General features: G+C 64.4%; 57 protein-coding genes and 1 pseudogene (1 of these 58 running past the window's edge). 18 read left to right on the top strand and 40 right to left on the bottom strand.

The genetic code is table 11. The annotated features are described in order from the left end of the window. The 8 genes from CIC12_RS04380 to fliR form a co-directional block, all read left to right on the top strand. Positions 1-1,028: the 3' portion of a flagellar hook-length control protein FliK gene (locus tag CIC12_RS04380; RefSeq protein ID WP_168662514.1), read on the top strand. The gene continues 448 nt to the left of window position 1, outside the view; only the last 1,028 of its 1,476 coding nucleotides appear in the window; the start codon falls outside the window, past its left edge; the stop codon is at positions 1,026-1,028. A 554-nt stretch (positions 1,029-1,582) separates the two neighbouring features. Next, complete coding sequence (fliL, locus tag CIC12_RS04375; RefSeq protein WP_168662512.1) at positions 1,583-2,083, top strand: flagellar basal body-associated protein FliL; 501 nt, start codon at positions 1,583-1,585, stop codon at positions 2,081-2,083. A gap of 63 nt (positions 2,084-2,146) precedes the next feature. Beyond that, positions 2,147-3,145 (top strand): flagellar motor switch protein FliM, encoded by a 999-nt coding sequence (gene fliM / locus CIC12_RS04370; RefSeq protein ID WP_168662510.1) that lies wholly within the window; start codon positions 2,147-2,149, stop codon positions 3,143-3,145. Then, positions 3,138-3,581 (top strand): flagellar motor switch protein FliN, encoded by a 444-nt coding sequence (gene fliN, locus CIC12_RS04365; protein WP_168662508.1) that lies wholly within the window; start codon positions 3,138-3,140, stop codon positions 3,579-3,581. Before fliM ends, fliN begins: the two co-directional genes overlap by 8 nt. Further along, positions 3,578-4,156, top strand: a complete 579-nt coding sequence (gene fliO, locus CIC12_RS04360; protein ID WP_238812363.1) for a flagellar biosynthetic protein FliO — start codon at positions 3,578-3,580, stop codon at positions 4,154-4,156. Before fliN ends, fliO begins: the two co-directional genes overlap by 4 nt. Before the next feature lie 14 nt (positions 4,157-4,170). Then, a complete protein-coding gene (gene fliP / locus CIC12_RS04355) occupies positions 4,171-4,995 on the top strand; it encodes a flagellar type III secretion system pore protein FliP (RefSeq protein ID WP_168662505.1) in 825 nt (274 codons plus the stop codon). Between the two features lie 24 nt (positions 4,996-5,019). Beyond that, positions 5,020-5,289, top strand: a complete 270-nt coding sequence (fliQ, locus tag CIC12_RS04350; protein WP_042327103.1) for a flagellar biosynthesis protein FliQ — start codon at positions 5,020-5,022, stop codon at positions 5,287-5,289. 25 nt (positions 5,290-5,314) lie between these two features. Then, positions 5,315-6,097, top strand: a complete 783-nt coding sequence (fliR, locus tag CIC12_RS04345) for a flagellar biosynthetic protein FliR (RefSeq protein WP_168662503.1) — start codon at positions 5,315-5,317, stop codon at positions 6,095-6,097. A gap of 86 nt (positions 6,098-6,183) precedes the next feature. Here fliR and flgL read toward each other — a convergent pair whose 3' ends face one another. The 12 genes from flgL to flgB all read right to left on the bottom strand — a co-directional run bounded on the left by flgL (position 6,184) and on the right by flgB (position 18,741). Continuing rightward, positions 6,184-7,410: a flagellar hook-associated protein FlgL gene (flgL, locus tag CIC12_RS04340; protein WP_168662501.1), complete on the bottom strand. Its 1,227-nt coding sequence runs from the start codon at positions 7,408-7,410 to the stop codon at positions 6,184-6,186. An 11-nt stretch (positions 7,411-7,421) separates the two neighbouring features. Next, on the bottom strand, positions 7,422-9,413 hold the full coding sequence (gene flgK, locus CIC12_RS04335) for a flagellar hook-associated protein FlgK (protein WP_168662499.1): 1,992 nt from the start codon (positions 9,411-9,413) through the stop codon (positions 7,422-7,424). Between the two features lie 278 nt (positions 9,414-9,691). After that, positions 9,692-10,465: a flagellar brake protein gene (locus CIC12_RS04330; protein WP_174771903.1), complete on the bottom strand. Its 774-nt coding sequence runs from the start codon at positions 10,463-10,465 to the stop codon at positions 9,692-9,694. Between the two features lie 348 nt (positions 10,466-10,813). Continuing rightward, positions 10,814-11,815: a flagellar assembly peptidoglycan hydrolase FlgJ gene (gene flgJ, locus CIC12_RS04325; RefSeq protein WP_168662495.1), complete on the bottom strand. Its 1,002-nt coding sequence runs from the start codon at positions 11,813-11,815 to the stop codon at positions 10,814-10,816. 12 nt (positions 11,816-11,827) lie between these two features. Beyond that, a complete protein-coding gene (locus CIC12_RS04320; protein WP_174771902.1) occupies positions 11,828-13,048 on the bottom strand; it encodes a flagellar basal body P-ring protein FlgI in 1,221 nt (406 codons plus the stop codon). A 2-nt stretch (positions 13,049-13,050) separates the two neighbouring features. Further along, entirely contained in the window at positions 13,051-13,749 is a 699-nt protein-coding gene (gene flgH / locus CIC12_RS04315) for a flagellar basal body L-ring protein FlgH (protein ID WP_168662493.1), read from the bottom strand. A gap of 29 nt (positions 13,750-13,778) precedes the next feature. Further along, a complete protein-coding gene (flgG, locus tag CIC12_RS04310) occupies positions 13,779-14,567 on the bottom strand; it encodes a flagellar basal-body rod protein FlgG (RefSeq protein WP_168662491.1) in 789 nt (262 codons plus the stop codon). Positions 14,568-14,659: 92 nt separating this feature from the next. After that, entirely contained in the window at positions 14,660-15,418 is a 759-nt protein-coding gene (flgF, locus tag CIC12_RS04305) for a flagellar basal-body rod protein FlgF (protein WP_121316001.1), read from the bottom strand. A 17-nt stretch (positions 15,419-15,435) separates the two neighbouring features. Next, positions 15,436-16,944: a flagellar hook-basal body complex protein gene (locus CIC12_RS04300; RefSeq protein ID WP_168662489.1), complete on the bottom strand. Its 1,509-nt coding sequence runs from the start codon at positions 16,942-16,944 to the stop codon at positions 15,436-15,438. A 43-nt stretch (positions 16,945-16,987) separates the two neighbouring features. Further along, a complete protein-coding gene (locus CIC12_RS04295) occupies positions 16,988-17,701 on the bottom strand; it encodes a flagellar hook assembly protein FlgD (RefSeq protein WP_168662487.1) in 714 nt (237 codons plus the stop codon). Between the two features lie 10 nt (positions 17,702-17,711). Next, positions 17,712-18,137: a flagellar basal body rod protein FlgC gene (gene flgC / locus CIC12_RS04290; RefSeq protein WP_042327114.1), complete on the bottom strand. Its 426-nt coding sequence runs from the start codon at positions 18,135-18,137 to the stop codon at positions 17,712-17,714. A gap of 106 nt (positions 18,138-18,243) precedes the next feature. Then, positions 18,244-18,741, bottom strand: a complete 498-nt coding sequence (gene flgB / locus CIC12_RS04285; RefSeq protein ID WP_168662485.1) for a flagellar basal body rod protein FlgB — start codon at positions 18,739-18,741, stop codon at positions 18,244-18,246. 217 nt (positions 18,742-18,958) lie between these two features. Between flgB and flgA the strand changes: the two genes are divergently transcribed. From flgA to CIC12_RS33835, 4 genes and pseudogenes are all read left to right on the top strand, one after another. After that, entirely contained in the window at positions 18,959-20,476 is a 1,518-nt protein-coding gene (flgA, locus tag CIC12_RS04280; RefSeq protein ID WP_168662483.1) for a flagellar basal body P-ring formation chaperone FlgA, read from the top strand. Positions 20,477-20,638: 162 nt separating this feature from the next. Then, positions 20,639-20,992: a flagellar biosynthesis anti-sigma factor FlgM gene (flgM, locus tag CIC12_RS04275; RefSeq protein ID WP_168662481.1), complete on the top strand. Its 354-nt coding sequence runs from the start codon at positions 20,639-20,641 to the stop codon at positions 20,990-20,992. 94 nt (positions 20,993-21,086) lie between these two features. Next, positions 21,087-21,536: a flagella synthesis protein FlgN gene (locus tag CIC12_RS04270; protein ID WP_168662479.1), complete on the top strand. Its 450-nt coding sequence runs from the start codon at positions 21,087-21,089 to the stop codon at positions 21,534-21,536. 531 nt (positions 21,537-22,067) lie between these two features. Continuing rightward, positions 22,068-22,169, top strand: a pseudogene (locus tag CIC12_RS33835) (type II toxin-antitoxin system HicB family antitoxin); the annotation flags it as partial. Positions 22,170-22,222: 53 nt separating this feature from the next. Here the strand turns inward: CIC12_RS33835 and CIC12_RS04260 are convergent. From CIC12_RS04260 to flhD, 20 genes are all read right to left on the bottom strand, one after another. Beyond that, positions 22,223-22,957 (bottom strand): RNA polymerase sigma factor FliA, encoded by a 735-nt coding sequence (locus CIC12_RS04260; RefSeq protein WP_121316010.1) that lies wholly within the window; start codon positions 22,955-22,957, stop codon positions 22,223-22,225. A gap of 28 nt (positions 22,958-22,985) precedes the next feature. Beyond that, complete coding sequence (locus CIC12_RS04255; RefSeq protein ID WP_168662477.1) at positions 22,986-23,855, bottom strand: AAA family ATPase; 870 nt, start codon at positions 23,853-23,855, stop codon at positions 22,986-22,988. Further along, positions 23,848-25,797, bottom strand: a complete 1,950-nt coding sequence (gene flhF / locus CIC12_RS04250) for a flagellar biosynthesis protein FlhF (protein ID WP_168662474.1) — start codon at positions 25,795-25,797, stop codon at positions 23,848-23,850. The genes CIC12_RS04255 and flhF overlap by 8 nt, the downstream gene beginning before the upstream one ends. A gap of 347 nt (positions 25,798-26,144) precedes the next feature. Then, positions 26,145-28,247, bottom strand: a complete 2,103-nt coding sequence (gene flhA, locus CIC12_RS04245) for a flagellar biosynthesis protein FlhA (protein ID WP_168662472.1) — start codon at positions 28,245-28,247, stop codon at positions 26,145-26,147. Further along, the gene (gene flhB, locus CIC12_RS04240; RefSeq protein WP_168662470.1) at positions 28,244-29,455 is read right to left on the bottom strand and encodes a flagellar biosynthesis protein FlhB; all 1,212 of its coding nucleotides are present in this window, start codon (positions 29,453-29,455) and stop codon (positions 28,244-28,246) included. The genes flhA and flhB overlap by 4 nt, the downstream gene beginning before the upstream one ends. A 156-nt stretch (positions 29,456-29,611) precedes the next feature. Continuing rightward, the gene (locus tag CIC12_RS04235; RefSeq protein ID WP_446727978.1) at positions 29,612-30,898 is read right to left on the bottom strand and encodes a DUF3443 domain-containing protein; all 1,287 of its coding nucleotides are present in this window, start codon (positions 30,896-30,898) and stop codon (positions 29,612-29,614) included. Between the two features lie 35 nt (positions 30,899-30,933). Next, entirely contained in the window at positions 30,934-31,482 is a 549-nt protein-coding gene (locus tag CIC12_RS04230; protein ID WP_168662466.1) for a DUF2844 domain-containing protein, read from the bottom strand. Positions 31,483-31,802: 320 nt separating this feature from the next. Continuing rightward, the gene (gene cheZ / locus CIC12_RS04225; protein ID WP_168662464.1) at positions 31,803-32,513 is read right to left on the bottom strand and encodes a protein phosphatase CheZ; all 711 of its coding nucleotides are present in this window, start codon (positions 32,511-32,513) and stop codon (positions 31,803-31,805) included. 1 nt (position 32,514) lies between these two features. Beyond that, a complete protein-coding gene (cheY, locus tag CIC12_RS04220; RefSeq protein ID WP_168662462.1) occupies positions 32,515-32,910 on the bottom strand; it encodes a chemotaxis response regulator CheY in 396 nt (131 codons plus the stop codon). 62 nt (positions 32,911-32,972) lie between these two features. Then, positions 32,973-34,070 (bottom strand): chemotaxis-specific protein-glutamate methyltransferase CheB, encoded by a 1,098-nt coding sequence (locus CIC12_RS04215; protein ID WP_168662460.1) that lies wholly within the window; start codon positions 34,068-34,070, stop codon positions 32,973-32,975. A gap of 5 nt (positions 34,071-34,075) precedes the next feature. Beyond that, positions 34,076-34,789 (bottom strand): chemoreceptor glutamine deamidase CheD, encoded by a 714-nt coding sequence (gene cheD, locus CIC12_RS04210; protein ID WP_168662458.1) that lies wholly within the window; start codon positions 34,787-34,789, stop codon positions 34,076-34,078. Further along, on the bottom strand, positions 34,786-35,775 hold the full coding sequence (locus CIC12_RS04205) for a CheR family methyltransferase (protein ID WP_168662456.1): 990 nt from the start codon (positions 35,773-35,775) through the stop codon (positions 34,786-34,788). Before CIC12_RS04205 ends, cheD begins: the two co-directional genes overlap by 4 nt. Positions 35,776-35,979: 204 nt before the next feature. Continuing rightward, the gene (locus tag CIC12_RS04200) at positions 35,980-37,872 is read right to left on the bottom strand and encodes a methyl-accepting chemotaxis protein (protein WP_168662454.1); all 1,893 of its coding nucleotides are present in this window, start codon (positions 37,870-37,872) and stop codon (positions 35,980-35,982) included. Positions 37,873-37,934: 62 nt separating this feature from the next. Then, a complete protein-coding gene (locus CIC12_RS04195; protein ID WP_168662452.1) occupies positions 37,935-38,471 on the bottom strand; it encodes a chemotaxis protein CheW in 537 nt (178 codons plus the stop codon). A gap of 87 nt (positions 38,472-38,558) precedes the next feature. Further along, entirely contained in the window at positions 38,559-40,913 is a 2,355-nt protein-coding gene (gene cheA / locus CIC12_RS04190) for a chemotaxis protein CheA (protein ID WP_168662450.1), read from the bottom strand. 89 nt (positions 40,914-41,002) lie between these two features. After that, positions 41,003-41,380 carry a response regulator gene (locus CIC12_RS04185; protein ID WP_121316026.1) on the bottom strand — a complete coding sequence of 126 codons (378 nt, stop codon included), beginning with the start codon at positions 41,378-41,380 and terminating at the stop codon, positions 41,003-41,005. 85 nt (positions 41,381-41,465) lie between these two features. Next, the gene (gene motB / locus CIC12_RS04180; protein ID WP_168662448.1) at positions 41,466-42,473 is read right to left on the bottom strand and encodes a flagellar motor protein MotB; all 1,008 of its coding nucleotides are present in this window, start codon (positions 42,471-42,473) and stop codon (positions 41,466-41,468) included. A 21-nt stretch (positions 42,474-42,494) separates the two neighbouring features. Then, positions 42,495-43,355: a flagellar motor stator protein MotA gene (gene motA, locus CIC12_RS04175; RefSeq protein WP_042327136.1), complete on the bottom strand. Its 861-nt coding sequence runs from the start codon at positions 43,353-43,355 to the stop codon at positions 42,495-42,497. A 253-nt stretch (positions 43,356-43,608) separates the two neighbouring features. Next, the gene (flhC, locus tag CIC12_RS04170; RefSeq protein ID WP_168662446.1) at positions 43,609-44,169 is read right to left on the bottom strand and encodes a flagellar transcriptional regulator FlhC; all 561 of its coding nucleotides are present in this window, start codon (positions 44,167-44,169) and stop codon (positions 43,609-43,611) included. Between the two features lie 51 nt (positions 44,170-44,220). Next, on the bottom strand, positions 44,221-44,541 hold the full coding sequence (gene flhD, locus CIC12_RS04165) for a flagellar transcriptional regulator FlhD (protein ID WP_013589958.1): 321 nt from the start codon (positions 44,539-44,541) through the stop codon (positions 44,221-44,223). Positions 44,542-45,267: 726 nt separating this feature from the next. On the opposite strand from flhD, the gene CIC12_RS04160 reads away from it, so the two are divergent. After that, on the top strand, positions 45,268-46,332 hold the full coding sequence (locus tag CIC12_RS04160) for a glycosyltransferase family 4 protein (RefSeq protein WP_168662444.1): 1,065 nt from the start codon (positions 45,268-45,270) through the stop codon (positions 46,330-46,332). A gap of 312 nt (positions 46,333-46,644) precedes the next feature. On the opposite strand, the gene CIC12_RS04155 is transcribed toward CIC12_RS04160, so the two are convergent. Together CIC12_RS04155 and CIC12_RS04150 are read right to left on the bottom strand one after the other, a co-directional pair. After that, positions 46,645-46,947, bottom strand: a complete 303-nt coding sequence (locus CIC12_RS04155) for an H-NS histone family protein (RefSeq protein ID WP_121316031.1) — start codon at positions 46,945-46,947, stop codon at positions 46,645-46,647. A gap of 38 nt (positions 46,948-46,985) precedes the next feature. Continuing rightward, a complete protein-coding gene (locus tag CIC12_RS04150) occupies positions 46,986-47,240 on the bottom strand; it encodes a hypothetical protein (RefSeq protein ID WP_168662442.1) in 255 nt (84 codons plus the stop codon). Between CIC12_RS04150 and aqpZ the strand changes: the two genes are divergently transcribed. The 3 genes from aqpZ (at position 47,239) to CIC12_RS04135 (ending at position 49,414) form a co-directional block, all read left to right on the top strand. Next, the gene (gene aqpZ, locus CIC12_RS04145) at positions 47,239-47,979 is read left to right on the top strand and encodes an aquaporin Z (RefSeq protein ID WP_168662440.1); all 741 of its coding nucleotides are present in this window, start codon (positions 47,239-47,241) and stop codon (positions 47,977-47,979) included. The genes CIC12_RS04150 and aqpZ overlap by 2 nt on opposite strands. Before the next feature lie 151 nt (positions 47,980-48,130). Further along, positions 48,131-48,823, top strand: coding sequence for a histidine phosphatase family protein (locus CIC12_RS04140; protein ID WP_168662438.1), 693 nt, complete (start codon positions 48,131-48,133; stop codon positions 48,821-48,823). Positions 48,824-49,108: 285 nt separating this feature from the next. After that, the gene (locus tag CIC12_RS04135; RefSeq protein ID WP_168662436.1) at positions 49,109-49,414 is read left to right on the top strand and encodes a PXPV repeat protein; all 306 of its coding nucleotides are present in this window, start codon (positions 49,109-49,111) and stop codon (positions 49,412-49,414) included. Between the two features lie 132 nt (positions 49,415-49,546). On the opposite strand, the gene CIC12_RS04130 is transcribed toward CIC12_RS04135, so the two are convergent. Both CIC12_RS04130 and CIC12_RS04125 read right to left on the bottom strand, forming a co-directional pair. After that, on the bottom strand, positions 49,547-50,368 hold the full coding sequence (locus tag CIC12_RS04130; RefSeq protein ID WP_168662434.1) for a Cof-type HAD-IIB family hydrolase: 822 nt from the start codon (positions 50,366-50,368) through the stop codon (positions 49,547-49,549). 87 nt (positions 50,369-50,455) lie between these two features. Further along, positions 50,456-51,337: a BadF/BadG/BcrA/BcrD ATPase family protein gene (locus CIC12_RS04125; RefSeq protein WP_168662432.1), complete on the bottom strand. Its 882-nt coding sequence runs from the start codon at positions 51,335-51,337 to the stop codon at positions 50,456-50,458. Between the two features lie 138 nt (positions 51,338-51,475). On the opposite strand from CIC12_RS04125, the gene CIC12_RS04120 reads away from it, so the two are divergent. Beyond that, positions 51,476-52,072 (top strand): DNA-3-methyladenine glycosylase I, encoded by a 597-nt coding sequence (locus CIC12_RS04120; protein ID WP_168662430.1) that lies wholly within the window; start codon positions 51,476-51,478, stop codon positions 52,070-52,072. Between the two features lie 371 nt (positions 52,073-52,443). Continuing rightward, entirely contained in the window at positions 52,444-52,854 is a 411-nt protein-coding gene (locus tag CIC12_RS04115) for a hypothetical protein (protein ID WP_168662428.1), read from the top strand. A gap of 205 nt (positions 52,855-53,059) precedes the next feature. Here CIC12_RS04115 and rpsU read toward each other — a convergent pair whose 3' ends face one another. The 4 genes from rpsU to fliD all read right to left on the bottom strand — a co-directional run bounded on the left by rpsU (position 53,060) and on the right by fliD (position 56,626). Beyond that, positions 53,060-53,272, bottom strand: coding sequence for a 30S ribosomal protein S21 (rpsU, locus tag CIC12_RS04110; RefSeq protein ID WP_006050883.1), 213 nt, complete (start codon positions 53,270-53,272; stop codon positions 53,060-53,062). Positions 53,273-53,632: 360 nt separating this feature from the next. After that, positions 53,633-54,574 (bottom strand): aldo/keto reductase, encoded by a 942-nt coding sequence (locus tag CIC12_RS04105; RefSeq protein WP_168662426.1) that lies wholly within the window; start codon positions 54,572-54,574, stop codon positions 53,633-53,635. Between the two features lie 133 nt (positions 54,575-54,707). Beyond that, the gene (locus CIC12_RS04100; RefSeq protein WP_168662424.1) at positions 54,708-55,007 is read right to left on the bottom strand and encodes a flagellar protein FliT; all 300 of its coding nucleotides are present in this window, start codon (positions 55,005-55,007) and stop codon (positions 54,708-54,710) included. Positions 55,008-55,027: 20 nt separating this feature from the next. After that, a complete protein-coding gene (gene fliD, locus CIC12_RS04095; RefSeq protein WP_168662422.1) occupies positions 55,028-56,626 on the bottom strand; it encodes a flagellar filament capping protein FliD in 1,599 nt (532 codons plus the stop codon). Between the last annotated feature and the right edge of the window lie 79 nt (positions 56,627-56,705).

The raw sequence follows: 56,705 nt of genomic DNA, 5'->3' as shown, positions 1-56,705 counted from the left end.
CAAACAGCGCCACGACGACCACCGATCCCGCCACGGCCTTGGCCGACGCGGCAGCCTCGCTGACCGGCACGGCCACCATCACGACACCCGGCCTGGCGGCGGGCAAGAAAACCACCGCCACTGATCCGAAGTCGTTGCAGGACGCATTGCAGGCGGCGCTCGCCGCACTGGCGAGCGGCCAAGGTACGGTGCCGGCTCAGGCGCTGGCGAGCGGCGCGGCAGCGAGCGCCGCGACGGCGGCCAACGGACTGACGAGCGCGAACGGCGGGCTGAACGGCTCGGCGGACGGCAAGTCGCTCGCAAGCGGGCTGTTCGGCGAGGGCAAGGGATCGAACGCATCGAAGGGCGCCGCGACGGCAGCTGCGCCGACGACACTGGCCGACCCGGCTGCGGCGGCCAAGTCAGCGGTCGACACGCTGACAGCCACGGCTGCTGGCGCTCAGACCGACAACCTGTCGTCCTTCAGGAGCGCGGCCGACGCGGCGACTGCGGCACTGGCGGCTACGCAAGCCGCGGCGAGCGCCGCGACCACGACCGCCGCCCAAAGCACCGGCACCGCGAGCGCGGCGGAAGCGGCGAACGCACTGGCGCCGCAGGTCGGCACGACCGACTGGGAGGAGGCGCTGAGCCAGAAGGTGGTGTTCCTGTCGAACGCGCATTCGCAGAGTGCCGAACTGACCTTGAATCCGAAAGATCTCGGCCCGCTGCAAGTCGTCTTGCAGGTCGCCGACAATCACGCGCATGCGCTGTTTGTTTCACAGCATCAATCGGTACGTGAGGCGGTCGAGGCGGCGTTACCGAAGCTGCGCGAGGCGATGGAATCGAACGGAATCGGGCTGGGCAGCGCGAGCGTCAGCGACGGCTTCGCGCGCCAGAACAGCGGCCAGCAACAGAGCGCCGATTCGGGCCGCACGGGCGGCAAATCCGGCGGCGGCGGATCGTTTGGCGGCGGCACATCGGACGCGATAGACACGCTGGCCAATGTCCCTGTGAAGCGCAAGGTTGGGCTGGTCGATACTTTCGCCTGACGCTTGACGCTTGGCCGCATAGCGGCCATCGCATGTGACCTGCGGCGGTTCGCGCGGAGGTCCACGCTTTGCTGGAACTGAAAGCACCCCTAAGACTTCTCGATTCGAGCGCCTCTGAGCACGCCGACGGTTCGATGAACTACCGCGACGGCGCGCGCAACGCCGCCGGCAGAATGACTGCCTTCTCACTGACGCGCAGTGTGCGGCAACCCGGATTCCAGACGCGCCACTGCCTCCCCCAAGCAGGGACACCCGCGCAAGAAATGAGCGGTTTAAAGCCGCTTTCTTTGCCTGCTTTCTTTGCGGCTGCGCCCCGAAGGAAATCCGCTTGGCGACAACGAAAGTAGGTGCCGCCCCGCACAGGGGCGACGCCAATAGTCGCCGCGAAATCGAGGAAAGGCCAGCGCCGAGCGCAAACGGCCCAACACCCCGGGCTAAAAACATCCCAAAAACCAGAGATAGCCCGCAATCCCCCTTCTTTTCGACCCATCGATCCAAGCCCAAATCAACAACAATCATCCTCACCAGCACTAAAGGCACGCAAAGCAAACCACATGGCATCCACGACCGCAAACCAGCAAGCCGCGCCCGCCTCCCCGGGACCCTTGAAGCGCATCATCCTGATCGCCCTCATTGCGATCGTCGCCGCAGGCGCAGCCGGCGCGGGTGTGTGGTTCTTCATGTCCAAACGCGCGCCGGCCGCGACTTCCGCGGAAGCCGCACCGGCACCGCCCGCGGCGCCGCTGTTCTTCCCGCTCGAATCGATGACGGTCAACCTGCAATCGGACGACGGCCAGCAGCACTTCCTGCGCATCGGCCTCACGCTCCGGCTCGGCGACGCCGCCTCCCAGCAGCAGCTCACCGAGCACATGCCGGAAGTGCGCAGCCACATCCTGCTCGCGCTCTCGAACAAGCACCCCGACGATCTCGCGCCGCTGGAAGGCAAGCGCGCGCTCGCCGAAGAGCTCAAGACGCTGATCGCGCAGCCAACCGAAAAGGGCACCGCGCCGATACACGTGCAGGACGTGCTGTTCACCGAATTCGTCGTGCAGTGACGCTCAGTGACGTTATCTAGCGCTGCCACCATCAACCGCCACGGGACGCACGAGGAATAAGCAATGGGCCACGAAGAGTTCATGTCCCAGGAGGAGGTCGATGCCCTCCTCAAGGGCGTCACCGGCGAGTCCGACTCGGAAGCCGAGCAAAGCGACCGCTCGGGCGTACGCCCGTACAACATCGCGACGCAGGAGCGCATCGTTCGCGGCCGGATGCCCGGCCTCGAAATCATCAACGACCGTTTCGCGCGTCTGTTGCGCGTCGGCATTTTCAACTTCATGCGTCGTTCGGCGGAAATCTCCGTCGGTCCGGTGAAGGTGCAGAAGTACAGCGAATTCACCCGCAACCTGCCGATCCCGACCAACCTGAACCTGGTCCACGTGAAGCCGTTGCGCGGCACGTCGCTGTTCGTGTTCGACCCGAACCTCGTGTTCTTCGTGGTCGACAACCTGTTCGGCGGCGATGGACGCTTCCATACCCGCGTCGAAGGGCGCGACTTCACGCAGACCGAGCAGCGCATCATCATGAAGCTGCTCAATCTGACGTTCGAGCACTACGCGGCGTCGTGGAAAAGCGTGCGGCCGTTGCAGTTCGAATACGTGCGCTCGGAAATGCACACGCAGTTCGCAAACGTCGCGACGCCGAATGAAATCGTGATCGTCACGCAGTTCTCGATCGAGTTCGGCACGACGGGCGGCACGCTGCACATCTGCATGCCGTACTCGATGATCGAGCCGATCCGCGACATCCTCTCTTCGCCGATTCAGGGCGAAGCGATGGACATCGACCGCCGCTGGGTGCGCGTGCTGTCGCAGCAGGTGCAGGCGGCGGAAGTGGAGCTGACCGCCGACCTCGCGCAGGTGCCGGTCACGTTCGAGCAGATCCTGAACATGCGCAAAGGCGATGTTCTGCCGATCAACATTCCCGAGCGCATCACGGCGAAAGTCGACGGCGTGCCGGTGATGGAATGCGGCTACGGAATTTTCAATGGTCAGTACGCGTTGCGGGTCCAAAAAATGATCAGCGCAGCCGACACGATGAAGGAAGGTGGATATGAGTGACCTGAACGCAAAGCCCGAGGCCGAACTGGCCGCGGGCGCGGCCGCGCCCGAGGACGATGACGCGATGGCCGACTGGGCCAGCGCGCTGGCCGAGCAGAACGACAACGCCGATGTCAGCGCGACGACGGCCGGCGTGTTCCAGCCGCTGTCGAAAGTCGAGCCGACCTCGACGCGCAACGACATCGACATGATCCTGGACATTCCGGTCCAGATGACCGTCGAACTCGGCCGCACCAAGATTGCGATCCGCAACCTGTTGCAACTCGCGCAGGGCTCGGTGGTGGAACTGGACGGCCTCGCTGGCGAACCGATGGACGTGCTGGTCAACGGCTGCCTGATCGCCCAGGGTGAAGTGGTGGTCGTGAACGACAAGTTCGGCATCCGTTTGACCGACATCATCACGCCGTCCGAACGCATCCGGAAGTTGAATCGATGAAACGCTTTACCGCTCGCGCCGTGCTGAACGTTTCGCGCGAAGCCCTGCTTCGCGCCGGCGTGGTTGCCACGGCGGCGCTGGCCGTGCCCCTGTTGGCGCACGCCGCCGACATGAACGCGGTCAACAACGCCGCGAACATCGCTTCGGGTGTCGGCGCCGGTTCGTCCGTTCCGGCGCTGGGCGTCGGCGCGGTATTGCAAACGGTCGTCGGCCTGCTGGTCGTGATCGGCCTGGTGTTCGGCTGCGCGTGGCTCGCGCGCCGCTTCGGCTTGCAGCCGGGCCAGCGCGGCGGCCTCGTGAAGACCATCGGCGGGGCATCGCTCGGCGGCAAGGAGCGCGTTGCGGTCGTCGAGATCGGCGACACATGGCTCGTGCTCGGCGCGGCGCCCGGCAACGTGCGTCTCCTGCATACGATGCCGGCGGGCTCCGCCACGCCCGATAGCGTCGCCATCACGGCCCCGCAAAACGGCGCTACTCGCGCGCCGCTGCCGGGCACCTTCGCTCAACGTTTTCGCGACGCTTTGAAGGGTGAGGTAGGCAAACGTTTCAACGCGCACGGCGGCGGGGATCGGTAATGCAGTTCAGTTCCATGCAAGTCAGCGTTTCGTCGCTGCGTGACGCGCGCCCTGCCCCGGCGCAAGCCGCACTCAAAGTATTGCGCCGCGCCGCGCCACGCGCGCTGCCCCTCGTCGTGCCCGCGCTGATGCTCGCGCTGCCGACACTGTCGTTTGCGCAAACCGCCGGCCTGCCGGCGTTCAACACGAGCCCCGGTCCGAACGGCGGCACCACCTACTCGTTGAGCGTGCAGACGATGCTGCTGCTCACGATGCTGTCGTTCCTCCCGGCGATGGTGTTGATGATGACGAGCTTCACGCGCATCATCATCGTGTTGTCGCTGCTGCGTCAGGCGCTCGGCACGACCACCACGCCGCCGAATCAGGTGCTGGTCGGTCTCGCGCTGTTTCTCACGCTCTTCGTGATGTCGCCGGTGCTCGACAAGGCCTATAACGAAGGTTACAAGCCGTTTTCCGACGGCACGATCTCGATGGATCAGGCGGTCGCGCGCGGCGTCGCGCCGTTCAAGACGTTCATGCTGCGCCAGACCCGCGAAAGCGATCTCGCGCTGTTCGCGCGCATCTCGCACGCGGCGCCGATGCAGGGTCCGGAAGACGTGCCGCTGTCGCTCCTCGTGCCCTCGTTCGTGACCAGCGAACTGAAGACCGGCTTCACGATCGGCTTCACGATCTTCATCCCGTTCCTCATCATCGACATGGTGGTGGCAAGCGTGCTGATGTCGATGGGGATGATGATGGTGTCGCCCGCCACCATCTCGCTGCCGTTCAAGCTGATGCTGTTCGTGCTGGTCGACGGCTGGCAGTTGCTGCTCGGCTCGCTCGCGCAGAGTTTCGTCTAACCCGAATTTTTTGGCGCACTCACCATGACACCTGAAGCAGTCATGACGCTGGCCCACCAGGCGATGTACGTCGGCCTGGTGCTGGCCGCTCCGCTCCTGTTCGTCGCGCTGATCGTCGGTCTGGTGGTGAGCCTGTTCCAGGCGGCCACGCAGATCAACGAATCGACGCTCTCGTTCATTCCGAAGCTGCTCGCGATCGCCGTCACGATGGTGATCGCCGGCCCGTGGATGCTGACGACGATGCTCGACTATCTGCGTCACACGCTCACTAGCATTCCGACGCTCGTCAACTGAGCGGCGCGCCGCCACTTCCTTCGCCATGTTCACGGTCACTTACGCTCAACTGAACGGCTGGCTGACCGCGTTCCTCTGGCCGTTCGCGCGGATCGCCGCGCTGATCGCCACCGCGCCGGTGTTCAGCAACGTGTCGATGCCCGCCCGTGTGAAGATCGGCCTTGCCGCTTTCACCACGATCATCGTCGCGCCGACGATCGGCGCCATGCCCCAAGTCACGGTGTTTTCTGCGGCCGGCGTGTGGGTGCTCGTCAACCAGTTCCTGATCGGCATCGCGCTCGGCGTGACGATGCAGGTCGTCTTCCAGGCCATCGACGCGACCGGCTACTTCATCGGCCTCGGCATGGGCCTCGGCTTCGCCACCTTCTTCGACGCGCAGGCGACCGGCTCGGGCGTGGTGATCTCGCGCTACATGACGACCATCGCGATGCTGGTGTTTCTCTCCGTCGACGGCCACTTGCAGATGCTGGCCGCGCTGGTGACGACGTTCCAGTCGGTGCCGGTGTCGGCGAACCTGCTCGCGCCGCTCGGCTGGCAGACGCTCGCCAACTGGGGCGGCTCGATCTTCGCGGCGGGCTTGCTGCTGTCGCTGCCGGTGGTGGTGGCGCTGCTGATCGCCAACCTCGCGCTCGGCATTCTCAATCGCGCCGCGCCGCAGATCGGCGTGTTCCAGATCGGCTTTCCGCTCACGATGCTGGTCGGTCTACTGCTCGTGCAACTGATGCTGCCGAACATGATCCCGTTCTTCGTGCGGCTTTTCGACGGTGGCATCGACGAGATGGGGCGGGTCGCCGCAGGCTTGCGATAACACCGCGGATCAGCAGACCCTTCGTGCCGGCACTCACGGCATAAAAAAACCGGCTCGCGCCGGTTTTTTTATGCCGCGTTCGAGCATCAGTTGTTGATGTACTGGAACAGCGACATGTTCTGGATCTGCACGAACGCTTGCTGCGAAGCCTGCAACGCGGCCTGTTGCAACGTGTACTGGCTGATCGTCGCCACCATGTCGGTCTGGGTCAGGTCCGCGAGGTTGCTTTGCGTCTGCAGCGAGTTGGTCTGCGTGACGGTTTGCAGCGCCTTCACCTCCTGCTCGCGCCCGCCCACGGACGCCTGCACCGCCGTCACGTTGCTCAGCGTGTTGCCCAGCTGCGTGAGGCCCGTGTTAAGCGCGTTCTGCAGGTTCGCGGTCGCCGCCGTATCGCCCGTCACCGGCTGTTGCAGTGCCGCGATCATCGCGTTGATGTTGGCGAACACGTCCGTGCCCGCCTGCTTGGCCGTCTTGACGGTAAAGGTGTCGCCGTCGGCCGGTGTGCCGGTGATCGCGACAGTCTGCCCGCCCATCGTGATGTTGGCTCCTTCCGTATAGGCTTGCGGCGTGCCTGCGACGCCGGTGGTCGTGTCCGTGATCGTATAGGTCTGCGACGCGCCGCTGCCGCTGAACTGGATCTGATACGCATCCGCGTTCGCGGCATTGGTCGGATCGTTGACTGTCACCGAGCCGATCACGCCGGAGCCCTGGTTGGTCGAGCTGCCGCCGGCGACCGGCTCCGCATTGACCGCGCCGACGCTCATGAACACGGTAAGCCCGTTGTCGCCCGTCGCTACCTGATTACTGTCGGTGACCTGCACGGTGCGCGTGCCGGTGTCGCCCGAATAGACGACGTTGCCGCTCGGGTCGGTCGTAAATGCCTGGGTGCTGTTCTGAAATCCGGAGAACAGCGAATTGCCCGCGCTGTCAGTCGCGTTGGCGTAGGTCAGCAACTGGTCGCGTAGGGTTGTGAGCTCGGCGGCAATGGCGCTGCGGTTCGAATCGTTCAGGCCACCGTTGCTCGCCCTGAGCACTTGCGTGTTCACGCTTTGCAGCGTGCTGAGCACACCGCTGAGCGTCGAGTCCTCGGCCTGCAGCGACGACAGCGCGGCGCTCTGGTTGGTGGTGTATTGCGACAGCGCCGTCGCCGTCGAACTCAACTGCACCGCCTGCGCTGCGCCGAGCGGATTGTCGGCGGCTGTGCTCAGGCTCGTGCCGCTCGAGATTTCCTGGTAGATCTGGGACAACTGAGCCTGCTGGTTGCTCATTGTCTCCACGTTCATGCTGAAGTATTGCGAGCTGGAGATACGCATGGTTCAACGCCTTACGAGAAGATGCCGAGCAACGTCTGGAACAGGGTCTGCGCGGTCTGGATGACCTTGCTGTTGGCCTGATAGAGCTGCTGATACTGAAGCAGGTTGGCTGCTTCCTCATTGATATTGACGCCGGACACGGACTGCTGCGCGGTGGTGATCTGTGTGACGAGCGAGGCCTGCGCGGTGCTCGACGTCTGCACCTGGCTTGCCTGGTTGCCGATGTCGTTCACGTAGGTCGCGTACGCGCTCGTCAGCGTGGACGTGCCGCCCGACATCACCTTCGCGGTGGTCAGGTTCGACAGCAGTTGCGCATTGCGGCCGTCGTTGCTCGCGCCGGTGTTCGGGCCGATCGAGAACGTGTCGCCGTCCGACGGCGTGCCGCTGAGCGTGACCGTCACGCCGTTCATGCTGCCGGCAGCGGTAGAGTTGGTCGGGTTGTCGATCGTCAGCGTCGCGCCCGAGGTGGGCGAGTACGGCACGGCGGTCGTCGCCGAGGTGATCGTGTACGAAGTCGGCGGCGTGCCGGCCACCGTCACCACCGAATTCAGCGGGAAGCCGGTCAGGCCCGTGCCCGCGGTGTAGGTGATGGTCGAGGCGGTGGTCGGCGCGCTGTAGCCCGCCGAGACAGTGCCCTGCGTGATCGCCGCGCTGCCCGTATTCGACGCGGAGGCCGACGCCAGCACCGGCGAGGCGGCCGCGATCGCCGACGGCGACGTGGTCGTCAGGGCGAAGCCGTTCAGCGCGCCGCGCGTCGGTTCGACCGAGAACGAATCGCCCGCCTTCATCGTGCCCGTGGCCGAAAATTGCAAGCCGCCGATCGGGTTGGTGAGGTCCGTCGCCGAACCCACGATGCTGCCGGTCGCGTTGTCGGTCAGCGTGTAGGCGGTGCCGTTGTATGAGAGCGTGTAGTCGCTGGTGGTCGGCTGCGTTGCGTCGGCAAACGACACGGAGAGCGACGCGTTGCCGGTGTTCTCCCCGTTCGCGTACACCGTCGGCGAACCGACCGTGAAGAGCGCGCCGCCCGCAGTGCCGTTCAGCGTGATGCCGAGTTCGTTCTGCGCGTTGACCTGTGCGGCGAAGCTGGTGGCGATCGCGCCGAGTTTCGCTTCGGCCGGGTCGAGCGTCTGCGAACGGAACTGCAGCAGGCCACCGAGCGTGCCGCCGGAAACGTTGGTGTCGGCGAGCGTTTGCGGCGTCGGCGCCGGCTTCGCGCCGGCCTGGCCGAGATACTGGACCGACAGTTCGCTCGTATCGGTGGCGGAGGTCGCGGTGCCGAGATTGAAGCTGTTGCCGGCGGACACGAGCGGCTGCCCATTGGACATGAACACGCTATAGCCGCCGTTGTTCTGCACGACCGACACGCCGATCAGCTGCGACAGGTTCGATACCGCGAGATCGCGCTGGTCGAGCAACTGATTCGGCGGCTGGCCCTGGCTGCTCGCCGCGGTGATCTGTGTGTTCAGCGCGGCGATCTGCTGCGTGTAGGAGTTGATCTGCGTGACCGCGTCGCTCAGTTGCGTGTTGACGCTCGCGCGCAGCTCGTCGTACTGCTCACCGGCCGCATTGATCTGGTTCGCCAGAGTCTGCGCATCGCTCATCGCGGTCTGGCGCGTCGCCACGCTGGACGCGCCGTTGGCCACGTTCTGCAAGCCCGTGAAGTAACCGGTGATGGCGCTCGCGATCCCCGCGGTCGGACTGCCGACCAGGTTGTTCAGCTGCGTGATCATCGTGTTGTAGGCGGACAGCGCACTGCTCGACGATTGTGCGTTGTTCAGCTGGGTCGCGAGGTACTGGCTGTACTGGCGCTGTACGGTGGTCGTGGACACGCCCGACGGTAGATAGCCCGAACCGGTGTAGCTGCCGCCGGTTTCCGCATAGACCGGCGTCTCGATCGAATAGCCGGGCGTCGACGCGTTGCTGATGTTCTCGCCGGTCGTCGTCAAACCCCACTGGGCTGCATTGAGTCCGCTGAGGCCGATAGATAAGAGATTGCTGGACATGCGTCATCCTGAAGGGCGACACCGCAGACATGCCGCCACGTTACTTGAACAGTCTGTTTAACGGCCCACGGCGCAAAAAATTGAGGGCCATGGCGATGCATGCGCGACTTTGTTGCAACGTTTGCGAGGCTCGCCGGGCGCGACCGTGGTGCGGCTTCCCGTGCGCCTCTTTGCGTGCTTTCCTCCGCGCTCCGTCAGGCAGGCGGCGCGATCCTGTTTCTCACGTGGCAAGCGGGCGAGGCGCGGCTCGAGCCCTGCCCCACGCGCCTGGCATCCGCTCAACGCACCAGCGATCGGCGCTTCATTTCAAGCTGCGTGATCAGACGTTGCAGCGTGTTTTCAGTGCTGCCCGGCAGGGTCAGGAAACGGAAACCGAGTTGGTAGCGCTGCGTGCCGTTCGGCAACGCCGTGGCGCGGTGCGACACCAGCTGAAGATCGAGCGACAGGCGGCCAAGCGTGCCGAGCGACAGTTCGCAATCTTCAAGGCGTGTGCCCATCGGCAATTCGGCGACGCGTTCGTCCGCGGTACGCATGCCGACGCCACCAAGCGACAGATCGTGCACTTCGAAGCGGAACGTGTCGCCCGCCGGCAGACGACCGCTGCACATGTACGGATCGAGAATCGGCGCATCGACGCGGAAATACTCGCGGCGTTGCACATAAAACAGCACTTCCGGGAAGTCGGCCTCGAACGCGGGCAGTCCTTCGAAGCGGGTCTCGCGTGGCGTCGCGGTCACAAATTCGACGCGCACGCCGTCCGGCGCCGCGTGGAATTTGCAGCGCGGCGCGGCCAGCAGGCCTGTGTTCTGATTGGACAATGCACCCCAATCGAAGGTGAAGGTGCGTCCGCGCACGTCGACGTCGAGCAGGCGCGTCACGAGCTGGCCGCCCGCATATTCGATGGTGAGGAAATCGCCGCGATTGACGAGATTGCGCAACTGAACGCCGATCTCCAGCGGATTGCGGCGGCCGAAATCCGGCGCGCTATCGTCTTGCGGGGCGTGCGGCTGGCCGTGCGTGTCGGTCTGGCCGTTCGACTGGTTCATATCCATGGGCTTGCCGGTATGCATGTTCTTGCGGGCGCGTGCCAGGGCTCCTGCCGGAGCTTTCGCGCGGCCCCGATCGAAGCCGCGACACACGCATTCCACCGGACGCTATGACGCTTTTCCGGTATCGGGTCGTCACTGATTAGCGGCAGCACCCAGCCAAAATTTAGGGGCTTTAATGAAATATTTGCCGCAAACGTTAAAACGCAAGGACCTCTCTCGGGCGGGACCGGCCGCCTTGTTTTGCACCTGGCCCCGTCGCATGCGTGGCTTTTTATCCGGCACGTCGGTTTGCTGCGTGCCGGCTTCGGCTGGCATGGCGCTGCATGACCGCTTGCCTGCATTGACGGCAGATCAGCCCATCTTCTGCATGATCGACATCAGTTTTTTGGCGTAATGCGGGTCGGTCGCGTAACCCGCGCGCTGCATGCCGTTGGCAAAGCCGTTCACGTCGCGTGACGAATTGATCACCTGCGCGTAACGCGGATTGCCCTTGAGCAGGTTCGCGTAGTCGGTCATCGCTTCCTGATACGAGTCGTACGCGCGGAATTTCTCGACGGTGCGCTGCGGCTTGCCGTTCACATATTCGGTCGTGACGGTCGAGACGGTCTTGCCCGTCCAGTCCTTGCTCGCCTTGATGCCGAACACGTTGTGGCTGGTCGAACCGTCCGTCTTCCGGATCTCGCTCTTGCCCCAGCCCGATTCGAGCGCGGCCTGGCCGATGATGAAGCGCGCCGGAATGCCGGTCGCGGCGCTCGCGGCCTGGGCCGGCGCGGCGAGCTTGTCGACGAACGCGTCGACCTTCGGCGAGCTGCCGTCGCCGCGCAACGGCGGCGTCAATGCGCTATTGGCCGAGTAGCCCTTGCCCATCGCCAGCTGACCGTTTGCCTGCGCGTTGCCGTAGGCCTTCGCGAGGGCGTTGAGCGCGGCGGTCTGCCCTTCGTCGCCGCCGCTGCCGCCACCGCCCAATGCGTTGGCCATGCCGGCGAAGCCGCCCGCAGCACCTGCGCCATCCGCCCCGCCGCCCGTCTGGATGCCCTGGTTGCGCATCAGCTGCTTGAGCATCGCGTCGGCTACGCCAATGCCCTTCTTCGACAACTGCTGCGACATCTGCTGATCCATCATCGACGTGAAGGTCGCGCTGTCGTGCGAATCGAACGGGCCGTCCTGCGGCGTCGCATCGCGCATGCTCTTCAGCATCATCTGCGTGAACACGGCGTCGAATTGCTGCGCGGCCATCTTCATGCCGGCTTGCGGCGAGGCCTTGGCTTGCGCGCTCAGACTCGCGAAGCCCTGCACGTCGAGCGCGAACCGGCTGGTCAGGTCGTTCGCGGTATTGGTCGTATCCGAATTCATCTGGCGTCTTCCTTAGATGATTTCCAAATCGGCGCGCAATGCGCCCGCCGCCTTCATGGCCTGCAGGATCGACATCAGATCCGCGGGCGTCGCACCGAGTGCGTTGAGCGCCTTCACCACGTCGGCGAGATTCGCGCCGGCGCTCACCAGCTTCAGCGCACCGTTGTCCTGCTTCATCTGGATCTGCGACTGCTGCGCGACCACGGTGCGGCCGTTCGAGAACGCGCCCGGCTGGCTCACCACTGGTTGCGTGTTGATCACCACCGAGAGGTTGCCGTGCGCGACCGCGCAGTTCTGCAGCGTGACCATCTGGTTCATCACGATCGAGCCGGTGCGTGCGTTCAGGATCACCTTCGCGGCGGCCTGCGCGGGCCTCACGTCGAGGTTCTGCAATTGCGCCATGAAGGCGACCTGCTGCTCGGGATCGCTCGGCGCGCGCAACTGGATCGTGCGGCCGTCGAGCGCGGTGGCGGTGCCGCCGCCGAACGCGTTGTTGACCGCCGCGACGACGCGCTGCGTGGTGTCGTAGTCCATCTCGTTCAGGTCGAGCTGCATGGTGCCCGCTTGCGACACCGAAGTCGGCACCGCGCGTTCGACGATCGCGCCGCCAGCGATGCGACCTGCTGCCAGCGTGTTGACCTGCACCTTGCTGCCGTTGGCGCTGGCCCCGGCGCCGCCGACCGCGAGATTGCCCTGGCCGAGCGCGTACACCTGGCCGTCGGCGCCCTTGAGCGGGGTGAGCAGCAGCGTGCCGCCGCGCAGGCTCTTCGCATTGCCGAGCGACGACACGGTGACGTCGATCTGTTCGCCCGGCCGCGCGAACGGCGGCAGCACCGCCGTCACCATCACGGCGGCGACGTTCTTCAACTGGATGTTCGACAGCGACGACTGCGAGTTGCTCGACCCCGCCGCCTGGTTGTTGATCGAGATGCCGAGGTTCGCCAGCATGTTGGCGAGCGTCTGCGTGGTGAACGGCGTCTGCGTGGTCTGGTCGCCGGTACCGTCGAGACCGACCACGAGGCCGTAGCCGATCAGCGGGTTGTCGCGCACGCCCTGGATCTGGACGAGGTCTTTCAGGCGTTCGGCATGCGCGGGCGTGGCGGCTGGCAACGCCGCACAGGTGAGCGCGACGAGCGCGAGCGCACGGCCGGCACGCTGGGCGGTGACGCCCACGGCGGCCCGGGCGGCGGCAAGCACGGCGCGGGCTGCGCGGCGAAGGGAGACGGTACGCATGATCACCACGGCGATACGTTGAGGAAGAAGCGCTGCAGCCAGCCCATGTTCTGCGCCTCGTCGATATAGCCCTTCGCGGAGTACTCGATTTTCGCGTCGGCCACCTGGGTGGAGTACACGGCGTTCAGGCTGGAAATCGTGTTCGGATTCACCACGCCGGAAAAGCGCACGAATTCGTTGCCCTGGTTGATCAGCATCTGTTTTTCACCGCTGACGATCAGGTTGCCGTTTGCCTGCACACCCGTCACCGTGACGGTGATCGTGCCGTTGAACGTATTCGACGCATTCGCGCCGCCGGTGCCAGAAAACACGTTGCCGCCGTTCGCGCTCAGGTTGGCCTTGGCGAACAGGCCGCTCAGAAAGCCCGCGGTCGGCACCGCGAGATTCGTGCTGCCGGCGCGGTTCGCATTGGCGCCCGACGACTTGGTCGCGTTGATGTTTTCGGCAATCACAATCGTGATGATGTCGCCGACATTGCGCGGACGCTGGTCTTCGAACAGCGGCCGGCCCGCGTAGCCCGGGTTGTAGATCGAGCCCGACACCGGTGGTGGCGGCGGAGCCGGCGGCAACGCCGTCATCGGCTGTTGCGTGATCGGCTGCTTGGGCACGAGGCCGCAGCCACCCAGGGCCGCGAGCAGCGTGAGCTGCACGAGCGCCTGAGCGGTGCGCGAATGAACCGGAATGCGAGTGAAGTACGACATCTGGATTACCGCCTTTAATTCCCCGTTCCTCAAACCTGCATCTGGCTGATGGTCTGCAGCATCTGGTCGGAGGTGGTCACGGCCTTGCTGTTGATTTCGTAAGCGCGCTGCGTCTGGATCATGTTCACCAGTTCCTGCACCACGTTGACGTTCGATGCTTCCACGTAGCCCTGATTCAGCGTGCCGGCGCCGTTCAGGCCCGGCTGCGCGATGTTCGGCGCACCCGACGAAGCCGTTTCCGAGAACAGGTTCTCGCCTTTCGCGTCGAGGCCGGCCGGGTTGATGAAGGTGGCGACCTGCATCGAGCCGAGCTGCTGGCTATTGGTCGAACCGGCGACGGTGATCGACACCACGCCGTCGCTGCCGATCGTGAGCGACGTCGCGTTGGTCGGGATCGTGATGGCCGGAATCACCTGATAGCCGCTCGACGTCACAAGCTGCCCCTGTGCGTTGGTCTGGAACGAGCCGTCGCGGGTGTAGGCAGTGGTGCCGTCGGGCATCTGCACCTGGAAGAAGCCCGCGCCGTTGATCGCGATGTCCTTCGAGTTGCCGGTCTGCTGCAGATTGCCCTGGGTGTACAGGCGCTCGGTGGCGACTTGTTGCACGCCGGTGCCGAGCTGGATGCCGGACGGCAGTTCGGTTTGCTGCGTCGAGTTCGCACCCGGCTGGCGGATGGTCTGATACAGCAGGTCCTCGAACACCGCGCGCGAGCCCTTGAAGCCGTTGGTGCTGACGTTCGCGAGGTTGTTCGAGATCACGTCCATCTGCGCCTGTTGCGCATTCATGCCGGTAGCGGCGATGTAGAGCGAGCGATTCACTTATGTTCTCCTGTGTCGATGGGCGTTAGTGCTTCAGCACTGCATCCCATCTCATGCAACTTGATTGCGGTCGGGCAAACCCACGCGGTCCGTTAGCTGAAGCTGAGCAGCTGGTTGGCGGACTGATCGTTCTTGTCGGCGTTCTCGAGCAGCTTGGTCTGCATCTGGAATTGCCGCGCGTTGGTGATCATCGAGACCATCGCGCTGACCGGATTCACGTTGCTGCCTTCGAGCGACGCCGGCGCCAGCGTGACGGCCGGATCGGCGTCGGCGGGGTTGCCGTCGGCAGTGCGAAAAAGGCCATCATCGCCGCGTGTCATGGTTTGCGGGTCCGGATTCACCAGCTTCAGCTGGTCGACCGTGACTACCGCGGTCGGCGGATCGCCCGGCGTCAACGCGGACACCGTGCCGTCCTTGCCGATCGTGATCTCCGCGCCCGGCGGCACCGACACCGGCCCGCCGTTGCCGAGCACCACCTGGTTGGTGGCATTCACCAGCTGGCCGTTTTCGTCGACGTGCAGATTGCCGGCGCGCGTATAAGCCTCGTTGCCGTCGGCGGTCTGCACCGACAGCCAGCCCGGCCCCTGGATCGCCACATCGAGCGGATTGCCCGTCTGCTGGATCGGCCCAGGCGTGTAGTCGGCGCCCGGCGTCGACGACAGCACGAAGGTGCGGGTGGTGTTGTCGTTGATCGAACTGCCGTCGCCGAACGACATCGGCACGGCACGGAAAGTCTCCAGCTGCGCACGAAAGCCGGTGGTCGATGCGTTCGCGAGGTTGTTCGCGACGATCGCCTGCTGTTCGAGCGCCTGGGCGCTGCCCGACATCGCGGTGTAGATCAGCCGATCCATGATGGGGTCCCGGTCGCTTACAGGTTGATCAGGGTCTGGTCGACGGTCTGCTGGGTTTTGATCGTCTGCGCGTTCGCCTGATAGTTGCGTTGCGCGGTGATCAGATTCACCAGTTCGCTGGTCAGATCGACGTTCGAGTTTTCCACCGCGCCGCCTTGCAGCACGCCGTGGTTGGTCGAGCCCGGCGTGGAGATCTGCGCGACGCCCGATGCCGAGGTCGCGCCGTACTCGTTATTGCCGAGATCGATCAGGCCGTTCTGATTCGCGAAGTTCGCGAGCACGATCTGCCCGAGCGCGGCGGTCTGGCCGTTCGAATAGTTGCCGGTCAGCGTGCCGTCGGCGGCCACCGTGAAACCGGTCAACTGACCCGCCGCATAACCGTCGGGCTGCAGGCTGTTCACGCCGTCCTTGCCGCCGTACTGCGTGGTGCCCGCGATGTTCAGCGTGATGTTCTGCGGCGTCGCCGAACCGTCGGTGGTCGGGATCGACACGTCGAATGTGTACGGCGCCGAGGTCGCGGTGCCGCTCGCGTCGGTCGTGCCGATCAGCTTGCCCGACGAGTCGAAGTTCGCGTGGCCGACCAGCGTCGCCGTGCCGGTCGACGTGCCTGCGTAGACGTTCCAGGTGCCGGCCGCCGTCTTCGAGAAGTACATGTTGACCTGCTGCGAGCCGCCGAGCGTGTCGTACACAGTCGTGCTCGTCGAGTAGTTGTACGTCGACGAGCTGCTCTGGTTGAACGCGATCGGTGTCGGAGCGACGGTGTAGCTGTCGTTGGTCGCCGGCGTGCCGCTGAACGTGATGCTCTGGCCGTTGCCGAGTGCGATCGCCGTGCCCGCCGTGTAGGTGCCGGATGTCGAGGTGCCGAGCGTGTTGTCCGTGACCGTGTAGTCCGTCGCGCTGGTGAACTGGATCGTGTAGTTGTCGTTGTTCGTGCCCGAGGCGGCGTTCGTGATCGTCGCGCCGTTGCTGGCGAGCGTGCCGGTATTGGTCGTGCCGGCCGTCACCGTCGGCGTGCCCAGCATCAGATCGTCCTGCGCGTTCAGGTTCAGGCCTGCAGCGATCGTGGTGGTCGCCGTCGGCGCGATGTTGGCGGTGGGCACCTGCAGCGGCACGGTCTGCGCAGTGTTGATCACGCCGCCGCTGTTCGCGGCGTAGCCCATCAGTTGCAGGCCTTGCGCGTTGGTGATGTAGCCGTTCTTGTCGAGCTGGAACACGCCGTTACGCGAATAGGTCAGCGTGCCGTTGTTGTTCATCTGGTAAAAGCCGTTGCCGTTGATCGCAACGTTCAGCGCCTGATTGGTCGAGGTGATCGTGCCTTGCGAAAACTGCTGCTGCACTTCCGCGAGCTTCGTGCCGATCCCGACCTGCTGGTTCACCGCGGTCGCGATCGAATTGGCGTACATGTCGGCGAATTCGGCGGTGCCGCTCTTGAAGCCGACCGTGTTGGCGTTAGCGATGTTGTTGCCGATCACGTCGAGATCGCTCGACGATGCCGACAAACCGCTCAAACCTTGCTGGTAACCCATGACGTTCTCCGTATCTGGAAAGTCGTAACTGAATTGTTCTGAATCAGAGGATCGCGGCGACGCTGGTCAGCCCGACCGTCGAACCGTTCGACAGGACGAGGCCCGCCGTGCCCGAGCTCTGCGTGACGACGCTTTCCACCGTCGCGCCTGTCAGCGTGGTGGCGGTCGCCTGCTGTCCGTTGATCGTGCCCATCGCGGTGATCGTGTAGTCGCCGTCGGGCAGCGCATTGCCCGCCGTGTCGGTCGGCGTCCAGCCGACCGGAATCGTGCCGGCGGACTGCTTGCCGAGATCGATCGTGTTGACGATCGTGCCGGCCGAGTTCTTCACGACGACCTGCAGATCGCTCACGTCGTTCGCGAGCGTGACGCCGAACGCGCCGGTTTTGCCGCTCGCCACGGAGATCGAGTTGCCCGGCGCGAGCACGGTCGAGCCGATCAGCAGCGCGGCCTGCGATTGCTGGCCCGCCGAGAGCTGCGTCGACAGCGAACTCAGCGAGGTGTTCAGCTGGCTGATGCCCTGCACCGTGCTGATTTGCGCGAGCTGCGAGGTCATCTGCGAGCTGTCCATCGGATTGGTCGGGTCCTGGTTCTTCAACTGCGCGACGAGCAACTGCAGGAAGGTGTTCTGCAGATCGGTGGCCGACGTGCCGGACGTGCTGCTGCTCGAACTCGTGCTGCTGTTCGTGCCGTTCATCGTGTCGAGCAGCGTTTGCGATACGGTCGTGCCGTTGCTGCCGATCGTGGTGCTAGTGGTCAAGGCGTTCTCCTCAGGTTCCGATCGTGAGCGTTTTCAGCATCAGGGTTTTGGCCGTGTTCAGCGTTTCGACGTTGGCCTGATAGGAGCGCGAAGCCGAGATCATGTTGACCATTTCCTGCACCGGATCGACGTTGGGCAGCGTCACGTAGCCGTCCGCATTGGCCGCCGGATTGCCGGGCTCGTATGCGGTCTTCATCGGCGAGGGGTCATCGACCACGCCGGTGACCTGCACGCCGCCCACCTGCTGGCCGGAGCCCGAGCGCGCGCCGCCGAGCGGGTTCACCGCGAACACGACCTGCTTGGCCTTGTATGGCTGACCGTCCGGGCCGGTGGTACTGTCCGCGTTGGCGAGATTCGACGCCGTCACGTTGAGCCGCTGCGACTGCGCGGACATCGCGGAGCCGGCAACACCAAAAATATTCATCAGGGATGGCATGGTTTCCTGACCTCTCCTGCCGGTTCGAGCCGGCCTCAAGTTAAGTCCCGTAGCGATTTGTTCGTGCTTGCTGCTGTGTCTGTTGGTGCGTGTGCTGCGTGTGCTGTTATGAACCCGACGTGATCGCCGCCAGCATCGTTTTGATCTGACTCGACAACACCGTCATGCCCGACTCGAAATGCAGCGTGTTGTCGGCGAACTGGACCCGCTCGGTGTCGATATCCACCGTGTTGCCGTCGAGCGCGGGCTGTGTCGGAATCCGGTATTGCAGATTGCCGTAGTCGTCGGGCGCGCCGCCGGTCGCGGTGAGCGTCGCTTTGCCGGCCATGTGGCCCGGCTCCGTCGACACCATCGACATACCGCTCGTCACGCCGGCCGGCTGCGTCATCGCGAGCGTCGAGCTGTTCGACGCACCCTGGCCGGCGGTCGTGCCGCCGGTCTTCTTCAGCGCGCCGGCCAGTGACGACGCGAAATCGACGTCGCGCGCCCGGTAGCCCGGCGTATCGGCATTGGCGATATTCGACGACAGCAGCTCCTGCCGATAAGCGCGCACATCCAGCGCCTGGCGGCCGAAGGCGAATTCGGCATCGAGTTTGTCCAGCATAGAAATCTCCCGAGAGGGTTCCCGAGGCTTCCCATCACTGCGCCGCTCGCGGGCTGCATCGACCGGGAAGGCCTTTTTGCATGAGGTGCATCTTATGGGCCGAACGCAAGCGGCAATCGGACGAATAACCGGGAAAGGGGGCTTCTATTCAACGTTTGCGCGGCGGGGGCGCTCACTAGAATGCAAGGCGTACCGATGCATTCGATGGAGAACCACGATGGACCAGCCCACTTCCGATTTGCCGCAGCGTGCGAGCCGCGCGGCGGCTCATCGCCCGGGTGCGTCCTTGCATGCATCCTCAGAGGCGGCCGCCGTCGCTTCGCTGCGCGCCGGCCGGCCTGCGCGCGTCATGCGGCTGGCGCCGCGCCTTGCCATGCGCGCCGCTTCGCGCGTCTTCACGCGGCTGGTGGTGAGCGTGGCGCTGTGGGTCGCGGGCGGCATCGTGCTGCTGCCGGGCACGAGCCAGGCGCAGGAAGCCGGCGGCCCGATCGTGATTCCGGGTCCCGCTGAAAAGAATCCCGGCGCGCTCGCCGATATCGCGCAGCAGATGCGCACGCCGTCGCAGCGCGCGGCTTCGGCCAGCTCGCTCGCCGCCGCCACGGCGCAATCGATCGGACGCGGGCCCGCGCCGCGCGACGCCGATCCGTTCACGCGCGCCGCCGGCACGAACGGCGCGATCGTCATTCCGGGCGCGAACGAACCCGCCGCCGCGCCGGCGATGATCCGCACCAACTTCAAACCGGACGCCAACGGCGTCGTGACGATTCCCGCGCCAGGCAATGGCGGGGCATCGGCAAACGTGGCGCGCGTGAATGTCGCGCCGGCTTCGCGCGCGGTCATGCCGGTCCTCGTGACGCCCGCGCCGACGGCGGCCCCCGCCGCCGTCCAGCCGGTCGACGCCAGCGCGCCGCAAGGCAGCGGTTTCGACAGCCTCGCGTCGCGTGGCGAGCCGCCGCAATTCGGCGCGAACGGCAAGCCGATCGCGCCGGCGGCCACCGCGATGCCAAACCGTCCCGTAATCGCCAGAACACCGGCGGTGCGCCAGCCGGCGCCGGCCGTCGCGCAGAAAAACATGCAGGCAGCCGTGATTACACAGCCGGCGACCCTGCCCGGCCAGCAGGACGCCGAGGCGATTCACGCCGCCGCGCTGGCCTTTTTGCAGCAGCAGTCCGCCGGCTTGCCCGGCAAGATCGACATCACCGTCGCGTCGGCGTTTCCGCGCGGCCTCAGCGCCTGCGCCGCGCTCGAACCGTTCATGCCGACGGGCGCGCGCCTGTGGGGCCGCATGACCGTCGGCGTGCGCTGCGCGGGCGAGCGTCCATGGACCATCTATCTGCAGGCGCGCATCTCGCTGCACGCCACCTACTACCTCGCCGCCCGCGCCATGGCGCCGGGCGAAGTGCTCACCGCCGCCGACCTCGTCGCGCGCGACGGCGATCTGACCGGCCTGCCGCAAGCGATCGTCACCGATCCCTCGCAGGCGGTCGGCTCCGTCTCGCTCGTGCGGATCGCGGGCGGCATGCCGCTGCGCCGCGACATGCTCAAGAGCGCGTCCGCGGTCGCGATCGGCCAGACGGTGCGGGTGGTAGCTGCCGGTGACGGCTTCTCGATCTCGGCCGAAGGCAGCGCGATGAACAACGCGTCGCCGGGCCAGCAGGTGCGGGTGAAGACCGCGAACGGGCAGGTCATCTCGGGCATCGTCAAGGATGGCGCGACCGTGGAGATTCAGCTGTGAACGGGCGGACCGCCCTGCGCCGCATGCCGGAACCGGCCGTGGCGGCGGCGGTATCGAAAGGGACGGATCGCGTGGAAAAGCAAGGTCCAACGTGGAGCGATTGCGCTAAAGTTTTGATCAGCGGTTGCCGTTATCAGGATCAAATCGTTCAGGAAGCCAATCGTGAAAGTCGATTCCACAAACAATTCGAATCTGCCGACGTTGAAAGACGCCCTGTCCCGCTCGCAACAGAGCGATGCCACCCCTGCGGCCGGCACCGCGCAGAGCGCGAGCACGGCGGCGGCCACCACGGCCAGCGGTTCGGGCGACGCGAGCGTCAGCTTGTCGGGCCTGTCGCAGCATTTGCGCAGCCTCGCGGCGTCCGGCTCGGCCGACATCGACACGACGCACGTGGCGTCGATCAAGCAGGCCATCAAGGACGGCACGCTGCAGATCGATTCCGGCAAGATTGCCGACGGCGTGCTGCAGACAGCGCGCGACCTGTTGCAGAACAAGACCTCGTCGACCGGCCATTGAGCGGCACAGCGAAGTGCGGTGAAATGCCGGGCGGCGTTCGACCAACCCGGCTCGCGAATCATGCGCGAGCCGTCGTGCCCAGCGAGTTGCTGAGATGAAAGACGCCCTGCTTGCCACCCTCATCGACGAATATTCGACCGTCGAGGCGTTCGCCTCGATCCTGACCATCGAGTCCAAGGTTCTGGCCTCCGCGTCGGCGCTGGACGAACTGCCCTCGATCGTCGAAAAGAAGACTGAGCTGATTGGCGTGCTCGCGCGCCTGGAAGCAGCGCGCGACGCGCAACTGACCGAGCTGGGCTTGCCGGCCGGCTGGCCCGGTATGGAACTGGCGGCCGATTCGGACGCGCGCATCGCCGCGCAGTGGTCCCTGCTGCAAAAAGCCGTCGAACGCGCCCGGCGCGCCAATACCAACAATGGCGAGTTGATCCGAGTGCGGATGGATTACAACCAGCGCGCGCTGGCTGCGCTGCAGGTGAACGTACCGCGCAAGGCCAACAACTTCTACGGGCCCGACGGGCGGATTCCAGCGCACTCCGGAGTTTGAAAAGCGTCGGCGGCCAGGTGGCCGCCGCACCGACCATGGCCCTGCCCGCCACACCTTTTGCTGAACAAAAAGGCTCGTCATCGACGAGCCTTTTTCGATTGCGGCGCCATCACCTCATTGCCCTCCCTCGCGCTCCGACGTTAGCCATCGGACTCGCTGGCGCGCGACGCCGCGTCGCGTTGAAATGTCACCCCCAAGCGAGTTTTCTCCGCCGCTGCGGCTCTGGCGTTGCGGCGCATGCATCCGCAAGCAAAAACTCCGCTCACTGGCGCGGTTGTGTAATCGTGTGTATAGGTTCGGGGGTGCGATATGAACAGCGCCGATGGCTGGCCACTCGTCTGGATAGCGGGCAACCCCCATCGTTTTCGGCACGCGGTAAAGCCCGGTCTCGTGGCCATTCCGCATCCGAAAAAGGGTCTGCGCCCGGCACCCTGAACAGCATTCAGAAACAGGCGGCGCTGAAATGAAAAAACTGATCTTTCCGATCGCCATCGAGCGTGGTGACGAAAAGCATGCGTTCGGCGTGGTGGCGAGGCGCTGGTCCATGAAAGCGACGCGTACGCGCAGGCGCGCGGCATGTCGCGCTCAGCCTTTTTCGCGCTCGCCGCCGAACATGAAATGGCTAATGCCTGAAGAACGAGGTGTGCGTGTAGCGCGCCACCCGTCCAGCCTCGAACCGTCTCGCCTCAGTTCGCCTCGGCGTTCGCCCAGGCCATTTCCCGCAGCCGCGTGCGCAGGCGCGCCACGGCCTGGCTGTGCAACTGGCACACCCGCGACTCGCTGACCTCCATCACCGCGCCGATTTCGCGCAGGTTCATGCCGCGCTCGTAGTACAGCGACATGAGCAGCTTCTCGCGATCCGGCAGGCGGTCGATGGCCTCCACCAGCGCCGAGCGCAGGCTGTCGTCGAGCAGCGCCGACAGCGGGTCGGAATGATCCACGCAGTAGCGGTCGAGAAACGGCTCGTCGTCGGCCGAGCGATCGAAGTCTTCGTAGTAGATCAACTGACTGCCATGCAGGTCCTGCAGCATCGACTGATATTCGTCGAGCGGCATTTGCAGGTGCTCGGCCACCTCGGTTTCGCTCGCCGAGCGGCCCAGGTTCTGCTCCACTTTATGCACCGCCGTTTCGACCTCGCGCGAGGTGCGCCGCAAGCTGCGCGGCAGCCAGTCGTTGCTGCGCAACTCGTCGAGCATCGCACCGCGAATCCGCTGGCTGGCGTAGGTCTCGAACTGCGCGCCCTGATCTTCCTTGTAGCGGCCGGCGGCATCCAGCAATCCGATCATGCCGGCCTGGATAAGATCGTCGAGATCGACGCTCGCCGGCATCTTGGCGACGAGCTGCAAGCCGAGGCGACGCACGAGCGGTGCGTACTTCGTCAGAACTTCGGCTTGGGAAATCTTTCCCTGGGCGTTATACATCGTGCTCCCCTTGTCCTTGTGCCGCCTCTCAGGCGTGCTGCGCGGACGGTTGGTCGGCGTGTTGCGCCGCTGTAACTGTCGCAGGCGCCATCCAGGGCGTTTGCGACGACATCGCTGGCCGCATCGGCCAGTACTGCAATTCGGCGGCGAGGTGGCGGAAGTCGCGCGCAGCCGGTGTCGATGGGAACGCATCGACGACACAACGCGACAACTCCTCGGCTCGCGCCATCCGCGCATCGGCGGCAATACAACCGGCGTCTTCCAGCGCCACCGCCAGGTAGCGCCCGGCCACGCCGGCCAGGTTGGCAAACGTCGTATGCGCGTCGTTCACGCTTTGGACGTGGTTCGTCAGCACGCGGAACTGCGCGATCGCGTGCGCGTAGTGCAGACGTTTCATGCATGCGTACGTGTCGGTGATCGCCTGCGCCGATACGCGCGTGACGATCATCACGTCGTGCGCCTGCCGCGCGAATGGCGACAGGTAGCCCTGCTCGTCGAGCTGCGCGTCGATCAGCACGATGTCGGCGGAACCACCGAGCAGCACGTTGAACTGCGCGGCCGTGTGGCCTTCGCGGTTGCTGTGCGAGGCGGCCAGCACTGAAAAACCTAGCGCGTGCCGAGCGGCGGCGTCGTCGAGCGTCATCTCGCCACGCATCACCGCCGAAAAATTGCCGGCGCCGCGCAAGCCGCCGAGCATCGCGCTCACCGAGCGCTCACCCACGGATTCATCGACCACCAGCACGTCCTTGCCCTGCTGCGCGAGCGCCGCGGCAAGGTTGACCACCACCGTGGTGCAGCCCACGCCGGCAGGGCCGCCCGTCATCGCAATCACGCGCGCCCCGCTGCGGGCAAGCAGCCGCCGCAGCCCCTCCGCCTGATCGGAAACGAGCTTATCCAAAGCGAACCTCGTGCAGCTCGGCCGTCGAACGTGCTGACAGCGCGGACAGCAGCGCCGGAATATCGTCGTCATGCGGCACGAACGGCGAGTTGTCGCGCGGTATGCAGAAGGTGCTCTTGATCAGGAATTTCTTCGTGGCGACGTACAGGTTCTCCGGCACCTTCTGACCGGTCGACACGTAGTGCACCGGCAGCTTGTAGCGGATCACCGTATCGAGCACGCCGCCCAGGTTGGTGGCTTCGTCGAGCTTGGTCAGAATGCAGCCGGCGAGCGGCTGCTGATCCGGCGCGCGCTGATAGGCCTGGACGACCTCGTTGAGCGTGTCGCCGTGACTCGTCGCGTTGAGCAGCAGCAGGCGCTGCACCGGCTGGCCGGCGCGGCACAGCATCGCGATCTGGTCGGACACGAGGCGGTCGCGCTGGCTCATGCCGATCGTGTCGATCAGCACGATGTGCTTGTTGCGGAGTTCGGAGAGCGCGAGTTGCAGGTCGGCGCCGTCTTTCACCGCATGCACCGACACGCCGAGAATCTTGCCGAAGATGCGCAACTGCTCGTGGCCGCCGATCCGGTAGCTGTCGGTGGTGAGCAATGCGACCTTGCTCGCGCCGAAACGCATCACGCAGCGCGCGGCGAGCTTCGCGGTGGTCGTCGTCTTGCCCACGCCCGTCGGGCCCATCAGCGCAAACACACCACCACGCTCCATCAGCGCGTCTTCGTCTTCCATCACCGGCAGGTTCGCTTCGAGGACCGAGCGCACCCACTCCATGCCGCCGTCCATCGTCTCGACTTCGTCGGGCAGGTTGTCGACCATCATCTGCACGAGCTGCGCGGAAAAGCCCGCGGCGAACAGGTGCTTGGTGAGCGCGGCGCGCGCCGGGTGGCGGCGCTGACGGTCGCCCCACAGCAGGCCGGCGAAGTGTTCTTCCATCATGCCGCGCATCGACGACAGTTCGCTCATCACGGTGTCGTTGACGACCTGCTCCATGCGCGCCTTGATCGCTTCGGCGACGGCTGCCGGCGTGCGCGCTTCGTCGTTGCCCGATTGCGCCGGCGCGAGCTTTGGCGCGCTGCGGCGCGCGGCCGCTTGCGCGGCTTCGCGGGCCCAGTCGGGTGTGTCGGTCTCCGGCGTGGCGGCGTCCGCCTGGGTTGCGGCCATGTCGATTTCGACAGCCGCGCCGAGTCCCTTAGCCGTGGCGGCGGACGGCGTCATGGCCGAGGGGCGCGCGCTGTATTCGCCCTGTGGCTGCTGTTCTGCGGCGATGCGACGCGCATGGTCGATCAGCCACGGATTCGATTCGGCCATCGTGCGCGGCGCGGCGGCCTCCGCCTTCGGCACGGCGGGCATGGCAGGCACGCCGGCGGCCTTGAGCAGGTCGGCACGCATGTCTTCCGTGAGACGCGCGGCGGCTGCGCGGGCGCTCGGTCCGGCGGGGATCGGCTGCGCAACAGATTGGCCGATCGCCGGCGCCGGGTTCGTTGCAGCGCCCGGCAAGGCCGTGGTGGGAGCCGTGGCTGCGGCTGTCGTCTGAAGTTGGGGCTTCGCTTTCGGAACGGCCGGTGCCACTTCAATCGCGGACGTGCCAAGTGGCGCGCCGGCGGACATCGTTTCAGCGCCCGCTTCGGGACTCGCGCCGAACACCGACGAAAACACATCGGGCATGCCGCTCGCATACGGGTTCGCTTGCATCGCAGGCAGCGCGCGCGGCGCGACGGGCAGTGCCAGTCCAGCACCTGAACTTGTCGGCGCGGCCTGGGCCGCATTGGCGCCTTCGCGAGCCTTCGGCGTGATGGCTGCGAGGTCGCTGTCGGCCAGCGCGACGATCTCGACGCTGCCGTCGTCCATCGTGCGATTGGACAGCACGACCGCATCCGGGCCCAAGGCTTCACGCACGAGACGCAGCGCATCGCGACTGTTGGCACCGACAAATTTACGAATGTTCAAGCTGGACCCCCGATGAGGTAAACGGACTGACGGACCGGCAACACACCGCTTCCCATTGAGATCAATTATTGCGAAAGCTGTCGAGCGACGATCGATGGATAAAGACCGTTAAAGGTGGGCAATTCGCGCGATGGAACCTCGGCCGGCGCGATGCGCACGCGGGTTCAAACGGACCTTCGAGCGGTCCGGCATGGCGCTTTCGCGACGGGCGCGGGTCTGCATCGGAGTGAGCGCGCGGTGCAGCGGGTAAGCCGCCGAAATGAAAACCGGCGCCCGAGGGCGCCGGCGACAAGCTGCGTGCGTGCAGGTCTGGGCCTGCTTGTGCGATGGCGAACGCCGCGCGGCGCTCAAGCATGCGCGCCGATCAGATTCACCACCTTCACGTTACGTGTGTCGGGCACTTCCGCATACGAGAGCACCTTCAACTGCGGCAGGCTGCGGCGCAGGAAGCGCGCAAGCATCGGCCGCAAAGCATGCTGCACCAGCAGCACTGGTGCGAAGCCGAGGTTTTGCTGACGCGTCATCGCCTTCTGCGTTTCGTTGAGCAGCGTGTTCGCGAGCCCCGGCTCGAGACCCGGATTCGTGCCGGTCGAGAGCGCCTGGGACAACACCCGCTCCAGATTCGAATCGAGGCCCATCACCTGCATGTCGCCCGTGCCGGGGAACCACTGCTGGGTGATCGCGCGGCCCAGCGCGAGGCGTACGGCGGCGGTGAGATCGTGCGCGTCGCTGATCTTCGACGCATGTTCGGAGAGCGCTTCGAGAATCGTGCGCAAATCGCGGATCGGCACGCCTTCCTCCAGCAGGTTTTGCAGCACCTTCTGCAGCGTGGTGAGCGGGAGCGTTTTCGGCACCAGATCGTCGACCAGCGACGGCGTGTCCTTCTGCATCCGTTCGAGCAGCGCCTGCACTTCGCGGCGGCCGAGCAGTTCCGACGCGTGCGTCACGACCAGGTGATTCAGGTGCGTGGCCACCACGGTGCTCGAATCGACCACCGTGTAGCCGTACACCTGCGCCTGTTCGCGCAGGTTCGTATCGATCCAGATGGCGGGCAGCCCGAACGCCGGGTCCTGCGTCGGCGTACCGGGCAGCGCAGCTGAGACCTGGCCGGGATTGATCGCCAGCCACTGCCCCGGAAACGCTTCGCCGACGCCCACTTCGACGCCCTTCAGCGCGATGCGGTAGCCGTTCGGCCGCAATTCGAGGTTGTCGCGAATATGAATGACCGGCGGCAAAAAGCCGATTTCCTGCGCGAACTTCTTGCGGATGCTCTTGATCCGCTTGAGCAGCTCGCCGTCCGAGTTCTTGTCGACGAGCGGGATCAGCCGGTAGCCGACTTCGAGGCCGAGCGTGTCGATCATCGTCACGTCGTCCCAGCTGGCTTCGGTGTTTTCGACCGGGGCCAGCGCGGCCGGCGCGACGTCGACGAGCGCCGTGCTGGTCTTGCGCTCCTCGGCGCGCTTTTTCATCGTGCGGCCGAGCTGGATCAGACCGCCGCCGAGCACCAGAAACGCGAAGTGCGGCATGCCCGGAATCAGGCCCATCAGCACGAGAATGCAGCCCGTGATCATCAGCACGCGCGGATTCGTGAACAGCTGGCCGGTGAGCTGCGTGCCGATGTCCTCATTGGTCGCGACGCGCGACACGATCACGCCGGCCGCGGTCGAAATCACCAGCGAAGGAATCTGCGCGACAAGGCCGTCGCCGATCGTCAGCAGCGTGTAGTTCTTGCCCGCCGCCGCAAAGTCCATGTTGTGCTGGACCATCCCGACGATCAGCCCGCCGACGATGTTGATCACCATGATCAGCAGACCGGCGATCGCATCGCCGCGCACGAACTTGCTCGCGCCGTCCATCGAGCCGTAGAACTCGGCTTCCTGCGAGACTTCCGAGCGGCGCTTTCTGGCCTGTTCTTCGTTGATGAGGCCCGCGTTCAGATCGGCGTCGATCGCCATCTGCTTGCCGGGCATCGCGTCGAGCGTGAAGCGCGCGGACACTTCGGCGATCCGCCCCGCGCCCTTGGTGATCACCATGAAGTTGATCACCATCAGGATGATGAAGACGACGATACCGACTGCGAAGTTGCCGCCCACGAGGAAGTGGCCGAACGACTCGATCACCTGGCCGGCCGCGTCCGGGCCGGTGTGGCCTTCGAGCAGCACGACCCGTGTCGAGGCGACGTTCAGCGACAGCCGCAGCAACGTCGAAAACAGCAGCACGCTCGGGAACGCGGCAAAGTCGAGCGGCTTCATCGTGTACATGCTGACGAGCAGCACCATCACGGAGAGGGCGATGTTGAAGGTGAACAGCAGATCCAGCAGGAACGGCGGCAACGGCAGAATCATCATGCCGAGGATCATGCAGATCAGCACCGGCCCGGCGAGGGCGCGCAGGTTGGTGCTGCTCAAGGCTTCCGGCCGTCGGGCGAGGAAACCGGCGCGAGCGTTCATGCGGAGGCTCCTGATGCGTCGTCGTTAGCGGGGGTTAGGACGTCGGCGGCTTCCTGCCCGGCGTCATCATCCGATACGCCGCCCTTGTCGAGTTCCGGCGGCACGTCGAAATCGGTCGGTGCGACCGGCGCGACGCCGCCTTCGGTTTTGAAGCGCCGCAGCTGATACACCCACGCGAGCACTTCGGCCACCGCCCCATACAGCGGGCCGGGAATCTCGCGGTTCAGATCGACGTTGTGATACAGCGCCCGCGCGAGCGGCGGCGCTTCGAGCAGCGGCACGTTGTTCTCGGCGGCGATTTCGCGGATCCGCGCAGCCACCAGGTTCACGCCCTTGGCGACCACCTTCGGCGCACGCATCTCGCCGTCGGCGTATTGCAGCGCAACCGCGAAGTGCGTCGGGTTGGTGACCACGACGTCGGCTTTCGGCACCTGCGCCATCATCCGGCGACGCGCAATGGCGCGCTGCTGCTGGCGAATCTTGCCCTTGATGTGCGGGTCGCCTTCGCTTTCGCGATGCTCGCGCTTCACTTCTTCCTTCGACATGCGCAGCTTCTTGTGGAACTGCCAGAGCTGATACGGCACGTCGAGCGCGGCGACCGCGAACATGCCGGCGACGGTCATGCCGCAGCACACGGCGATCAGATGCACGGAGTTGGCGAGCGCGACATGCAACGGCTGGGTGGCGAGCGCGAGGATCTCGTCGCGGCGATTCCAGATCGCCGTGCCGCCGATGATGCCCACCACCAGCGTCTTCACGAGCGACATGCCGAGCTGGATCGGCCCGTTGATCGAGAACATCCGGCCGAAGCCTTGAATCGGGTTGAGCCGGCTGAACTTCGGTTCGAGTCCTTTCGCCGACAGTTGCCAGCCGCCCAGCGCCAGCGGCGCGAGCAAGGCGGCGAGGCCGGTGAAGGCGAGAATCGGCAGCAGCGCGTAGAAGCCTTCACGGCTCGCGGCACCCGCGCCGATCAGCATGCGGCTGGTTTCGAAACTGCTGGCGTGGTCGAACGTGAGCGACGCGCGCAGCATGTTCTGCAAATGCTCGCCGATGCTGCCGGACATCCCCCACACGCCGTAGAACCCCGCTGCCAGCAAGGCGAACGTCGACAGTTCCCGCGAACGTGCGATCTGCCCTTCCTCGCGCGCCTTCTGCAGGCGCCGGGGAGTGGCTGATTCGGTCTTTTCGAGGTCGCTGTCCTCTGCCACAAAAGCTCTCCAGTCGGCCGAGGCACGACGCCTCTTTCCAGTGAGAGCGATTATTCCCGCTCGACGCAAGCGGCGATCGGCGGATAAGGGCGGAGAAAGGGGGGTATTTCGACGGATGAAGCGTAGCGCCGCGCGTGGCTCGCGCGGCGCTACGCATCAGAAGGCCACGTAGGGCGCCTGGCCGCCGCTCAGGGTGCGGTCGATGCCATAGTACACATGACGGCCGTAGAAGAACGGCAGCCCGAGGTCGAAGCTCGTGCTGCCGCCGATCTGCCCGGCGAGGTTGTTGAACGCGTAATTGTTGCCGTTGCCGAACAGCGTGGCCGCACTGACGATGCCGATGGTGACACTCGCTGTCGTCTTGTTTAGTCCGACCAGCGTGAGCGAGCGGCTCTGCGCGGCGTTCGGACAGTAGAAGCCCGAGAAATTGCTGCCGCACTGCGCGAGCGAGCTATCGCTGAAGAAGTAGCCGTTCGAGCCCGAATCGAGGAACGCCTGCACAGTCGTGCCGTTGAAAGTGCTGTCGTTCATATCGCCATAGGCGTCGGTCGTGAAGACCTGTGTCGCGGCGAGCGCATTGTTCGCTTGCGTGCCAATGCCGAACACCAGCGTGCCGCTGGCCGACGGCGCGCCCGCATCCGGCACGGGCGGCATCTGCACGATCACGCCGTTGTTGTCGAGCGCGAAATTGGCCACCGGATTGGCGATCTGCTGCGTGAGCGGCACCTGCGTGCGGGTGCATGACGTACCGCCTGGGCAAGCGAAGTAGTTGCTGTAGGTCGCAGCGGTCGCCGCGTCGGCGCAGGTCGCGCCGCAATCGAAGGGCGCCGTGCCGACGCCGAGTATGCCGTTGGCCCCGAGATCGCCGACCGTGTTTTCCGCCGAACCGTTGCCGCAGCCGCGCGAGGGCACGGTGCTCGCGTCCTTGTCGCCGATGATCTGCAGCGGGATCGCGGCCGTCGTGGTTTCGCCGCCGATCCCGATGGTCGCGGTGCGCACCGTGCCCCACGTGTAGCCATCGGCGAAGGTCGCGCACTCGGCGAGCTGCGCTCCGTTCACGCTGCTGACCGGCAGCGCGCCGAGCAGCGACGCGTTCAGCACCGAGCCGACCACCCGCAGCCCGAACGAACCCGTGTCGAGCTGGATGTTGTTGATGGTCTGGCAATTGGACGTCGAACCGGGCGCGCAAATCGTTACGCTGACCATCGGAATATTGATGACGCCGCTCACGCCCGGGCCCACCGTGATCGGCGCGGTGTTCGCGGCGGTCGCGGCGATCGGCTGCTGGGTCGGACTAGGCGGCAGCGAACCGCCGTTCAGTATGGTCGACGAATTGCCGCCGCCGGAACTGCCGCTGTCTCCGTCGCCACCGCCGCCGCATGCGGCGAGCGTCGCCAGAAGCGCCATGGCCAGGGCCGCCTGCAGCCAGCCTTTGAGGTTCATACCGGGATGCTGGATTCGCATGGTCGTCCTCGCCGTCACTGGATGTCGGAACCGCTGACGCCGACGGGCAGCGCGGGCGGCAGCCAGGCCTGACCGCTGAACGCGCCCATGTGGCCGCCGGAGCGCACCACAAGCCCGCTCTGGTCGACGCTGACGGGGCCCCGGGCACCGCCGCGCGCCGCGCGCTCGGCCTTCACGCCGGCGACGTACTGCGGGAAATAGCTGCCGAGCAGATCATTGAGGTCCGGCATTTGCGGGCCGCGCCAGGCGATGCCGAAGACGGCGCCGTCGGCGGCGAGATATTCGCGCACCACGGTGCTGTTGCCGAGCGTGGTTTCACGCACGGTGTAGGACGAGGAAGTGGAAGCGGAAGAAGTGGTGCTCGATGCCGAACGCATCACGCTCTGGGCCGCCGAAGCGGCAATGCCGCCGCCGGGCTGGACGACGCGGGAAGACACCGATGCGTCCGTGGGTGGCGTCATCGGCGCCCCGCCCAGTCCCGCATGAGCGGACTGCACGGCTAACAGCGAACAGGGCAAGGCTAACGCCGTAACGAATCCGGCGCGGCGTATACGACTCCACATGACGATTGCTCCTCCCAAGCTGCGGCTCGGTTCGCATTAGGCGCGAACCGGCTCCATATAGGCAGATCATACGGCACGGCCGCAGTGGGAATCATGACGGGGTCTCCCCTCCGAGCCACCGGCCGGCGAGTATATCCGCCGGAGCGCCGTGCCGCTGCTTGAGCTCGTAGTATGCCTGTGGTTCGCGCGCAGAGACAGCAAGCGCGCGGGGAGGCGCGGCTTGCCATGCGTGACGATGGCCGAGCGGAGCGAACGAATGGCTGGCCTGGGCTGCCTGCCGAGGCCGCATGGCCGGCAGGCGTCCGCCAGCGCTGCCAGCGTCAGAAACCCAGGCTGGCGAGCAGGTCGTCGACCTGCGATTGATCCTGCATCACATCCGTCTTGCCTTCCGGATTGATCTGCGGGCCATTCAGCAGATGTTCGGGGCTGCCGGTCGGTGACACCTCGGCGGCGAGCGCCGCCGCGTTGGCCGCGAACTGCTCGCGCCGTTCGAGCGCGATGTTCTCGACCAGCACGCCGAGCAACTGCTGCTCGATCAGGTACACGACATCCGTGATCTTCTTGATGACCTGGCCGGTCAGATCCTGGAAGTCCTGGGCAAGCATGATCTCCATCAACTGCGCGTTGGTCGCGCTGGTCGCCTCGGGCACCCCGCGCAGGAAGGTGCGCGTGTCGTTCATCAGCGCGCGCACTTCTTCGCGCTCGATCGGCGCCGCGTACCACTGCTCCCAGCGCGCGTCGAGTTCGCCCGCGTCCTTCTGCAGTTGCTCCTGAACCGGCTTGGCGACATCGATCGCCGACAGCACGCGCTCGGCAGCCTGCTCGGTCATGTCCGCGATGTACTTGAGACGATCGCGGGCGTCGGGCACGGCTTCCGCCGCACGCTCGACGTGCTTGTCGAGCCCGAGCTCGCGCATCGAATCGCGCAGCGTGCGCGTCAGTTGTCCAATGCGGGCGAGAATGCGGTCGGACGCGTGGTCGCCACTCTCGCCGACCGCTTCGGCGTGAGGCGCATGAGTCGGCAAATTCACGTCAGCTCCCGGTTTTCGCCATCTTCTCGAGAATCTTGTTGAGCTTCTCGTCGAGCGTCGCGGCCGTGAACGGCTTGACGACATAACCGCTCGCGCCGGCCTGCGCCGCCGCGATGATGTTTTCCTTCTTGGACTCGGCCGTCACCATCAGTACCGGCAGATGCGCGAGGGCGGCGTCGGCGCGAATGGCCTTGAGCATCGCGAGGCCGTCCAGGTTCGGCATATTCCAGTCGGAGATCACGAACTCGTAGGTGCCGCCGCGCAAACGCGCGAGACCCGCCTGACCGTCTTCCGCCTCGTCGACGTTCGAGTAGCCCAGTTCCTTCAGGAGGTTGCGGACGATCCGGCGCATCGTCGGAAAGTCGTCAACTACCAGAATCTTCATTCCCTTATCCATTTCATTCCCTTTGCTTGTTCCATGTTGCGGCGCTTAACCCGCCTCGATCCATCCGGTGCGCATCATACCCGCTGAACGCGGTCACCCATCGACGACAAACGCGCCATCACGCGCCGGCTCATTTCCGGCAGCGCCGCGATCTCGTCGGCCGCACCGAGCGCAATCGCTTCGCGCGGCATGCCGAACACGATGCAGCTCGCTTCGTCCTGCGCGAGGGTGTACGCCCCCGCCTTTTTCATCTCCAGCAGCCCGGCGGCGCCGTCACGCCCCATCCCGGTCAGAATCACGCCGACCGCGTTCTTGCCCGCATGCTGCGCGGCCGAACGGAACAGCACGTCGACCGACGGGCGATGCCGGTTGACTGGCGGCTCGTCCGACAGATGCGCGATGTAGTTGGCGCCGCTGCGCGCCAGCAACAAGTGCGCGTGGCCCGGCGCGATATACGCATGTCCGGGCAGCACGCGTTCGCCATGCTCAGCTTCTTTAACGGTAATCCGGCACAAACCATTGAGGCGTTGCGCAAAAGATTTCGTAAATCCCGGCGGCATGTGCTGTGCGATCAGCACGGCGGGCGCATCCGGCGGCAGCGGCACCAGCACCTCGCGGATCGCTTCGGTGCCGCCCGTCGACGCGCCGACGATGATCAGCTTCTCGGTACTGAGCAACGGATTGTTGAAGAGCGGCGCGGCGCCGGCCGGCGCATGCGCGGCCTGTGCGGCATGCGCGGCCGCATGCTGTGCCGGCGCGGCCTGGCGCACGCGCGCACGGGCCGCCGCGCGAATCTTGTCGGCGAGCTTTTCCGAGTAGTCGAGCATACCGTCGCGAATACCGACCTTCGGCTTGGTGACGAAATCGACCGCGCCCAGTTCCAGCGCGCGCAGCGTGATTTCGTTGCCGCGCTCGGTCAGCGACGACACCATCACGACCGGCATCGGCCGCAAACGCATGAGCTTCTCGAGGAAGTCGAGCCCATCCATGCGCGGCATTTCGACGTCGAGCGTCAGCACGTCTGGATTGTGCTGCTTGATGAGATCGCGCGCGACCAGCGGGTCGGGTGCGGTCGCGACGACGGTCATGTCCGGCTGGCTGTTGATGATTTCGGTCATCAGGCTGCGGATCAGCGCCGAATCGTCGACGCACAGTACTTTGATCTTTTGCACAGCGCTCACGCCTCCTCTGTGGTTCTGGCGTTGTTTGAATTAATCGGTCGCGGGCTCGCGCCGAACAGCTCGATGCGCGGGCGCGCGGCGGCGGGCGCCGCGAACAGTTCGACCCGCTTGCGCGCCGCCGCCAGCCGTTCGGCGCGCGCTTCGGGGCTCTGCCGCACGAGCGCGCGTTCGCGTTCGGCGACGCCCGCTTCCTGCTGCACGCGCAGTTTCTTCACCATCACCTGGCCGGTGCGCGGCATGAAGGCAACCTTGCGCGGATGCGAGCCTTGCAAATCCTCGGCGACGATACGGATTTTTTCGGTCGCCAGATAGCGGCGCACGAATTCCGAGTTGCGATCGCCGATGTTCATCGTCGTCATACCCGCGAGGACCGCGCCGCCGCCGAACACCTTCGCTTCGAAGCGCTCGCGCCGCCCACCCGCCTTGATCAGTTCGTTGATCAGCACTTCCATCGCGTATGCGCCATAGCGCATCGAATCCGATGCGGCTTGCGCGACGTCCGCGCCGTCGTCGGGCAGCATGAAGTGATTCATCCCGCCGATGCCCGCCGTGCGATCCTGAATGCAGGCCGCGACGCACGAACCGAGCACGGTGACGAGCACCATGTCTTCGCTGGTGGTATAGAACTCGTTCGGCAACAGCTTCACGCCTGGGCGCTGGAAGTGGTTGTCGTAATACAGATTCGATGCAATCGGCAGGGCGCTGCTCATGCTGCCACCCCGCTCGTCGTGTGGTGCGCGGTGTTGCCCGTTGCGCCGGTCGAGCGTGACGCAGGGCGGGCGCCGCCCACGTCGCGCGCCAATTCGTAGACGGTCTGCCCGCGCAGCTTGAATGCCTGCGTCACGTACGTGAAGTTTTCCGAGTGCCCGGCGAACAGCAGGCCGCCCGCCTTCATCAGCGGCTCGAAGCGCGCGAGCACTTGCGCCTGGGTCGGCTTGTCGAAATAGATCATCACGTTGCGGCAGAAGATCGCGTCGAACTGCGAGCGCAACTGGTAGTCGCGCTCGGTCAGGTTCAGTTGTTCGAAGCGCACCAGCGCGCGTACTTCAGGGCGCACCTTCACCATTCCCGCATGCGCGCCGGTGCCTTTGAGGAAGAAGCGCTTGAGCCGCTCGGGCGACAGGTGCTTCACCTGATCGAATTGGTACACGCCGGCTTCGGCTTTCGCGAGCACCTGGGTATCGATGTCCGTGGCGAGCACCGACGCCTGGCGCGCGCCGCTTTCGCCGAGCGCCTCGATCAGCGTCATCGCGATCGAATACGGCTCTTCACCGGTCGACGCCGCCGAGCACCACACGGACACCGGCTGTGCGCGACGCGGCACGAAGTCGGCGAGAACCGGAAAGTGATGCGCTTCGCGGAAGAACGCCGTCAAATTGGTAGTCAGCGCATTGGTGAACGCTTCCCACTCGGCAGGGTCGTTTTCCGCTTCGAGCAGATCGAGATACTGCTTGAATGTGTCGAGGCCGCGCGCACGCAAGCGGCGCGCGAGGCGGCTGTACGCCATGTCGCGTTTGTGATCCGACAGCGAAATACCCGCGCTGCGATGAATCAGCTCGCGAATGCGGGCGAAATCCACCGACGTGAATTCGAAGTCCCGTGTCTGCTCGCTAGACCTACCCGACTCCGCCCGATCGGGCGTGACCCGTTCGGGACTCGCCCGTCCGGGTCGTTGCTGTGCGCGCGTTGCCATCATGTGAATTCCTGCCTGCGATACGAGCCATGCCGTTTGCCAGCCGGCGAAGACGCCAGCGCAGAAACGGATATGTTCGCGGGGTCGCGCCCGCCCGCGAGGTTTGCCAACACGCAGTCGGCCCGCGACACGCTGAACCAGCGTGCTTCGATGATTCGCCCATCAACGGGCGAGATGCCGAATGACTGCATGTCTTTGTGCCACTTGCTAAAACGTTTCCCAATCCGCGTCTGCGCCTGCCGCAGCGGGGCTTGCCGAAGCCGGACGTGCGACGGCGCCGGTAGCCGCGCGGGCCGTCGCCTTCGGCTTGAGCGCCGGTTCGACGCGTGCGCCTGCGTCGTGGCTCGCTGAAACCGGCGCAGGGTTCGCTGGCGATGCGGTGCTGCCCGCGCTTGCCGCGTTTGCAACGCTTGATGCCGCCGGATGCGCCGGGCCATTCGCCGTTGACGCTTGCACCACGGGTTTACCGGGCTGCGAGCTCACGCCGCCGTTCACCCGCGCTGCCGCCTGCTGACGCCCCGCCGTACCGCTGGCGCGCGACTGGCCGCCAGCCACCTTCCAGCCGTTCACCACCGCCTGCAACTGACGCGTCTGGTCTTCGAGCGACGCGGCAGCTGCCGCCGCCTGCTCGACCAGCGCCGCGTTCTGCTGCGTGACTGCGTCCATCTGCACGACCGCGCGATTCACCTGCTCGATGCCGCCCGACTGTTCTTCGGACGCCGCGCTGATTTCGCCCATGATGTCGGTCACGCGGCGCACCGCCTGCACGATTTCGTCCATCGTCGTGCCCGCGCGGCCGACCAGCGTCGAGCCGCTTTGCACCTTGTTGACCGAGTCGCCGATCAGCTCCTTGATTTCCTTCGCGGCGCTCGCGCTGCGCTGCGCGAGGCTGCGCACTTCGCCGGCCACCACCGCGAAACCGCGCCCCTGTTCGCCGGCGCGCGCGGCTTCGACCGCCGCGTTCAGCGCGAGAATATTGGTTTGAAACGCAATGCCTTCGATCACGCCGATGATGTCGACGACCTTGTTCGAGCTGATCGCAATGTCCTGCATCGTCGTGACGACCTGGCTCACCACGTCGCCGCCACGCGTGGCGATGTCGGACGCGTTGACGGCGAGCTGGCTCGCCTGACGCGCGTTCTCGGCGTTCTGCCGCACGGTGCCGGTTAACTGCTCCATGCTCGACGCGGTTTCCTGCAGCGAAGCTGCCTGCTGTTCGGTGCGCTGCGACAGATCGGTGTTGCCCATCGCGATTTCACGCGCGCCGGTGTCGATCGATTCGGCGCTGCCGTGCACCGCCTTCACCATCGTCGAGAGGCTCTGCTGCATCCGCTTGATGCCGTCGAACAGGCGGCCGATTTCATTGCGGCTGTATACCTCGATCGTCTCGGACAGATCGCCCGAGGCGATCCGCTCGAAGCAGGTCGTCGCATCCTTCAGCGGCTGCACGATCAGCCCGCGCAGCGCGAAGCGGATGCCCACCACCAGCAGCAAGGCGAACACCGTCACCGCGACGATCAGCGTCATCATCAGCGACGCGTTGGCCCGCGCCCTCTCCTGCTGCTGCGTCACGCCTTGCTGCAACGCCTTGATGACCGCTGCCGACGCCGCGTCGTACGCGATGAACATCGGGCTGATCTTCGTATCGGCGATCGCGTGATAGGCGGCCATGTCGTTCGCGTTCAGCGCCGCGAACTCCGGCTCCACGCCCTCGTGCATCACCGCCTTGCGCCTCGCGAGCACGTCGTCGAGCAAGGCCTGGTCGACGCCGGCTTTCGGTGCGTCCAGATAGGTCTGCCAGCTCTGGTTGCCCTTGGCGAGCAGTTCCTGCGCGCGGTCGATCGCTTTCTTTGCTTCGTCCGCATTGCCCGCGGCCGACAGCGTGTTGAAGCGGTCCACCGCGAGACGCGAGCGCAACAGGTAAGAAGCCGCGTCGTCGAGTGCGTGAATCGCCACCAGGTCGCCGCGCGCGATGCGATCGAGCGACTCGCTCGCGCGATTCAACGCGGTTAGCCCGAGGGCGCCCACCGTCACGGTCAGCGCAACCAGAAGGACCCCCACCATCGTCAGCGACGTGCGGATCGACCACCTGTTCAGCATCTTCACGCTCCCTTACCTATCTCTCGTTTCCGCCTGGCCGTTGTGTTCGCGCCGCGTTCCGCCTACACGCCGAGCGTTTCGATCAGCGCCATTTCGCGGCTGGTCATCAGCTTTTCGATGTCCATCAAAATCAGCATGCGGCCGTCGACGGTGCCGAGCCCCGTGAGGTACTCGGTCGTGAGCGTCGCGCCGAATTCGGGCGCCGGCATGATCTGGTCGGTGGCGAGCGTCAGCACATCCGACACGCCGTCGACCACCATCCCGACCACGCGATGCGCGACGTTCAGGATGATCACGACCGTCTGATGGTCGTACTCGACGCGGCCCAGATGGAATTTGATGCGCATGTCGACGATCGGCACGATGATGCCGCGCAGATTGATCACGCCCTTGATGAACTCGGGCGCATTGGCGATCCGCGTGACGTTGTCATAGCCGCGGATTTCCTGCACCTTGAGAATGTCGATGCCGTACTCTTCGGCGCCGAGCGTGAAGACGAGGAATTCCTGACCGCCGGCGTCCGCCTGCTGCGCGTGGCGGCGGCTGCTCGTACCGTTCGCGTTCGCGCCGCTCGAATTGATGGATTGGACTTCTGCCACGTTAGCCCCCAAACGGTTGGGATGAAACAAGTTGAATGAGTGTTGCGAATACTGTGCGCCGTGCGCGTTCCGCGCGCGTCACGGTCGTCATGCGAGGCTCATCGCGCCGTGCGCGTTGCGTGTTTCGCGGTTCAGCGCCGCCACGTCCACGATCAGCGCGACACTGCCGTCGCCGAGAATGGTCGCCGCGGAAATGCCGTGCACCTTGCGGTAGTTCGTTTCGAGATTCTTCACGACCACCTGCTGTTGCCCCACCAGCTCGTCGATCAGCATCGCGAAGCGGCGCCCCTCGGTTTGCATGATGGTGACAATGCCTTGCGTGGGCTCCTGCTTCGCGTCTTCGACGTTGAATACTTCATGCAAGGCAACGAGCGGCAGATATTCGCCGCGCACGCGCACCACGCGCTCGCCGTTGGCCACCGTGTAGATGTCCTCGGCTTGCGGCTGCAGCGACTCCATCACGAAGTTCAGCGGCAGAATGAAAATCTCGCTGCCGACCTTCACCGACATGCCGTCGAGAATCGCCAGCGTGAGCGGCAAGACGATTCGCGTGGTGCTGCCCTTGCCGGCGTGCGAGGTGATTTCCACGTGACCACCCATCGACTGGATGTTGCGCTTCACCACGTCCATGCCGACGCCACGGCCCGACACGTCGGTCACCTGCTCCGCCGTCGAAAAGCCCGGCAGGAAGATCAGGTTCCAGACTTCTTCGTCGGTCATGGTTTCGCTGACCTGCATGCCCTGCTTGGCCGCCTTCGCGAGAATCTTGTCGCGGCGCAGACCCGCGCCGTCGTCGCTTACTTCGATGACGATGTTGCCGCCGTGATGCGCCGCCGACAGCACCAGTTGCCCGGTCGAATCCTTGCCCGCCGCGCGCCGCGCCTCCACGGTTTCAATGCCGTGGTCGAGACTGTTGCGCACGAGGTGGGTCAATGGATCGATGATCCGTTCGATGAGGCTCTTGTCGAGTTCGGTCGCCTGACCGAAGGTGACGAGTTCGACCTCCTTGCCGAGTTTCGCCGCCAGATCGCGCACGAGACGCGGGAAGCGGCTGAACACGTAATCCATCGGCATCATGCGGATCGACATCACCGCTTCCTGCAGATCCCGCGCGTTGCGCTCGAGCTGCGCCATGCCGTTGAAGAGGCGATCGTGCAGCGCCGGGTCGAACGTGCTGGTGGTTTCCGCGAGCATCGCCTGCGTGATCACCAGTTCGCCGACCAGGTTGATCAGCTGATCGACCTTTTCGACGCCGACGCGAATCGAGCTGCCCTCCGCGCCTGCGGCTGCAGCCGCCGGACGCGCTGCCTTGCGGTCATGTTCGGCGGGCGCGGCGGCGCCCGATGTTGCCGCGTTGGGTGCCACAGCAGATTGGGCCGCGGCGGGCGCCGGGGCTGCTGACGTTGCCGATGCCGCTGGCGCGTCGAACTGCCCTTGCGCCGCCGACCCGGCGGACGCAGCGATGCCGGCCGCCGGCGATGCTGCGTGGTCCGCCTGAACCGCATGTGCTGCCGGTGTTGCCTGTGCTGCTTGCACCGGGGTCGAGGCGGCAGCGTCGGGCGTTCCAGGTTCGCCTTGCTGCGTCTCGTCCGCCGGTGCGGTGCCGCGGCCGATCGAGATCTGACTTTCGTCGATCACGAAACAGCACACGGCGATGATGTCGTCGGAGGGTACGTCGGTCGCGAGCCACAGCATCAGATCGCCGCCGCTCTTGACCTGCCCGACGATGTTGCCCAGGTTGCCGAGCTCTTCGGCCAGCAGTTCCTGGTCCTTCTCACCAACGCCCCGTAGCGTAATTTTCAGATGGGGACCGGCAAGGTCGGCGCTGCCGTCGCCCTTGCCTGCCTGCGCGGCTTGCCCGGTCTGTGCCGGTTCGCCGTCAGTCCATTCAACCGCCGCCTGCACCGCCTGTTCAACGACGTGCTCGGGCGGCGTGCCGCGTTGTACTTCTCCCGCTTGTACATCAATTTGTGCCGCTGCCACTGCCACTGCCGCGGCTTGAGGCGCCGCGTGGGAGACGGCGTGCGCCTCGGCGGGCGCGCCGCCGAAGCGGCTCTCCGCATGCAACTGTTCGAGCTTCGCGCAGATCGCGCGGGCCACTGCCGCGTCCGGCTCCGCGCTCGCGCGATAGTCGGCGAGCTGGCCGGACAGCACGTCCTTGGTTTCGAGGAACGTGTCGATCATGTCCTTGCGCAGCACGAGCTCGTTATTGCGCGCGCGATCGAGCAGCGATTCGAGAATGTGGGTCGTCTCCGTCAGCGCGGTGAAGCCGAAGGTCGCTGCGCCGCCCTTGATCGAATGCGCCGCGCGGAAAATCGCCGCGAGGTCTTCGGGGTCCGGATGGGCGATATCGAGATTGAGCAGCAACTGCTCCATCTGCGCGAGCAGTTCGTCCGCTTCGTCGAAGAAGGTCTGATAGAACTGAGTGATGTCGAGTGTCATGCCTGGGTCACCGCGAGAGTTCCTGTCTGGGCTTGGGCTGCCGTGCCGCCGCGCCGAGCGCTTTCTATAACGTGTCTAAGGGGGCGCGCTTACGCCTGATCCGGCTCGGCCAGCGCCGCCACCAGTTCGGTCAGCAGGTCGGGATCGAGCGGCTTTTCGATCCAGCCGGTCGCGCCCGCCGCCCGCGCCGCAGCCTTGAACGGCTCGCCCGATTCCGTCGTGAGGACGAGGATGGGCGTCGCCTGGTAAGCCGGGTTGCCGCGCAGCGCGGTGATCAGATCGAGGCCGGTTTTGCCCGGCATGTGCTGGTCGGTCAGCACGAGATCGAATGACATCGCGAGGGCGTTTTCGAGCCCTTCGTCGCCGTCCGCCGCGAGCGTCACTTCGTAGCCCGCTGTCGTCAGCGTTGCGGCCAGGATTTGCCGCATCGATGCCGAATCGTCGATTGCCAGGATGTGCCTGATCATTGAAACCTCGCTGCACTTAACGCTTGGGATCGCCGCACCGTGCGCGCCAGTGGGGCGCGTGCTTCGGTGTGGCGACCGCTGTCTGTTACTGGGCCGCCGGCGCTGGCGCCGGCAACTTCGGTGCAACCGTCACCGGCTGCGCAAGTTTTTGCAGCAGCGGCTTGGAGCCGGCTGCGTCGTCCGACAGGGTGGTCGTGGTGGAATCGTCATGATTCAACGCATCCTCCGACTTCCTGTTCAACACGATGATGCTGATGCGCCGGTTTTCCGGGTCCATCGGGTCCGCCTTGTTCAGGTTCTGCGTCGACGCGAGGCCGAGCACGCGCATCACCTTCGCTTCGTCCATGCCCCCGCCGATCAGCTCGCGACGCGACGCATTGGCACGGTCCGCGGACAGTTCCCAGTTGCTGTAGCCCTTCTCGCCGCCAGCGTACTGCGCGGCGTCGGTGTGCCCCTGCACGATGATGCGGTTCGGCACGTCGTTCAGCGTGTGGCCGATTTCGCGCAGAATGTCGCGCATGTACGGCTCCACCTGGTCTTTGGCGGTCGCGAACATCGGCCGCTTTTGCGAGTCGACGATCTCGATGCGCAAGCCAGTCAGCGTCGAGTCGATGCGGATCTGCTGCTTGAACTGGCGCAGTACCGGATTCGCTTCGATCGCGGCCATCAGCTTGACCTGCAAATCGTGCAGGCGGACCTGCTCGCGACGCTCCAGCTCGCCCTGCAACTGCTTCATCGAGTTTTCGTTGCTATGCGAGACGGTGCGCTCGGCGCGGCTGCTCGAGCCGTCGGTGGAGCGCGTCACGCCTTGCGCGTCGGTCGAGATGTCGCGGCCGCCGCCTTTCAGGATGCTCGAATCTTCCGCGCTACGGTCGCCGCCCCACAGCGTGATCTTCAACGGCTGGTTGAAGTATTCGGCGATGCCCTTCAACTGCACCGTGGACGCCGAACTCAGCAGCCACATCAGCAGGAAGAACGCCATCATCGCGGTCATGAAGTCCGCGTACGCGAGCTTCCACGCGCCGCCGTGGTGGCCGGCTTTCTTCGGCGCGGAGCGCTTGACGACAATGGCGCGGTCTTTGTCCTTGCTCATCGGTTCGGTTCCCAGCGCCCCTTACTTCGCCTTGACGCGGCGCACGTGCTCTTCGAGCTCGGCGAACGACGGGCGCTCGGTCGAGAAGAGCACCTTGCGGCCAAACTCGACGGCGATCGCCGGCGCGTAGCCGTTCAGGCTCGCCAGGATCGTCACCTTGATGCACTGGAACATCTTGGTCGACTCGGTCACGCGCTGTTCGGCGACGCTCGCGAGCGGTCCGATCAAGCCGTACGAAAGCAGAATGCCGAGGAAGGTGCCGACCAGCGCCTGCGCGATCATCTCGCCGAGCACCGCGGGCGGCTTGTCGGCCGAGGCCATGGTGTGCACCACGCCCATCACCGCGGCGACGATCCCGAACGCCGGCATCGCGTCGCCGACCTTGTTCAGCGCATGCGCGGGCGCCTCGCCTTCCTGGTGGTGCGTTTCGATCTCCTCGTCCATCAGGCTTTCGATCTCGAACGCGTTCATGTTGCCGCCCACCATCAGCCGCAGGTAGTCGGTCAGGAACTCGATGATGTGCTTGTCGGCGAGAATCTTTGGGTACTGCGTGAAGATCGGACTCTTGGTCGGATCATCGATGTCGGCTTCCAGCGTCAACGTGCCTTCCTTGCGCGCCTTCGCCAGCAGAACGTAGAGGAGCGCCATCAGCTCCATGTAGACGTCCTTGTTGTACTTCGCGCCCTTGAAGAGGGTCGGGATGACGCGCACCGTCGCCTTGATGGTCTTCATTCCGTTGCCGAGAATGAATGCGCCGAGACCGGCGCCGACGATCATCAGCACTTCAACGGGCTGCAGCAGCGCGCCGAGATGACCGCCTTCCAGCGCGTAACCGCCGAAAACGGACAAAAGCGTCACGAGTGTTCCCACGAAAATCAGCACTGCCGAGCCCTCACAAAGAAGCGACGGTGACCGTCGTTAATCTGGTTTACGGCAACGGAGCAGAAAACTTTGACGGAAAAGCGGCTGGCCGCTGCGGTGTAAACCAGAGGGCTGCTCAACCGGCGCGGCCAGCGCGCGCGGCGTACGGCGTAATAGCGGAATGAGGCCGCCCGGCAGCCCTGCCGACGGACCGTGAGGCCCGCCGGACGGGGCTGCCGGCGACATGCGAGGCGCCCAACCCAGCCCGCTGGGCTCAAGCCTCGACAGCGGCGAGACTTTCGCGGGCCCGGGCGTCGGCGAATTTCTTGGTCTTACCTGCGCGCGACGGCGGCTGACAGAGCCCGCACACGAAGGCATGCTGCGGATCGTGCGCATGCGCGACAAAATGTCCGCCGCACCGGCAGCAGGTGGTCATCTGCAGCATGCCGGAGTCGAAGAAGCGCACCAGCGTCCACGCACGCGTGAGGCTGAGCACAGGCTCATCGTCGTGCAGCTGGACGTGTTCCAGATAGAGCCGGTAGCTCTTCACGATCGACTGGATCGTCTGGCAGCCGCCGTGCCCTGCCATGAAACGGTAAATGTTGTAGAACAGCGACGAGTGAAAGTTGGGCTGCCAGGTCATGAACCAGTCGGTCGAAAACGGCAGCATGCCCTTGGGCGGCGACACCCCTTTCAGTTCCTTGTACAGCTTGATGAGCCGGTCGCGCGACAGACTGGTTTCAGCCTCCAGCAATTGCAAACGCGCGCCAAGTTCAATCAGTTCGATGGCCAGGGTGATTTCCCTGACTTCGAGTACGACGCTTTTAGTGGTCATCCGCGTGCCATTCCCCTCGCCCAGTCGCTCTATGTGAGAAACGGATCGCCATCAGCCGAGCTGCTCGACCGGCTGGCTTGCCATCAGGATCGCGGAATGCGCCTGGGCCACGGCGCTCGATTTGCCTTTGTCCGCGAGCGCGGACAGCACGGCATGGTCGTCGAAACGGAAACGGCACAACACCTGATTGGACGCCGCAAGCTTGACGGTCTGCGCCAACGACAGATTGGCAAGCACATCGGCTAGCTGGTCCGAAATCCCCATGCGGAACATGCCCATAGGCTTGTCCTCGCGCAGCAGCCGCTGCGCAAGCAGGAGATAAGACAGGTTGACTTCTCTGATCTCATTGAGCATATCGCTTGTCGCGCTCATGATTCCCCCGGGGTATATCTGGCTGGTCAGGCCGTTTACGGAAACGTTTGCTCGAACGCGCGCGCTTGAACCGCACGAATTGGCTCGCTCCTAGTGTTGCGGCCATTGTCTCGAAAGGGGGGGCGAACGAAAATCGGAGAGACACCCTGCCTGCTTGACGGATTAATCCGTCATTGGTGTAGGAGTTTTTCCTACACGGACGGCTGCGCGGGGAATTGGATGAAGCGAGGTGGCGCCCAGCTTGGGCTGCGTGATGCGTCTTGAATCTTTTGCTGAAAGCGGACTGACCTAACCGGTGAGTTCGTGTCGGTTCATATTCCGCACTTGCAGTGGTGGACAACAATTATATGACGTTTTCACTGCTATGCAATGTGACTCGGGTAGCGGCTTGTTGTCATCGTTATCACCGCTCGGGCCCGCGAATTGCTGTCGCCTCTGTCACCTGCCGGCGCTCTCCTATGCGGGCCGGATCACCCGTCCCGATTATCGGGACAACCTTCCAGATGTGCTGTAACGCGCGATGTTTCGCGCTGTAACAACATTAAGCGTTTGAAAAATGACTCGAATTAGCGCGGCCGATCCCGATAATGAACGCTAAGGGATTACCCGATGCAGGTTCGGAGCACCCCCGGGCGGCGGCATACCGCGCCCACCGTCCGTCTGGCATTCGCTCCTCGCGCTACTCGAGCGCCGCTGTGCGAAGCCGTTGTGAATAGGAGAAACCGCATGCGAATCGCACAAATTGCGCCGCTGTATGAAGCTGTCCCGCCGAAACTCTATGGCGGCACCGAACGTGTCGTGTCGTATCTGACCGAAGCCCTGGTCGACCTCGGCCACGACGTCACGCTGTTTGCGAGTGGCGACTCGGTCACGTCCGCGAATCTCGACGCATGCTGGCCGCGTGCGCTGCGCCTCGATCCGACGATCCGCGACGCGCTGGCGCCGCACGTCCTGATGATGGAAAAGGTGCGCAAGGTCGCGCATGAATTCGACGTGCTGCACTTTCACCTCGACTACATGCCGTTTCCGCTCTTCACCACAATGGATACGCCATTCGTGACCACGCTGCACGGCCGTCTCGATCTGCCGGAATTGCAGCCGGTGTTCGACGCGTTTTCCAATGTGCCAGTGGTATCGATTTCCGATTCGCAGCGTTTGCCGCTGCCGCAGGCCAATTGGCTCAACACGATCTATCACGGCCTGCCGGCGCAACTGCTGACGCCACAAGCGCACAAGAAGCCGGAATACCTCGCATTCCTCGGCCGTATCTGCCCGGAAAAGCGCGTCGATACAGCTATCAAGATCGCTGCACAGAGCGGTTTGCCGCTGAAGATCGCCGCCAAGGTGGACAAGGTCGATCAGGAATACTTCAAGCGTGAAATCGAGCCGTTGCTGTCGATGGCGCACGTGGAGTTCGTAGGCGAGATCAACGAAGCGCAGAAGCCGGAGTTTCTCTCGGGCGCCAAGGCGCTGCTGTTCCCGATCGACTGGTCGGAGCCGTTCGGTCTTGTCATGATCGAATCGATGGCATGCGGCACGCCGGTAATCGCGTTCAATCGCGGTTCAGTGCCGGAAGTGATCGATCACGGTGTGACGGGCTACATCGTTGAGGACGTGCAAGGGGCGGTAGCCGCCCTGCAGCGTCTCGATGAATTGTCGCGCACCGAAATTCGCGCGCAGTTCGAACGCCGCTTCAGTTCGAAAACGATGGCGCAGAACTATGTCGATGGCTATTCGGCACTGATCGATGCAACGCGCCGCCCGGTATTGCGTCAGGTTGCCGTAGGCTAACCTGTGGTTGAAACAGCTGATGCGCTTTCGCGTTCCGCTGCTTCGACAGTTGAGTGGGTCACTTACCTGTTTGCGTGCATCGCTTTGCCGCGCTTTCCGATTTGCAGGTCAATAGCAGGCAAGTCTGGCCCGTGAATCGTTTGCGCACACGAGGAATTCGGAGTTATCCCGCTTCCTCCACAGAAAAGCCGCCCCAAGGGCGGCTTTTTTATTGCCGGAAATGGATGCGCTTCCATCCCAAATTAGCTTCGGTCAAATAAACCGGAGCGCCGATCGACCTTCAATTGGCTTTCGGTCTCGCCGCAGCGCGACTCAAACCGCGCCAATCAAAAAGCGCTCGCGATTCTTGCCGACGATCCATTTGGGCGGTTTGCCTCGGCCACTCCACGTGTTGCCCGATTTCGGATCCTGGTATTTCGCCGGCAGCGGCGCCTTCTTGGGCGGGCGTCCGCGCTTGGCGGCAGCGGCAAAGCCGAGGTCCTGTGCGGTTAGACCGTATTCAGCGATCTTTTGGCGGATGTCGGCGACCACATTGTCAATTTCAGTACGCCGCGCTTCTTCTGCTTGTGCCTGCAATTTCGCGATCTGCGCCTTGAGGTCTGCATATTGAGACATTCGGTTCTCCCCTTTTTTAGAACTGATTCGACGGCAGACTAACTGTAATTATAAAAATTCGCAATGGCCAATAATACCGATTTAGCAAGTTTTCCTCTGATAATTATTAACCATTGGCGAATGATAAAAACAGGGATCTTTATCGACCAATAATCGGTAAAGCAGCCGCTCGGCATTGACAATTCTTGACACCCGGTTTGGCGGTCTTTGCCTAGAATTGCGCGGTCAAGGCATGCACCGCAATCAGCCATGTGTGCTCCGGAAGCATCAATCTTTTTAGGATTACCAATCATGGAGTTGTCAAAGCGCGTTGTCGCGGAGCTGTTCGGCACTTTCTGGCTCGTGCTCGGGGGCTGCGGCAGCGCGGTCCTCGCCGCAAACTTCGCCGGCCCGGTTCATGGCCTGGGCATCGGTTTCGTGGGCGTGTCGCTCGCCTTCGGCTTGACCGTGCTGACCATGGCTTTTGCGATCGGTCATATTTCCGGCTGCCACCTGAATCCGGCCGTGAGCGTCGGGCTGACCGTCGCCGGCCGCTTTCCGGCTCGCGACCTGGTACCATACATCGCCGCGCAGGTGATCGGTGCGATTCTGGGTGCGCTGGTGCTGTCGCTGATTGCCTCCGGCAAGCCGGGCTTCGACCTCGCCGCCAGCGGTTTCGCCAGTAACGGCTATGGCGAGCGTTCGCCGGGGCACTATTCGCTCGCTGCAGCGTTCATCTGCGAAGTGGTGATGACCGGCTTCTTCCTGTTCGTGATTCTCGGCGCAACCGACAAGCGCGCGCCGGCCGGCTTCGCGCCGATCGCCATCGGTCTGTGCCTGACGCTGATTCACCTGATTTCGATTCCGGTGACCAACACGTCGGTCAATCCGGCGCGCTCCACCGGCCCGGCGCTGTTCGTCGGCGGCGCAGCGGTCGACCAGTTGTGGATGTTCTGGGTCGCGCCAATCCTCGGCGCTGTGATCGCGGGCGTGATTTATCCGTTGATTGCAGAGAGCGGAAGCGGCAATGCGCAAGAAATGGCGCTCGACTGAACGAAGCTCGTTTATCGACGCAGTCAAAGCGGGCGCTACGGCGCCCGCTTTGTATTGGTGCAAGCGTGAGCGCTGGCTTGTCGTCCAGCACCAGGCGGCCGTGAATGCGCTGCTAGAATCGGCCACTTCCAGGCTCGTAAAGGCGCTACTGATGATTCGCTCCCGCAGGTTCCTGCATCGCGTCGCACTCGTCATCGGCGGTTTGCTCGCCCTACCCGCCGCGCAGGCAGCCGACGCCAACAGCAATATCGAAACGCTCGTGTTCGTGAGACATGGCGAGAAACCCGCGCAAGGCTTCGGTCAACTGAACTGCCAGGGTCTCAACCGTGCGCTGGCACTGCCGGCCGTGATCGCCGCCAAGTTCGGCAAACCGGATGCGATCTATGCGCCCGATCCCGGTCAGCAAAAAAACGACAATGGCCGTTCTTACTACTATGTTCGTCCGCTGGCAACGATCGAGCCGACGGCCATTCAATTCCAGATGCCGGTGCAAACGCCGTACGGCTTTGCGCAGATCGATCAGCTGGGCACCGCGCTCATCAATCCGGCCAATCGGGACAAGCTGATCGTCGTCGCGTGGGAGCACAAACTCATCGTCAAGCTATTGCGCCAGATGGTGAGCGCGCACGGCGGCAATGCCGCGGACGTTCCAAACTGGGAAAGCGGCGACTTCGACAGTATTTATGTCGTTCGCCTCGACTGGCAGGACGGTACGGCGCGCGCCAGTTTCAAGCGTGACCGTCAGGGGCTTGACGGACGCGCGACCGATTGTCCGTGCGCGGCGCTGCCGGGGACGCCATCGGCAGCCGCGTCGGCCCCGGTTTCGACGAATGCGGCAGATTAATGGGGTAATACAGATGTAAGCCGCGATTACGGAGCGCCGGGGGCAAACTCACTCGAGCGCGGCGCAAATCGTCAGCAGGCATGATCCGATAGGCTGAAAATCCTTATTCGACGGGCTGTTGAGCGAATTGCATGCGATGCACGATTTGACCGAATGCCGCCGCTTGCTCCGCTGAAACATTGCGACGATGCTTTCAGTCCGTAACATCTCGTCGCAATGAAGGCCGAGCGGAATGCGTACATTGGTCCTGTGCGACACACCTGCGTCGCTTCACAGGAGAACAAGATGAAACGCATCGTCACTCATTTGCTGGTTGCTGCCGGACTCGCGGCGGGCGCATGCGGTGTCGCGCAAGCGCATACAAATCTGAATATCGGTCTGTCGCTTGGCGCACCGGTTTATTCCCAGCCCGCCCGCGTCTATGCGGCGCCGCAGCCCGTGTACTACGGTGGCTGGAATCATCGCTATGACCGCGGCGAGCGCGGCGACTATTATCGCGGCGACCAGCGGTATGACCGCGGCTGGGGTCACGACAGTCGCCACTGGGGCCACGATAACAGGGGTGACCGTCGAGGCGGCTGGCACGATTGAGATTGACCGCCGCCCAGGGAACGGCCAGACGTCACTAGCCTTGCTTGACCCGCCGCGCCGCTGGCAGACCGGCCTCACGCGGCAACCCGGCCCGCATTCACAAATGTGAATGCGGGCCGGGGTTTTTGCGGATCAGGACATCAGCTCGTCGTCGAGTGAGAAGAGCTTGCGCAAATGGTGCGCGACGCCCGCTTCGAAGTTGTTGCCGATGCGCGGCACGTTCGGCAAACGCGCGATGAGATCGGGATTGGCGTTGTTCATCATGAACGGGTGGCCAGCCGTTTCCAGCAGGTCGATGTCGTTCATGTTGTCACCGAATGCCACACACTGCGACGCGTCCACGCTGAGCTGCTCGAGCACGATTTGCAACGCCCGCCCCTTCGAAACGTTCGACGTCATCACTTCCAGACAATCCGGCAGCGAGTAGGTCACGTACAGGTCGTCGCCGAATTCGCGTGCGAGATTCTGCGCGACCTGGGCGAGATCGGCGGGCTCGCCGATATAGAGGGCCTTCGCAATATCGACGCCGTTGTGTTTCGGCAGATCGGTCACTTCGTAGGTGAAGCCCGAGTCCTGATGAAATTTCAGCAGATGCGGCGCGTCGCGGTCGATCAGCCACGCCTGGTCGGCGAACAGGTTGACGATCACGCGGCCATGAGCACCGACGATTTCTGGCTGCACCAAACGTTGGACGATGGCCGGCGGCAGGTCGTCGGCGTGGATCACGGTGTTGTCCGGCGCATGAATGCGCGCGCCGTTCGACGTGATCAGATACGGACTGATGCCCAGCAAGTCGCGGATACCCGCGACGTCGCAATAATGGCGCCCCGTTGCGATCACGAACCGCAGCCCGTCGCTTTCCAGTTTGCGCACGGTGGCGACGGTGAACGGGTCCACCTGATGGTCGGCGTTGAGCAGCGTGCCGTCGAGATCGGTGGCGATGACTTTGTACATGGTATGAGCGGTCGGGGCAGCGTCGAAGTGCGTATTTTACCGGTGCCGGTCGCGCACGCAGAATCGCGGCTGCCGTCTCCTGCATTCTCAGCCGGCAAGACGCGCCACTTCGCGCTGCGCCAGCAGCAATCCACCATGCGCCGAGTCGGCGAGCGGCTCACGCAGACGCGCCTGGTAGACCTGCGGCACATACTCGCGCAACGGCGCGCCCAAGCCGCCGCACAGGGCGACCGGCAGGGTTCCCGAGGCGTCCAGTGCGGCAACCATCTTGCCCACTTCGACGCCGGCCACGCCGAGCCATCGCGCCACGAACGGATGCGTGCGATGCTCGAACGCAACCGGCGCAAGCTTCGCATAAGCAGTCTGATTGGCCGCGCAGAGCCAGACGACGAGACCGTCGCGGTCCTGCGCGCCGGTGCAGGCGAGTAGCGCCCGCGCGAGGTCGTCGTTAGGCACGCGGCCGTCGAGCACCTGCTGCGCATGCACGATGAGCCGCAGTCCGAGCCACGCGCCGCTCGCTTCGTCGCCCGAGGGGTAGCCGTAACCGCTGGCGACGAGAAATGCGCCGTCCGCGGACAGCGAAGCCGCCACACTCCCGGTGCCAAGCGCCACGATCACGCCAGGCGCACCGCCGTGCGCGCCGAGCAGCGTCGTATAAGCGTCCTGCTCCAGCGCGAGTCCGGCGACCTCCGGCGCTTGCGCGCGAAACTCGCTCAGCCAGTCACGATTGTTGGCGCCCGCCAGGCCGCAACCGAGCACGCAGCGCGACCAGTCCAAGGTCTTGCCCGCGCGCCTGAATGCTTCGCCGCAGCCGGCCTCGATGGCCTGCCATGCGCGCTCGATGCCGAGCCCCAAACCCGACGGCCCGCTTGCCGCCTGCGCGAGTTCGCGCCCCCGCGCGTCGCCGAGCACCACGCGCGTACCCGTGCCGCCGCCGTCAATGCCGATCAGAAAGAAGTCCTGGTTCATCGAGTCGATTGAGTTCCGTGAGTGAATAGCGCATAGCGTGGCAGGTCATTTTCAATCCCGCAATTGGCCGAACGGCCAGCTTGCGATGCGCGTCGCTTCAGCTATGCTGGCGGGCGACATCACAACGGGAGCGCGACAGTGACACAGCGATGCAACTGGGTATCGAGCGAAGCGCTCGCACACTACCACGACACTGAATGGGGCGTGCCTTCGCGTGATGATCGGCATCTGTTCGAGATGCTCGTGCTGGAAGGCGCTCAGGCGGGCTTGTCATGGTCGACCATTCTCAACAAGCGGGCCGGTTATCGCCGGGCGTTCGCCGACTTCGATATCGACGCAGTGGCGCGTTATACGCCGAAACACGTGGATGAGCTGGTGACGGACGAAGGCATCGTGCGCCACCGCGGCAAGATAGAAGCGGCCATCAGCAACGCACGCGCCGTGCAGCAGATTCAGGCCGAGCATGGCTCGCTCGCCAACTTCGTGTGGTCGTTCGTCGACCAAACGCCGATCCAGAACGATTGGGCCTCCTACAAGCAGGCGCCCGCGTCGACCGAAGTGTCAGACGCGCTGAGCAAGGGGCTCAAGCGCTACGGCTGCAAGTTCGTCGGCTCGACGATCTGTTACGCGTTCATGCAGGCCGTCGGCATGGTGAACGACCATGAGACGGATTGCATGTGCCGCTCGCGATGCGTCGCGCTGGGCAAAAAGGGGCGTAATCGCAAGGCCGGTTGAATCCGACCATGGTTGGTCGGCGCCTCTCCCGTTGAGGTCACGAGGATCGGCTGATGCCGCTGCTCTAACAAAGCGAAAGCCGTCCAGGGAAACCCACGAGCACCGCCGCGTCTCGCGCCCCTACCCACGGCCTGAGGGACGGGGACTGCGTGCGGCATGCCCGTCAGGCCCTCCTCGACAACCTATCAGGCAAAGCGCGACGGCGCTTCCAACGCATCTCGCCCGTTATACGGTTATGAGAGGCGAAGAGCGCTGTGGGAGTGGCAGCCGCAATTCCGCGCAGAACATGACGAGTCGAAAGCGGGAAGTGAGGGATTTTCGCCTTGCCAGTCCGAACTTCGCCAACCGCTGCGCGCCGGATACCACCGCTCATGCGCCAGACAACGAATAACCGCTGCTCCACGCGCTGGAGACCAACCACGAAAACGCTTAATTTTTTGACCCATCAGGACATTTTCGATCAGGCCGTGGCCCATTTGTTCGATCAGGAAACGTGCCGCGTTGCCCCCGCGCGGCGGCGCGGCTTATCGCGGTTATTGCGGTATTGCGGCGGCTGCCCGGTCGGCAGTTTTATCAAGCCGCGCGACTATACGACTGCTGCGATGGAAGGTATTCGGGTGCGCTTATCGGCAAAACGCCAATCGAAGTGGGCCACCGTCGATCTGCTCAGCTGCCTGCAAAATGTGCACGACGTATTCGGCACTTGGGAATGGCGCGAACGACTGGGCTCGATTGCCCGTCCGTTCGGCCTGTCCGCCGACCAGCTGAAGAACGCCGCATAACAGATGCGATGGCGTCGGGAAGGCCGCAAGCGCGTTTGCCTTGCCGGGGTTCACCACATCCGGGATGGCCGAGGCACTATCCGGCTTCGCTCGCCCACTCGCCAAGTCGCAGCCTCCCTGCCACCAAAAACAGCGCCCAAAAGCAAAACGGCGATGTGGCTTCTTTCGAAGCTCACACCGCCGTTCGGCGTACGGAAAAACGTGCTTAGTGCAGCTTTTTCGGCAGCATCTGGCTGCGCAGGCGCTTGTGCAGGCGCTTCACAGCAGCAGCCTTCTTACGCTTACGCGCCGTGGTCGGCTTTTCGTACGATTGGCGCTCACGCAGTTCAGCGATCAGGCCATTCTTTTCGATTGCGCGACGAAAGCGGCGAATTGCCACTTCGAACGGCTCGTTTTCCTTCAGAAGAATCGTCGTCATGTAATTCCTAACTCAATCACTTGATACGGGTTAATTTGCGTGGCGGGAGACCGCTCACGCGCCGGCCCTCCGGTCGTTCCGATTCATGGCCAGTAACAGGCAAACGCGGGGAAATCCCGGCCAAACCACGAATGAAACGAGAGGCAAAGCGGCCACGGAGGCCGGAAAAGAGAGGTGTGGAGCTCACCGCGGAACGCGGACAGACGTATTGCAGAAGCCGCGCCTGTTGCCGTTTCGCCAACCTTTCATCAACGAAAAAACACTGACGAAACAGGCAAAGATCTCAATTCACTCCCGATGATATCAGGAAACTCTCCATCCTACCAGGGGTTTAGCGATTGCGCCAAGCCTCGTGAGCGATCAGGCGCTCGCCTCGTCCAGTTCGCGGATGTCGTCGCCAGTCAGCATCAGGTGGACGGCCGCCGCGAGGCTGCTGAGCTGGTCCACCGAAGTCGCGCTGGCAATTGGGGCGGTGACGCTCGGCCGCGCAATCAGCCAGGCCAGCGCGACGGCGGCCGGCGTGCTGCCGTGCCGGTCGGCGACGCGGTCGAGCGCCCCCAGAATCTGCAAGCCTCGCTCGTTCAGATATTTTTCGACCCGGCTGCCACGCGCCTTGCCGGCCAGATCGGCATGTGAGCGATATTTGCCGGACAAAAAACCGCTCGCGAGGCTGTAGTACACGACCACGCCTAGCTGATTGGCGAGCGCCACCGGTTCGGTATCGCGCTCATATTCGGCCCGGTCGTACAGGTTGTATTCCGGCTGCAGCAGTTGATATTCGGGCAAGCCATGCTGGCGGGCCACGGCGAGTGCCTCTTCGACGCGCGCGCCGCTGTAGTTCGAAGCGCCGATCACCCGCACCTTGCCCGCCTCGATCAGCTTCTGATAGGCGCCGAGCGTTTCGGCGAGCGGCGTATCGGTGTCGTCGTCGTGGGAAAAATAGACGTCGATGTAATCGGTTTGCAAGCGACGCAGCGAATCTTCGACCGCCGCCTGAATATTGGCCGCCGACAAACCCTTTCGCTGCGGATGCTTCGACACCTTGGTGGCGAGCACGATCTTGTCGCGCTTGCCGCTCTGCCGGAACCACTTACCGAGGATCGTCTCAGACTCGCCGCCCTGGTTGCCGGGTACCCAAGCCGAATAGACGTCGGCGGTGTCGATGAAATCGAGTCCGGCATCGACGAACGCATCGAGAATCGAAAACGAAGTGGCTTCATCGGCGGTCCAGCCAAATACATTGCCGCCGAACATAAGCGGCGCGACCTGCAATTCGGAACGGCCAATCCTGCGCTTTTGCATGCTTTCTCCACGATCGATCAATAACGGGCGAGCGAACGAGAATACGCCCAATTTCGATCAGCTGCAGCACATCGAATGGATCAGCCAGCAACCGGCTCGGTATTTTTAGCCCCCTTGCGCTTCACCGCTGCCTTCAGAATTGCGCGACGCGTTGATACTGGTTCGCCTGACGCGTCGCCTGCATGGCCATCCGATATTCAGTGTGCAATTCGCCCTGAGCCAACAGCGCCTCTGCGGCGATCCGGGTGTCGATCTCGTGAACCTGCCTGAGCACGTCGAGCGCGCCGCCCGCTTGCTCTGCGGAGAGCGACATGAGGAGCGGCGAGCGCTCGCTCGCGAACTCCGCCGCCTGTTCCCACTCGGCGACAGCCGCTGCTTGTTCGATGGACTTGGTGAGTTCCCAGATGCGATTGATCCGTGTCGCGAATTCCATGTGGCCTCTCCCTACTGCGCTCAGTTCTTGTTGTCGGACAGCGCGCCGGCGCTGTTCGTACCGCCGAAGAGTTGCGTCAGATATTGCGAGTTGTTGTTCATCGTCGCCATCAGCGTGTTGAGCGCGGTGAACTGCGCGTTGTACATGCTGGTGAGCTGCGTCTGATAGTTCGTCAGCGACGTCTGTTGCGTCGTGAGGTTGGTCAGGTCCGCGTTGAGCGCGTCGGTGCGCGTCTTGATGACGCCGCTATCCGACAGATAGCTCGTGATGTTGGTGTTCAACTGTTCTGCGACCCCGTTGGTGGAGTTGAACAGCGAGGCCACCGTCGACTGGTTATTCTTCAGTGCGCTGTCAAGCGTGTCGTCGTCGACCGCGAGTGAGCCGTCCGCATTCAGCGTGATGCCGATCGAAGCAAGGCTCGTCGTCGTGTTGCCGTTTTTAACGCCGGTCGAGACGATCGAGGCCAGCTGGTTCTGCACCATGTTCAGCGTCGAGTCGCCGAGCAGCACGCCCTGCGACGTCGCAGTCGAACTGTACGCGGTCAACGCGCCCATCGTCGTGACAAGCGTGTTGTACAGCGTGACGAACTGGTTGATCGTGTTCGCCTGCGAGGTGGTGTCCTGGGCGACCGTCAGCGTCTGGGGCGCGGAACCGGTCGTGTCGACCGAAGCAGCCGAGAGGTTTAGCGTAATGCCGGACAGTGCGGAGGTGACGGTGTTCGTCGAGCTGGTGACGCCCGTGCCGTCGATCGTGAAATAGGCGTCCTGCGCGGCCGTCGTCTGGGTCCAGTAGGACGTGCTTTTGACGCCCGTTCCCGAGCCGTCGTCGAGCGTCGACTGATTCGCCGCGAGCTGCGCACTGGTGGCGCTCGACGTACCGGTCAACGACGTGCCGTTGTTGCTCGACACAGCGAGATTATTCAGTGCGTCGCTCGCATTCGAATCGCCGATCTGCACGCTGATCGCGCCCGCGGAGCCGGTCGAGGTCGAGTGCAACACGAGGTGAGCGCCGTCCGCGCCGTTGACGACGGTCGCGGAAACACCCGGGTTGTTGCTCGCGCCGTTGATGGCCGCCGCGATGCCGGAGACCGTGCTATTGGAGCTGTCGAGCGAAATCGTCGTGCTCTTGCCGCCCACGGAGAGGGTCATCGTGCTCGATCCGGAGGCGAGCGGCGTCTTCGCGTCATAGCCGGTCGAGGTCAGCACCTGGGCCGTCGCCACCTGGGCGACGTCAATCGAATACGTGCCGGCTACGGCACCGCTGGCCGCCGTGGCCGTGATGCCGGTTGCGGTGCCGCTCATCGTCGCCGTGAAGTCGTTCAGGGCCGTGCCATCCGAGAGCGACGTCAGTCCGGCTTGCAGCGCGGAAAGGGCGGCCGAGAACGTGCCGTAGGCGGAAATCTGGGTATTGTCCGTCGTCTGCTCTGCTGCGAGCGTTGCAGCCTGGCCCGCGATCTTGGAGTTGACGAGCGCCGTCACGAGCGAATTCACGTCCATCGACGAGTTGGTCGAGCCGCTGATGATCGACTGCGCGGCTGCCTGCAGCGCGGCGTTGCTCGCGGCAGTAGTGGCGGCGACGGTGCTGGCGATCGAACTTGCGGACGAGGATACGGTGGACATGGACAGGCTCCGTGTTTCGGCGATTCCGTGTGAATCGATTCAGATCTGAAAGCGGTAATCGGGAGGCAGGCCTCCCGAT

The sequence above is a fragment of the Paraburkholderia sp. SG-MS1 genome (assembly GCF_012275575.1).
GTDB lineage: Bacteria > Pseudomonadota > Gammaproteobacteria > Burkholderiales > Burkholderiaceae > Paraburkholderia.
This window is presented reverse-complemented; position numbering and strand designations above follow the sequence as displayed.

Coding starts and splice junctions, on each gene's coding strand:
- fliD (WP_168662422.1), bottom strand. CDS start 56,626: ATGTCCACCGTATCCTCGTCCGCAAGTTCGATCGCCAGCACCGTCGCC.
- CIC12_RS04205 (WP_168662456.1), bottom strand. CDS start 35,775: ATGATGGCAACGCGCGCACAGCAACGACCCGGACGGGCGAGTCCCGAA.
- CIC12_RS04300 (WP_168662489.1), bottom strand. CDS start 16,944: ATGGGTTACCAGCAAGGTTTGAGCGGTTTGTCGGCATCGTCGAGCGAT.
- CIC12_RS04140 (WP_168662438.1), top strand. CDS start 48,131: ATGATTCGCTCCCGCAGGTTCCTGCATCGCGTCGCACTCGTCATCGGC.
- CIC12_RS04230 (WP_168662466.1), bottom strand. CDS start 31,482: ATGTGGAGTCGTATACGCCGCGCCGGATTCGTTACGGCGTTAGCCTTG.
- fliO (WP_238812363.1), top strand. CDS start 3,578: ATGAAACGCTTTACCGCTCGCGCCGTGCTGAACGTTTCGCGCGAAGCC.
- CIC12_RS04320 (WP_174771902.1), bottom strand. CDS start 13,048: ATGCGTACCGTCTCCCTTCGCCGCGCAGCCCGCGCCGTGCTTGCCGCC.
- flgH (WP_168662493.1), bottom strand. CDS start 13,749: ATGTCGTACTTCACTCGCATTCCGGTTCATTCGCGCACCGCTCAGGCG.
- CIC12_RS04160 (WP_168662444.1), top strand. CDS start 45,268: ATGCGAATCGCACAAATTGCGCCGCTGTATGAAGCTGTCCCGCCGAAA.
- fliR (WP_168662503.1), top strand. CDS start 5,315: ATGTTCACGGTCACTTACGCTCAACTGAACGGCTGGCTGACCGCGTTC.
- CIC12_RS04330 (WP_174771903.1), bottom strand. CDS start 10,465: ATGGATATGAACCAGTCGAACGGCCAGACCGACACGCACGGCCAGCCG.
- flgL (WP_168662501.1), bottom strand. CDS start 7,410: ATGCGTATCTCCAGCTCGCAATACTTCAGCATGAACGTGGAGACAATG.
- CIC12_RS04100 (WP_168662424.1), bottom strand. CDS start 55,007: ATGGAATTCGCGACACGGATCAATCGCATCTGGGAACTCACCAAGTCC.
- fliM (WP_168662510.1), top strand. CDS start 2,147: ATGGGCCACGAAGAGTTCATGTCCCAGGAGGAGGTCGATGCCCTCCTC.
- CIC12_RS04130 (WP_168662434.1), bottom strand. CDS start 50,368: ATGTACAAAGTCATCGCCACCGATCTCGACGGCACGCTGCTCAACGCC.
- CIC12_RS04200 (WP_168662454.1), bottom strand. CDS start 37,872: ATGCTGAACAGGTGGTCGATCCGCACGTCGCTGACGATGGTGGGGGTC.
- flgF (WP_121316001.1), bottom strand. CDS start 15,418: ATGGATCGGCTGATCTACACCGCGATGTCGGGCAGCGCCCAGGCGCTC.
- flgA (WP_168662483.1), top strand. CDS start 18,959: ATGGACCAGCCCACTTCCGATTTGCCGCAGCGTGCGAGCCGCGCGGCG.
- cheY (WP_168662462.1), bottom strand. CDS start 32,910: ATGGATAAGGGAATGAAGATTCTGGTAGTTGACGACTTTCCGACGATG.
- flgK (WP_168662499.1), bottom strand. CDS start 9,413: ATGTCCAGCAATCTCTTATCTATCGGCCTCAGCGGACTCAATGCAGCC.
- CIC12_RS04115 (WP_168662428.1), top strand. CDS start 52,444: ATGCGCCAGACAACGAATAACCGCTGCTCCACGCGCTGGAGACCAACC.
- fliP (WP_168662505.1), top strand. CDS start 4,171: ATGCAAGTCAGCGTTTCGTCGCTGCGTGACGCGCGCCCTGCCCCGGCG.
- CIC12_RS04270 (WP_168662479.1), top strand. CDS start 21,087: ATGAAAGACGCCCTGCTTGCCACCCTCATCGACGAATATTCGACCGTC.
- CIC12_RS04125 (WP_168662432.1), bottom strand. CDS start 51,337: ATGAACCAGGACTTCTTTCTGATCGGCATTGACGGCGGCGGCACGGGT.
- motB (WP_168662448.1), bottom strand. CDS start 42,473: ATGAGCAAGGACAAAGACCGCGCCATTGTCGTCAAGCGCTCCGCGCCG.
- CIC12_RS04150 (WP_168662442.1), bottom strand. CDS start 47,240: ATGATTGGTAATCCTAAAAAGATTGATGCTTCCGGAGCACACATGGCT.
- fliQ (WP_042327103.1), top strand. CDS start 5,020: ATGACACCTGAAGCAGTCATGACGCTGGCCCACCAGGCGATGTACGTC.
- aqpZ (WP_168662440.1), top strand. CDS start 47,239: ATGGAGTTGTCAAAGCGCGTTGTCGCGGAGCTGTTCGGCACTTTCTGG.
- flhD (WP_013589958.1), bottom strand. CDS start 44,541: ATGAGCGCGACAAGCGATATGCTCAATGAGATCAGAGAAGTCAACCTG.
- CIC12_RS04105 (WP_168662426.1), bottom strand. CDS start 54,574: ATGCAAAAGCGCAGGATTGGCCGTTCCGAATTGCAGGTCGCGCCGCTT.
- cheD (WP_168662458.1), bottom strand. CDS start 34,789: ATGAGCAGCGCCCTGCCGATTGCATCGAATCTGTATTACGACAACCAC.
- fliL (WP_168662512.1), top strand. CDS start 1,583: ATGGCATCCACGACCGCAAACCAGCAAGCCGCGCCCGCCTCCCCGGGA.
- flhC (WP_168662446.1), bottom strand. CDS start 44,169: ATGACCACTAAAAGCGTCGTACTCGAAGTCAGGGAAATCACCCTGGCC.
- CIC12_RS04260 (WP_121316010.1), bottom strand. CDS start 22,957: ATGTATAACGCCCAGGGAAAGATTTCCCAAGCCGAAGTTCTGACGAAG.
- flgJ (WP_168662495.1), bottom strand. CDS start 11,815: ATGAATTCGGATACGACCAATACCGCGAACGACCTGACCAGCCGGTTC.
- flhA (WP_168662472.1), bottom strand. CDS start 28,247: ATGAACGCTCGCGCCGGTTTCCTCGCCCGACGGCCGGAAGCCTTGAGC.
- CIC12_RS04185 (WP_121316026.1), bottom strand. CDS start 41,380: ATGATCAGGCACATCCTGGCAATCGACGATTCGGCATCGATGCGGCAA.
- CIC12_RS04235 (WP_446727978.1), bottom strand. CDS start 30,898: ATGAACCTCAAAGGCTGGCTGCAGGCGGCCCTGGCCATGGCGCTTCTG.
- flgC (WP_042327114.1), bottom strand. CDS start 18,137: ATGCCATCCCTGATGAATATTTTTGGTGTTGCCGGCTCCGCGATGTCC.
- rpsU (WP_006050883.1), bottom strand. CDS start 53,272: ATGACGACGATTCTTCTGAAGGAAAACGAGCCGTTCGAAGTGGCAATT.
- fliN (WP_168662508.1), top strand. CDS start 3,138: ATGAGTGACCTGAACGCAAAGCCCGAGGCCGAACTGGCCGCGGGCGCG.
- CIC12_RS04135 (WP_168662436.1), top strand. CDS start 49,109: ATGAAACGCATCGTCACTCATTTGCTGGTTGCTGCCGGACTCGCGGCG.
- cheA (WP_168662450.1), bottom strand. CDS start 40,913: ATGACACTCGACATCACTCAGTTCTATCAGACCTTCTTCGACGAAGCG.
- CIC12_RS04155 (WP_121316031.1), bottom strand. CDS start 46,947: ATGTCTCAATATGCAGACCTCAAGGCGCAGATCGCGAAATTGCAGGCA.
- flgB (WP_168662485.1), bottom strand. CDS start 18,741: ATGCTGGACAAACTCGATGCCGAATTCGCCTTCGGCCGCCAGGCGCTG.